The organism is Gammaproteobacteria bacterium (assembly GCA_028819075.1).
Taxonomy (GTDB): domain Bacteria; phylum Gemmatimonadota; class Gemmatimonadetes; order Longimicrobiales; family Gaopeijiaceae; genus BD2-11.
The window spans coordinates 1-42,119 of sequence record JAPPMM010000054.1 but is presented as its reverse complement, the minus strand read 5'-3'; the positions used below and the strand labels follow the sequence as shown (position 1 = coordinate 42,119).

General features: G+C 66.6%; 30 protein-coding genes, 1 tRNA gene and 1 pseudogene. 18 read left to right on the top strand and 14 right to left on the bottom strand.

Annotated elements, in window-relative coordinates; translation table 11 throughout:
* Positions 1–469: 469 nt before the first annotated feature.
* A pseudogene (locus tag OXU32_15445) lies at positions 470–580 on the bottom strand (HU family DNA-binding protein).
* Positions 581–1,733: 1,153 nt separating this feature from the next.
* Between OXU32_15445 and OXU32_15440 the strand changes: the two are divergent.
* The 11 genes from OXU32_15440 to OXU32_15390 all read left to right on the top strand — a co-directional run bounded on the left by OXU32_15440 (position 1,734) and on the right by OXU32_15390 (position 13,696).
* A complete protein-coding gene (locus OXU32_15440) occupies positions 1,734–2,831 on the top strand; it encodes a hypothetical protein (GenBank protein MDE0075349.1) in 1,098 nt (365 codons plus the stop codon).
* A gap of 379 nt (positions 2,832–3,210) precedes the next feature.
* Positions 3,211–5,589, top strand: coding sequence for a M66 family metalloprotease (locus tag OXU32_15435; GenBank protein MDE0075348.1), 2,379 nt, complete (start codon positions 3,211–3,213; stop codon positions 5,587–5,589).
* 106 nt (positions 5,590–5,695) lie between these two features.
* Complete coding sequence (locus OXU32_15430; GenBank protein MDE0075347.1) at positions 5,696–6,382, top strand: TonB family protein; 687 nt, start codon at positions 5,696–5,698, stop codon at positions 6,380–6,382.
* 67 nt (positions 6,383–6,449) lie between these two features.
* Entirely contained in the window at positions 6,450–7,625 is a 1,176-nt protein-coding gene (locus OXU32_15425; protein ID MDE0075346.1) for a hypothetical protein, read from the top strand.
* A gap of 315 nt (positions 7,626–7,940) precedes the next feature.
* Positions 7,941–9,092 carry a 6-bladed beta-propeller gene (locus tag OXU32_15420; GenBank protein ID MDE0075345.1) on the top strand — a complete coding sequence of 384 codons (1,152 nt, stop codon included), beginning with the start codon at positions 7,941–7,943 and terminating at the stop codon, positions 9,090–9,092.
* Between the two features lie 37 nt (positions 9,093–9,129).
* The gene (locus OXU32_15415; protein MDE0075344.1) at positions 9,130–10,203 is read left to right on the top strand and encodes a carboxypeptidase-like regulatory domain-containing protein; all 1,074 of its coding nucleotides are present in this window, start codon (positions 9,130–9,132) and stop codon (positions 10,201–10,203) included.
* 183 nt (positions 10,204–10,386) lie between these two features.
* A complete protein-coding gene (locus tag OXU32_15410; protein ID MDE0075343.1) occupies positions 10,387–11,127 on the top strand; it encodes a hypothetical protein in 741 nt (246 codons plus the stop codon).
* Positions 11,127–11,513: a BlaI/MecI/CopY family transcriptional regulator gene (locus tag OXU32_15405; protein MDE0075342.1), complete on the top strand. Its 387-nt coding sequence runs from the start codon at positions 11,127–11,129 to the stop codon at positions 11,511–11,513. Before OXU32_15410 ends, OXU32_15405 begins: the two co-directional genes overlap by 1 nt.
* Entirely contained in the window at positions 11,510–12,682 is a 1,173-nt protein-coding gene (locus tag OXU32_15400) for a M56 family metallopeptidase (GenBank protein ID MDE0075341.1), read from the top strand. Before OXU32_15405 ends, OXU32_15400 begins: the two co-directional genes overlap by 4 nt.
* Positions 12,675–13,058, top strand: coding sequence for a hypothetical protein (locus OXU32_15395; GenBank protein ID MDE0075340.1), 384 nt, complete (start codon positions 12,675–12,677; stop codon positions 13,056–13,058). The genes OXU32_15400 and OXU32_15395 overlap by 8 nt, the downstream gene beginning before the upstream one ends.
* Before the next feature lie 11 nt (positions 13,059–13,069).
* On the top strand, positions 13,070–13,696 hold the full coding sequence (locus OXU32_15390) for a hypothetical protein (GenBank protein ID MDE0075339.1): 627 nt from the start codon (positions 13,070–13,072) through the stop codon (positions 13,694–13,696).
* Positions 13,697–13,750: 54 nt separating this feature from the next.
* On the opposite strand, the gene OXU32_15385 is transcribed toward OXU32_15390, so the two are convergent.
* Complete coding sequence (locus OXU32_15385) at positions 13,751–14,845, bottom strand: hypothetical protein (protein MDE0075338.1); 1,095 nt, start codon at positions 14,843–14,845, stop codon at positions 13,751–13,753.
* 62 nt (positions 14,846–14,907) lie between these two features.
* Positions 14,908–15,981: a hypothetical protein gene (locus tag OXU32_15380; GenBank protein ID MDE0075337.1), complete on the bottom strand. Its 1,074-nt coding sequence runs from the start codon at positions 15,979–15,981 to the stop codon at positions 14,908–14,910.
* Positions 15,982–16,230: 249 nt separating this feature from the next.
* On the opposite strand from OXU32_15380, the gene OXU32_15375 reads away from it, so the two are divergent.
* Positions 16,231–17,463, top strand: coding sequence for a hypothetical protein (locus tag OXU32_15375; GenBank protein ID MDE0075336.1), 1,233 nt, complete (start codon positions 16,231–16,233; stop codon positions 17,461–17,463).
* 195 nt (positions 17,464–17,658) lie between these two features.
* Complete coding sequence (locus OXU32_15370; protein ID MDE0075335.1) at positions 17,659–18,405, top strand: class I SAM-dependent methyltransferase; 747 nt, start codon at positions 17,659–17,661, stop codon at positions 18,403–18,405.
* Between the two features lie 21 nt (positions 18,406–18,426).
* Here the strand turns inward: OXU32_15370 and OXU32_15365 are convergent, their stop codons facing one another.
* The 5 genes from OXU32_15365 to OXU32_15345 all read right to left on the bottom strand — a co-directional run bounded on the left by OXU32_15365 (position 18,427) and on the right by OXU32_15345 (position 26,676).
* A complete protein-coding gene (locus OXU32_15365) occupies positions 18,427–18,819 on the bottom strand; it encodes a hypothetical protein (protein MDE0075334.1) in 393 nt (130 codons plus the stop codon).
* A gap of 16 nt (positions 18,820–18,835) precedes the next feature.
* The gene (locus tag OXU32_15360; protein ID MDE0075333.1) at positions 18,836–20,320 is read right to left on the bottom strand and encodes a DUF1501 domain-containing protein; all 1,485 of its coding nucleotides are present in this window, start codon (positions 20,318–20,320) and stop codon (positions 18,836–18,838) included.
* Positions 20,320–23,853 carry a PSD1 and planctomycete cytochrome C domain-containing protein gene (locus OXU32_15355; protein ID MDE0075332.1) on the bottom strand — a complete coding sequence of 1,178 codons (3,534 nt, stop codon included), beginning with the start codon at positions 23,851–23,853 and terminating at the stop codon, positions 20,320–20,322. The genes OXU32_15360 and OXU32_15355 overlap by 1 nt, the downstream gene beginning before the upstream one ends.
* A gap of 190 nt (positions 23,854–24,043) precedes the next feature.
* A complete protein-coding gene (locus OXU32_15350; GenBank protein MDE0075331.1) occupies positions 24,044–25,291 on the bottom strand; it encodes a hypothetical protein in 1,248 nt (415 codons plus the stop codon).
* Positions 25,288–26,676, bottom strand: a complete 1,389-nt coding sequence (locus OXU32_15345) for a 1-acyl-sn-glycerol-3-phosphate acyltransferase (GenBank protein ID MDE0075330.1) — start codon at positions 26,674–26,676, stop codon at positions 25,288–25,290. The genes OXU32_15350 and OXU32_15345 overlap by 4 nt, the downstream gene beginning before the upstream one ends.
* 262 nt (positions 26,677–26,938) lie before the next feature.
* Here OXU32_15345 and OXU32_15340 point away from each other — a divergent pair, with 262 nt between their 5' ends.
* The gene (locus OXU32_15340) at positions 26,939–27,712 is read left to right on the top strand and encodes a VOC family protein (GenBank protein MDE0075329.1); all 774 of its coding nucleotides are present in this window, start codon (positions 26,939–26,941) and stop codon (positions 27,710–27,712) included.
* A gap of 33 nt (positions 27,713–27,745) precedes the next feature.
* Here OXU32_15340 and OXU32_15335 read toward each other — a convergent pair whose 3' ends face one another.
* The 5 genes from OXU32_15335 to OXU32_15315 form a co-directional block, all read right to left on the bottom strand.
* Positions 27,746–30,364, bottom strand: coding sequence for a TonB-dependent receptor (locus tag OXU32_15335; protein MDE0075328.1), 2,619 nt, complete (start codon positions 30,362–30,364; stop codon positions 27,746–27,748).
* 187 nt (positions 30,365–30,551) lie between these two features.
* Complete coding sequence (locus OXU32_15330) at positions 30,552–32,150, bottom strand: VCBS repeat-containing protein (GenBank protein ID MDE0075327.1); 1,599 nt, start codon at positions 32,148–32,150, stop codon at positions 30,552–30,554.
* Position 32,151: 1 nt separating this feature from the next.
* Positions 32,152–34,050 (bottom strand): hypothetical protein, encoded by a 1,899-nt coding sequence (locus OXU32_15325; GenBank protein ID MDE0075326.1) that lies wholly within the window; start codon positions 34,048–34,050, stop codon positions 32,152–32,154.
* 60 nt (positions 34,051–34,110) lie between these two features.
* Positions 34,111–35,940 (bottom strand): DUF305 domain-containing protein, encoded by a 1,830-nt coding sequence (locus OXU32_15320; GenBank protein MDE0075325.1) that lies wholly within the window; start codon positions 35,938–35,940, stop codon positions 34,111–34,113.
* 58 nt (positions 35,941–35,998) lie between these two features.
* Positions 35,999–36,072: transfer RNA gene (locus OXU32_15315), tRNA-Pro, on the bottom strand.
* 119 nt (positions 36,073–36,191) lie between these two features.
* Here OXU32_15315 and lpdA point away from each other — a divergent pair.
* Positions 36,192–37,601, top strand: a complete 1,410-nt coding sequence (lpdA, locus tag OXU32_15310; GenBank protein MDE0075324.1) for a dihydrolipoyl dehydrogenase — start codon at positions 36,192–36,194, stop codon at positions 37,599–37,601.
* Here the strand turns inward: lpdA and OXU32_15305 are convergent.
* Positions 37,598–38,887, bottom strand: coding sequence for a 4-hydroxy-3-methylbut-2-enyl diphosphate reductase (locus tag OXU32_15305; GenBank protein MDE0075323.1), 1,290 nt, complete (start codon positions 38,885–38,887; stop codon positions 37,598–37,600). The two genes, lpdA and OXU32_15305, sit on opposite strands and share 4 nt — an antisense overlap.
* 145 nt (positions 38,888–39,032) lie before the next feature.
* Between OXU32_15305 and OXU32_15300 the strand changes: the two genes are divergently transcribed.
* The 3 genes from OXU32_15300 to OXU32_15290 form a co-directional block, all read left to right on the top strand.
* Positions 39,033–39,719, top strand: a complete 687-nt coding sequence (locus OXU32_15300) for an FxsA family protein (protein MDE0075322.1) — start codon at positions 39,033–39,035, stop codon at positions 39,717–39,719.
* A 17-nt stretch (positions 39,720–39,736) separates the two neighbouring features.
* The gene (locus OXU32_15295; protein MDE0075321.1) at positions 39,737–40,804 is read left to right on the top strand and encodes a M42 family metallopeptidase; all 1,068 of its coding nucleotides are present in this window, start codon (positions 39,737–39,739) and stop codon (positions 40,802–40,804) included.
* 690 nt (positions 40,805–41,494) lie between these two features.
* Positions 41,495–42,119 (top strand): DUF222 domain-containing protein (locus tag OXU32_15290; GenBank protein MDE0075320.1); only part of this gene is annotated, 625 nt, incomplete at its 3' end.

Below are 42,119 nucleotides of genomic sequence, written 5' to 3'. Positions count from 1 at the left end.
AAGTGACAGGCTTGACCGAGTACTACGGGACATCTGGCGCCGCGAGACCGCGCGGACACGGCTGGTGACAAGGCCGCCGGCGCGCGGGCCGGAGCGCGACGCTGGGCCGAGCCGCTGAGGGGTTTTCGGTGGCCGGATCGGCTGTGGCACCTCGCGTCTTTCGGCAGACCCATCCCTCGGTGATCCGCGACCCAACCAAGCTGCGGTTCCCACCGCTCGGCTTGGTGTCGCGATCCTCGCCCGTTCATCCCAGCCAGCAGGAGGGTGGCGGCCTATCGCAAGAGGACATCGCACTGCCCGTCGTACACGCGGCCTTCCACCCTTACCCCTCGGGAAACGGGGATCGTCGATTCTGGACGATCCCAGAGCCCGCAGATTCCGTGAAACTCGCTCTGGAGCGCCCATCGGAGCTCCCAAGGCCGCCCCCGCTTCCGGTTGGGGAGTCCACAAGCCGGGAGAGCCCGTTACCCTAGACTAGGTCCACGCGCTCTCGGAGGGGTGTCGAGGGCTTGAAGACCGGCACTCTGCGGGACGGGACCTCGAAGGGTTCACCGGTCTTGGGGTTGCGGCCCGTGCGGGCCAGACCGAGTAGCCGGATCGAGCTGCTTAGGGCGGATTCGCTCTTGGAAAACCGGGCACACCACCTTGCTCCCAACATCCCGGCCCAAAGGAGTTGACACTCGGATGAGCTTCATTACCTTCCGTGCTTCGTTCCTGATCCATCTTCCACGAATCTTCCAACCACGAGATGCACCGCGAAGCTACGGAGGACCCGCCCTCCCCGCGGCGAAAGCACACTCGCAACCCGACCCCTATGACCCGAGCGACAAGCGGATTCTGTTGCCCTGCAAGAGGTTACCGTAGGGTCCGCCCGCGCCAGCGACGCCTTCTCAGCCGCAGGCACCGTCCAACCTATCGCGGCGGCGACCGTTTCGGCATCTGCCTTTTCCTATTCGCAGTCGGCATGTTCGCGGCATGCGACGGCGGTCCAGAGTCACCGGCTGACTGGGTTGTGGAAGGAGGAGAGACGCTTGCCCAAGCATCGGCGGGATCTGGACCCGTAGTCGCGTTCGTGTTGGATCCGTCGCAGTGTTTCTCATGCACCTCGCTCCTGTCGCAGTGGCTCGATTGGCGGGCCACGAACCCAGACCAATTCATGCTGGTTCTTTCCAGACCTCCCCAGCGATGGGAGCGGCTCCGTCTGGCACCGCTCCCGGTGTCGGCGACCCTTTCGACACCTGTGGAGTCTCGGCTGCTGCCGGTAGAACTGGTCTTCTCCGACGGATCGCTGGTCTATCAGTCGCCTCGGTTATTCGGCCTACAGGAGAGCCCACTTCTCTCGGAAACACGCGAGATGCCTCTCGAACAAACGATCAAGCTCATGGCGTCCGACCGGGCGCATTCAGTATCCCGCAGCCAAACACCAACCCCACAATCAACCACGGAGGTACGAGATGGAACCCAAAACCAGAATCGGTAGGTTACTCGCCCAGACAGGGTTGGGCATAATGCTCCTTGCCCTGCTCACGTTCACGGGGACGGAACCAGCACAGGGATCTGGCTATTGGACGTACTTCGATGCCGTCTCTCAGTGCCAGGACATATGCGGCAACCCGATCAACGATCCCTCGTGTTGGTGCTACGTGATGGATCCGATCATCGTCAACCCCCCGGAGTAGCGGCTCGTGATACGGTGGGCCTGGTTGTCTCGCGGCAGCTACGCGGCGTCCGCAATGCTGGTCGGCGTCGGATGCGGGAGCGAACCGGATCCCAGTATGGACCGCGCAACAGCCGGGCCTGCCGTCACGGTTGTCGATAGCGTTCTCCTCGACGAGAACGATCGGTTCTATCTTGGCAACCCCTTCAGTTTGGTAGTGGACACCGCTGACGGTTCGTTCTTGATCTCGGACTTCTACCAAAACCGGATCCTCAGATACGAACGGGACGGCAAGCTCCGGCAGTTCTACGGTCGTCCGGGGGGCGGCCCCGGCGAGTTCCGCTCCATCTCGACCGCTTTCGTCCTGGGCGATTCAGTTGTGGTTGGTGCTGGAAACCGCCGCAATCTCCTACAACTCTTCTCCAAGCATGACGGCACCTCCCTCGGCGCGCATTCCTTCAGCGGCCGGGTGGGGATGGGCGGTGTATCGGTGGTGGATCAAGGAGTAGTGTTTCCGACCCGAGACCCTACGAACGGGACGATCGCGGCTGTCTGGCGCTACCCCGAAGCGGCGATCGACTATGTCGTTCCCCTTCCAGCGCCCTATCAGCGATCGTTGGAGGGCCTCGGCAGGTTCGCGGCTTTTCAGTCGTTTGGCAGTGTCGTCGCGTGGTCGGATACGTTGCTGTCTGGCATGAGCGGTCTGAACGAGATCTACCTCTCCACACTGGATGGCGTGTTTCTGGACACCCTCTTTCTTCCCAACACGACGCGCCGGGGCGTTCCGCCCAACGTCCAAGAGGTATTCGATGACTTGGAGTCCTTTAGCTCGATGACGGAGATGTTTGAGGCGGCTTCTTCGATGTATGGCCTCTACCGCATGTCGGATGGCAGCACGGTCGTGCTGCATCACGACTCCACGCTGGACGGAGAGTTGCCTGCCGGGAACATCACATCGGAAGTGTACCTGAGCATCATCGCCCCCGATCGCACGACTGCGTGCGTCGATGCCCCGGTGCCCTACTCGAACGAAATGCGTCCGGTTCACACCGTGGCGCGAGATACCCTCTTCCTTCTCGACCGACGCCTCAATGAAGCTGAGGACGACCTCCTGACTTGGATTCGAGCCTACCGGATCGATACGAGCGGCTGTACTTGGCTCGACTTAGGCTGAAACCACGGTGTCTCCACCGCCTTCCGGCCCCGGCGGACGTGGAGGCGCTTCGCAGTTCGTCGGTCGCCATCGACGCAACCCGCCGCAGGTTCAAGCTAACGGCTTAACCGAGCGGGTGTATTGCGTGCGATGGTCCGCGAAACTCCCATAAGGTGCAAGGGATTCTCGATCAGGCTTGCGTATTTGAAGTGATACATCATCCGAGTAGCGAATGATGTAAATCATTATCGTATAGTATGTTACGATCATTCTCGATCAACATAATCCGGTTCCGTCCGAACTGGGCAGCCTCGCCAACCTCGCGAAGCTCAATCTCTGCTGCAACGACCTCAGCGGACCGATCCCACCTGAACTCGGCAGCCTCGCCAACCTGGAGCAGATGTATCTCTTCCAGAACGACCTGACTGGTCCGATTCCGCCGGAGTTGGGCCGACTTACCGGTCTGAACGAGCTTCGGCTGAACCAAAACGGCCTGACCGGCCCGATCCCGCCGGAGCTCGGTGGTCTCGCCGACCTTGCCGAGCTCACTCTCGCGGTGAACCAGCTCAAGGGCCCGATTCCACCAGAACTCGGTGGCCTGCCCAATCTGGAGGTGCTTTCGCTGACCGCGAACGACCTGACCGGCTCGATCCCGCCGGAACTCGGTGACCTCGCCAACCTGGAGGAGCTTGGCCTGAACGTGAACGGCCTGATCGGCCCGATTCCGCCGGAACTGGGCGATCTCATGGCACTCGAAGGACTATACCTGGGCGACAACGAACTGTCGGGTCCGATTCCGTCCGCACTGGGTGGCCTCACCAACCTGACGACGCTCGATCTGTGGGGAAACCAACTCAGCGGCCCGATCCCGCCCGAACTCGGCAGCCTCGCGGCCCTGGAACGGCTGTTTCTCGACGACAATGACCTCGAAGGTGCCATTCCACCCGAACTCGGCAGCTTGTCGACCCTGGAACTCCTGTTTCTGCAAGACAACGGCCTCGAGGGTCCCATCCCGTCCGAGTTCGGCAACCTCGCGGCCCTGGAGTTCCTGTCACTGGAGGGCAACGATCTGTCCGGCCCGGTGCCATCCGCGATCGGCGGAATGGCGAGCCTCCGGGAGATGGGCCTCACAGGCAACTCCGGCATGGCGGGCCCCCTTCCCGCCGGCATGACCGCGCTGTCCCGGCTCGACGCGCTGCTGGCTGGAGGCACCGATCTGTGCGCAACCACGGATGCGGGCTTCCAATCGTGGCTCGGACAGGTTTACAAGCGCAGGATCGCTCCGTGCAGCGCGGGGGATCCACCGATGGCCTACCTGACGCAGGCCGTGCAGTCGCGGGAGTTCCCGGTCCCCCTGGTGGCGGGTGAGAAGGCGTTGCTCCGCGTGTTTCCGACGGCCAGCCGCAGCGGTGGCGTGGGTCTTCCAGACGTTCGCGCCCGATTCTACCAGAACGGCCGCGAGACGCATGTGGCCGAAATGCGCGGCGCATCCGCGCCCATCCCGACCGAGATCGACGAGAGCAGCCTGGACAAGTCGGTCAACGCCGAGATACCCGGACGCGTGATTCAGCCGGGGCTTGAGATGGTGATCGAGGTTGACCCGGGAGGGGCGCTGGACTCGTCGCTGGGGGTAGCGAGGCGGATCCCCGAGACGGGCCGTCTGGCCGTGGATGTAGGGGCGATGCCGGTCTTCGATCTGACACTGGTCCCGTTCATCTGGACCGAAACGGGCGACGAGTCGATCGTGAGTCTCGTCAGGGAGATCGCCGCCAGTCCCGACACACACGAGTTGCTCGCGGACACCCGCACGCTCCTGCCGGTCCACGATATCGAGGTAACGGCCCACGAACCGGTCTTGAGTTCGAGCAACGACGGTCGGGACCTGTTTAGAAAGACCAGGGCCATCCGCGCCATGGAAGGGGGCAGCGGCCACTACATGGGGATGATGGCGCGGCCGAGGACCGGGCCCTCCGGAATCGCGAGACTGCCCGGACGGTCGAGCTTCGCGGGCGCCGGCTCGTTCGTCATCGCCCACGAGCTTGGTCACAACCTGAATCTCCAACACGCGCCGTGCGGAGGGGCGGGAGGACCGGATCCTTCGTTCCCGTACTCCGACGGGTCTATCGGTGCGTGGGGCTACGACTTCCGCGATGGCGGCCAGCTTGTGCCGCCCTCCGCGACGGACCTGATGGCCTATTGCGGTGACAAGTGGATCAGCGACTACTCGTTCACCAACGCGCTGCGGTTCCGCCTGAGCGATGCGGACAGCGTGGGATTGCCGTCGCCGCCGATGGACGCCCCACCGACGAAGGTACTGCTGCTGTGGGGTGGCGTTAACGCCGACACCGTGCCCTTCCTCGAACCGGCGTTCGTGGTCGGCGCCCCACCTGTCTTGCCCGAGGCCCGTGGAGAGTACCGTCTTTCAGGACGGTCCGCGGATGGCCGCGAGCTGTTCGCCGTCAGCTTCGAGATGCCGGTCGTCGCCGACGCCGAGGGCGAGGAGAGCAGCTTCGTGTTCGCCCTGCCGGTCCAGGCAGGCTGGGACGCCCTGGCGAGCATCGCGCTCTCCGGGCCCCGAGGCTCGGTCACGATCGACCAGAGCACGGATCGCCCGATGGCCATCCTTCGCGATCCCCGAACCGGGCAGGTGCGCGGATTCCTGAGCGACCCGCCGGCCGCAAACCAGGTCGCGAGCGACGCGGCCGCGGGAGCCGCCGGACCGGGTCTGGACGTGCTGTTCAGCCGGGGGATCCCCGATGTGGGTGCTTGGCGGCGGTAGCCTTTGAGCCCGGCTCCATCAGCAACTAACTTTTTAGTTGACAGATCCGCTCTCGCTCTCCATCGTACCAGCCTGGTGTTCTTCGGCCACATGACGAGGAGAGACGATGAGCGACAACGGATCTGTGCAGGTGCAGGAAGGCGCGCCGCTGGAGACGGCGAACGACCGCTTCAAGAAGTCGTTCGACACATGGTTCTGGGGATCGGTTCTGGTCGCGACCGTGGTCCACTTCGTGATGTTCATGTTCTGGCCGAGCATGACCGCGGCGGACGTCTCGTTCGATTCCGAGGAGCTGGTGGCGATCGAACTCCCGCCCGAGATCGAGATTCCCCCGCCGCCCCAGGCGATCAGCCGGCCCGCGACCCCCGTGATCGCCGCGGCCGACATCAGCGAGGACATCACCATCGCGCCGACCACCTTCGAGGACAATCCGGTCGAAGAGCTGCCACCTCCTCCCGACGAGGAGGCGGTCGACATCTCGGCGGCGCCGTCGTTTACCCCCTACACGGTCCGCCCCGACCTCATGAACCAGCCTGAAGTGGAGCGTGCGCTGGAGCGGGAGTATCCCCCGATCCTGCGTGACAACGGCATCGGCGGGAGGGTGACGGTGCACTTCTTCATCGACGAGGAAGGGATCGTTCAGAACACCCTCGTCGCGGAGACCTCGGGACACTCCTCGCTCGACGAGGCGGCGCTGCGCGTGGCCAACGTGTTCAGGTTCACTCCGGCACTCAACCTGGACAAGGTGGTTCCGGTGTGGATCTCGCTTCCCATCACGTTCCAGACGCGGTAGTCGCCTATTACGGGCTCGTCGATCCAGACACAATGTTAAAGGAGCGTCCAGAATGCCGAGAACGCGGTTGAGCCAACTGGCAGTGGGGAGCGTCTTCGCTATCGCCACCCCGGCCCTCGTCGCGCAGGAAGTGATCGAGCTGCCCGCCGAAGACCGGATCTTCGAAGCGGAGTTCGATGAGGTCTACCGGGTGGGGTCCATTGCCGGGAACGCGTGGGAGCAGTTCAGCCGGGTCAGCGCCGTCGGCTTCGGCCAGTCCGGCAACCTGCATGTGATGGACGACCAGGGCGGCCGGGTCGTGGTTGTGAGCGAAGTCGGTGAGTTGGTCCACGAGTTCGGACGGATCGGCGATGGGCCCGGGGAGTTTGCCGGGAATACCAACACGGCCGTCGGATTCACGGTGCTCCGTGACGGGCGCACGGTGGTGTTCGATCCTGGTCACACCGCATTTGACGTGTTCGGACCAGACGGCGAGTTCGACCGCTCGGTACGCATGCCCGGCAACCTGTTCTACGGGATGCGAACCCTGTTGCCCGCCAGGGACGGCCAGAACATCATCACGACAAGCTTCTCGGCAATGAGCATGGGCGGCCCCGCCGACGGCCCCGAGCCATCGTTCCGCCCCGTCTACCGATTCGTCCTGACCGGCGATGAGGCCGTGCAGGACACGGTGATCCGGGCGTGGCGGCCACCGGGAGATCCGGACGGCTTCGGGCCGGAGTTGGTGGCCGGGGCGCTGCCGGGCGGCGGGCTGGTCTTCACCGACTCTTCCGCCTATGCGATCAAGGTGGCGACGGGAAACGGGGAACTGACCCGGGTACTCACCCGGCCCTTTCGCCCTGAACCTGTAACCGCCCGCATCAGGGATCGGGAGATCGAGCGCCAGTTGGAGGAGAACGAGGAACGCGCCGCCAGATCGAATTTGCCGTTCGCCGCCGCCTTGGCCGAAATGAGACGCGAGCGGATCCGGAACATGGAGGTCTACCCCGAGGTGCCGGTGGTCCGCGACCTGCAAACCAGTTGGGAGGGGACGATCTGGGTGCTCCGGCGCGGGGAGGAACCGGCCAGCGATGGCCCGATCGATGTGCTGACCCCGGACGGCCGCTACATCGGGACCTTCGCGGCCGGCACGACCGCGATGCCCGACGCGTTCGGGCCGGACGGGCTGGCCGCGTTCATCGAGCGTGACGAATTCGACGTGGCGAGCGTCGTAGTGCGGCGACTGCCGGTCGGTGTGAGGTGAGGCTTCGTATACTTGAGGCGCGTTTCGGCGGCCGGCAAGGCGGAATAGTGCGCCTCCGGGCGCAACGAGGTTTGGGCACAAGGCTTGCTGGTGAAACGATCCGTAGCCATATCGTGTCCAACCAGGCGACGGCACGATCTCACAAGGGCATTTCCCGAGACAACGGAGCCCATGAAGCCGGTAGGCCGTGCAGTTGCCGTTTCTTGCCTTCTGGCACTGCTCCCGACCTTCGGTTGTGGGGATGCTCCGGAGCCTGGTCGACGACTTGATCCCGGCGGGGATGCCCAGTCGATAAGCGTGGTCGATTCCGGAGGGGTGAGCATTGCCACAATCCCCAACCTGCATGCCCTCGACCTTCCCGAACTCGGCCTGACGCTGCTTCACTCCACGCTCGAAGGTCTTGACCTGGTCGAGGTGGTGGGCGCGGTTCTGCTGCCTGATTCGTCGTTGGTTATCGCCGACAAGGCTTCGCCCAACCTCACCTTCCTGCATCCGGACGGGAGTCTGCGGGCGCGCGTGGGCCGGGCGGGAGAGGGTCCTGGCGAGTACACCGAGATCTCGCGGATCGGGCTCACCCGCGACGGATCGCTGTTCGCTTACGACCGAGCCTTGCGGCGGTTTACGTTCCTCGATCGGGAGGGCGGCGTCATTGGGGTCCAGCGAAGCGGATGCACGGCCGCGACGGGAGAAGTCGTTCCTCTGGCCGATGTGAATGGGCAAGGCTTCATCGGCGTCCTCGAAACCAGGCCCGATCTCCCGCCGGGCGTGCAACGCGGTCCGCTGTTCCTGGTGGCCTGTGCCGGCATCGAGGAATCACTCGATACCCTGGGCGAGTGGGCGGGCAAGGAGCGCCACGTCGCACCGAATCAGTGGACCGCCGTCGGGTTCGGTCGCTCAGCGCTGTACGATGGACGTGGAGGCCGTACCGTCGTCGGTGCGAACGACTCGTTGGACCTGACGCTGTACGAGGGATCGGCCGTGCGCACCAGGGTCCGCGGTGGCTCTTCCCTGCGGCGAGTAACCCCGGCGGAACGCGAGGAATGGACCAGTCTGTACCTGGAGATGTTCCCCGAGATCGTTCGGGCTGACCGGCGGAGGCGCCTGGAGCAATCGGAAATACGGGACGCGTATCCGGCGTTCGGGTCCATCAAGGTGGATGCCGACGGCGGGATGTGGATCGGAGACTATGCGAAGCTATCGGATGATCGGCGGCTTTGGACGGTTCTCGGCGAGGACGGAACGCCGGTCGCCTCGATCCATCTTCCGGTCTTCCGTCCGGATTGGCTGCAGATCCGTGAAGGCTCCATCACCGGCAGGGCGCTGGTCGAGTGGGAAGTCACCATCCCGAGCCCGGTCCACGAGTTGCTGGACATCGCCGATGATCGCATCGTGGTGCTGCGCAAGGATGAGCTGGGCCGCGAGTTTGTCGAGGTATACGAAGTCGAGATGCCCGGGGAGGGACAATAGTGAAGCGAGGTGCCCGGACCATCGCGCCGTCGGTGTGATGCGGTTACGCAATTATCTCCTCCGGCTCGCCATCATCGTCCTCGCCGCGCCGGCGGCGGCGCAGCAGCCCGATCTTCCCGGGGCCCTGCTTCAGGGCGTTGTCTACGATGTGCAAACCGGGGATGCCATCGCCAGCGCGACCGTGTCTTTCAGCTCGCTGCAGCAGTTCATCTCTTCGGATTCCGCAGGCGTCTTCTCGGTCCGCGGTCTTCGGCCGGGCGGCCACATCGTCACCGTGACCCGGATCGGCTACGAACGGCGGGACTTGCCGATCAACCTGACGGGCGACGGCAACAACTTCATCGAGATCGCGCTGACCCCCAGCCCGATCCTGCTGGACAGCCTCACGGTCGTCGCGCCCGACCGTGTCGCGGTCCGCGGCGTCGTCTACGACATGGTGAGCGGCACCGCCATCCCCGGCGCCGCCGTCTTCGTTGAATCGGAGAACCACGGAACCCTGGCGGACTCGCTGGGCTCCTTCGTCGCCGCCGATGTGCCGCCGGGACCCCAGTTGATCACGGTCAAGCAGATCGGCTACCACGACAAGGTGATCGCCTTCACCGCGACCGGCCGCCCCGACGACCTGGTGGAGATACCTCTGGTGCCCAAACCGTTCATGCTGGACGGGATCACGGCGGTCGCGAGCAACATCGAGACCATGGAAGACCGCATGCGGTCGCGGCGAGGCGACGCCTCGGTCGGCCGCGGGCTCATCCGCGCCTACGACCGAGAGGCACTGCTCGCTTCCGGTGCCGCCACTGGTCTCGATTTCGTCGACGACCACACCATCGTTCGGATGAGGCCCTGCCCCGCGGGTGAGTTCACGTTCTTCTCCATCGGGAGAGGCGGGTTCGTGCGGGCGCCATGGGTCTACATCGATGAAATCTGGCAACCGGAAGGGCTCGCCGCGTTGCAAAGGTATTCAACATCTGAACTGTACTCGGTTGAAGTCTATTTCTCCGGCTCGGAGATTCGCGGCTACACCTACCAGTTCATGGAGCGTACCGCGCGCAAGCCGCAGGCTCTGATTCCGGTGCTCCTCTGGCGCTGGGGCCGCCGACCTCCGCACTGATCCGCGCCGCAGGCTCGATCTGCAAGCTGCCCGAGTCCTCCTCGCGGCCCGGGGACCCCCCGCCTTTCCATCGCGGAACCTTCGCGAGCCGTGTCGACTACTACGATCGTCAACTAGTGCGGTAGTCGTACCGACGGACGCGCGTGGCGCCGCGGGATCGCTACCCAACTCGGAAGGAGAGCGATGATGAAGATGACACTGATGTTCCTGATGGCGCTCGGCATGGCCGGGGCCGGGGTTTCCGCGCCCGCGAACGGCGGGAAAGCTCTGGCACCCGGCTTGCAAGAGCAACAGCCGACGCAAGAGAGCGCGGACGCCGACAATCTTTACGATCTCGTGAAACAGGCCCGTGCCGACCTCCGCGAGATGCGGGTGGCATCGGGTCTCTCCGCCTACACATCGGGTCCGCAGGCAGGCAGGCGCGAGAGCCGGCAAGGTGGTGAGGGGACCTACCTCCCGAAGATGACGAAACAGGACAAGCTCTTCGGCAACGGCGCCCGTCTGGTTCTGGAGTTCGACCCGGCGACACAGGTCTTCGTCGGCTCGGTAACGAACAGCACGGCACGGCTTCTCCCGCAAGTGCGCGTTGAGGTCCATCTGGACAACGGCACGGAGCTCGGTCCGACCAGGCGTATCGATGTCGGTCCGGGCGAGACCGTCCCCGTGGAACTGGGAGCCTTCGGGAACGAGTTCAGCGCGTGGGTCAGTCACCCCGAAGCCGGCGTCGAAGATGGCCACGGCGCAGGCGGGGAAGAGGGTGGCGAAGGCGCCGGCGAGCACGGCGGGCGCGAGGGGCGCGGCGAGCACGGAGGTGGCGAGACCGCCCGCCCGAGCGGCGCGGCCTATCGGCCCGTATACAACCAGCTCCAGATCCTGCGTGGGGAAATGCATGCGTTTCGGAGCGACCTCGCAGGGAGCGAGTGATGAAGCGGAAGCGGCAACTGGGGGACCTGCAACTCGCCATCATGCGTGTGCTCTGGGAGCGAGGCGAAGCCCCCGCCATCGAGGTGCACCAGGCGCTATTTGAAGAGCGGCGCCTCGCCGTCACGACCATCAAGACGATGCTGCGCAAGCTGGAGGAGTACGGGTGCGTGGAGCATCGAACGAAGGGACGGCAGTTCATCTACCGGCCCGCGATCGCCGAGGCGGATGTCCGCAGGAGCATGGTGGGCGATCTCGTGACGCGGTTGTTCTCCGGTGACAGCACGGCACTGGTCAACCATCTGGTCCGGTCCGGCGAGATCGACCCGGACGACCTGGACGATCTGAGAGCGATGGTGTCCAGCAAGCGGAAGGGGGAATCGAAATGACGGCGTGGCTGCTTACGTTCCTCATCCACAGCACGCTTTGGTGCGGCGCCGCCTGGCTGGGCCTGCGTCTCTTCCCCCGGACGCGTGCGCGGCTGAGGGAAACGATCTGGTACACGGCGCTCGCCGCCAGCCTGATCACTCCGACGGTCCACTCCCTGACCTCGTGGGATTCCGCGGTCTGGCGGCTCTCCATGCCCACCGCCATCGCCGGGGAGGAGCGTCACTCCGAGGGCGAATCAGGCCACCGGGACGGCGTGGCGTCCGTCTTCTCGCCGTCGGGCGAAGAAGCACACAGCGCCGAGATTGCGCTCCCGGCGGGCTGGGCCGACTCCGCGGGCACCCTTTGGGTTGTGTTCGCCGGGGGACTGCTCGCCTACTACCTGCTTCGATTGGGGAAACTGCGGCACCGCCTGGGCGACCGTGAGCCGGTGATGGACCCGCGGGCCTCGCGCGCGCTGGCCGCACTCAGCCTCAGGGCGGCACTGGCGCCCGCGCCCCTTCTAACGGAAAGCGACAACCTGGGCTCGGCCATCGCGCTGGGCGCAGGGACCGGCCGCGAGATCTGCGTGCCCGTGCGCGCGCTCCATGAACTGGACGAAGAAGAGCTCCGTGCACTTCTGGGCCACGAGGTCGCGCACCATCTGCGCCGCGACCCGATCCGGTTGGGCATCCTGAACGTCCTCCAGGCGGTTTTCTTCTTCCAGCCGCTTTTCCGGCTTGCCGTGCGCGAAGTGCGATTCGCCGCCGAAGAGCTGTGCGACGACTGGGCGGCCAGTCAGGTCGACGACCGCTTCGCGATGGCGAGTTGCCTGGCCGAGGTGGCCGGATGGGTGGTCGGGAGGGACCGGCGCACCCCGGTTCCGTGCATCGGCAGGCGTCGCTCACAGCTGGAGCGGCGCGTTCGGAGGCTCATGGCCGGACACAGTTCGCCCCGGGCGTCGTCGTCCCCCTGGCGGCGAATGAGCGCGGTGGGCCTTCTGATCCTCGCCCCGTCGTTCGCGCCGGCGCTGGCACCCGCACCGGAAGCGCCCCATGAGGACCAGCAGGCCGTCGAAGGCGCGCGATCGGAGGAACACGAGCAGCCGCGGGAGCACAGGTCTGCCGAAAGCCTCGAACACGACAAGGACAACAACCAACACGACATAAACGAAGGAGAGACTCATGACTAGACATACAGCCTTCCGTACCGCGACCCTCGCCCTCCTGGCCATGGTGGCCGCCTGCAGAAGCAGTTCCACCGAACCGGGCGAGTCGGGCGTCCGTTGGAACGCCGATCAGACGGCGACGGATACCCGCCGCGGCGTGGACCTGGTCATCAGCTACGATGCATCAGGCCGGCGGTTCAACGGCACCGTAACCAACACGACCGGCGCGACGGTCACCGACGTGCGCGTCGAGATCCATCTGTCCAACGGAACCGAACTCGGCCCGACGCCCAGGGTTGACCTCGCGGCGGGGGCGAAGCAGTCTGTCACGCTGGACGCGGCCGGTCAGAATTTCAACTGGTACAGCGTGCATGTCGAACTCGGTTCATCGTCGGGGTAGGGAGTTCCACCATGAGACAGCCGCTCGCACTCGTTCTTTGCGCATTCCTGCTGGCGGTCGCCGCCGACGACACCCGGGCGCAGGGGAGAACCACCGACTTCATCCTGGGAGCCGGAGCGACCATGGGCCTCGCGACCGATGAGGAAGCCACGGAGAGCCGCATCGGACGGAATCTCGCGGGCGGATTCTCCCTGCGGGTGATCGACATGATCGGCCTGCGGGTGGAAGCCGGCTACATCGAGAAGGGCGCCGGGTCGGAATTCAGCGAGGGCGGCGCGGCTGGTCAGTTGAATATCGAGATCGACTATCTCGTGCTGCGTGGTCTGCTCGAGATCGGCGGCGACTTCCATATCCTCGCCGGCGGGAGCGTGGGGCGCGACAGGCGATGCAACGTGGCCATCGACGTTTCGGTCGAAGGGATCGACATGTCGAGGGAGCAGAGCTGCGACGACATGCGCGTCGACAGAAACACCGATGTGGGGATCACCGCCGGGGCGGGCTACAACGTCGGCCTCTTCGGCGTCACGGCGCTGTTCACCGAGGGCTTGACCGAAATCTTCGCCGGCGACAACGCACCGACCGGCCGCAACCGCACCATCTCGCTCGTCGGGTCCTTTCGCATCCCGCTCGCCCGATAGCCTTTTTCAGGCGCCGGGAGGTGGGGACGGCCTGACGAGTCCGAGCGGCAGGGGCTATAGAGGATAGAGTTCGTACTTGGCAATGCGCCACGGAGGTATGCGCGGACTAAGCAACACATAGAGGTATCTGCCCCCGCCCAGCACCTTCGAGCCCTCCGGCAATCGCGCGTTCTCAAAGAGTTTCTGCCCCGTATGGCGATCGTAGGCCTCCACGGACACGTCTAGTTGCTCGAACGGAATCCAGGGCTTGGCCGGGTCCAGCTTGCCGACCGTGAACACCAGGCGGTTGCCGTCCACAACATCCATGCTCGTGACGAGGTCAAAGCTCTCAATCAACCGTTTGATCCGATCGCCAGCTTGAGCCCCCGTTCCTTGTGCGGCGGTGAAGGCGAGCGCGCCCGGCTCAAGCTCCGGCACCCTGCGGAATCCTGCCGGCGGCGTCCCGATGGTTCCGACCGAATCGCCGGCGCCGTTCAGGATGGTCGCGGGGTACAGGAGGCCCGCCATCGCGTACACGGAGTCCCCGCCGACCGCAGCGTGCGCCCGTCCCAGACCATTCCAATACGGCATGCTGGCAGCCAGCGTGTTCCAGCTGCTCCAGGTTACGGTGCCGTCGATCAGGCGATGATAGAGACCGTCCATGTCGGCTGCGTACATATCCCGTCCAACCCCGCCGAACACGATGTCGGGCCCAATAGGGAGAACCGTTCCCGGCACATAGTTCTCGACCAGCAACATGCTGTGAGGTGTCAGATCCGGAGCAAGGAACGTGAGCGCCCCACTCTGTGCGCCCGTCACGACGATGCGGCCGTCCGCAAGCTCCGCTACGCTCCGAATCCTTCGGAATTCCCACGGTCCGTCGCCGAAGCGCCCGAACGCGGCTTCCAGCGAACCGTCCTCGCGGTAGGTCCGAACCCGCGGCAGAAACCGGTCTCCGATCACGAAACCGCCGTCCCGCCTCTCGACAAACTCGCCCAGGTCCGCGATGGAATCGGACGGATCCTCTCCCAACTCAATGACGTCCACCAACTCGAAGACGTCTTCGAGGGCCGGCGAGGGCACCTCGGCCTGCTGCCTCTCACAGGAGACGGCGGGAAGCAGAAGGAGGAAAGCCGCAGCCGCCAGTCGACGGGACGGGAGATTGTCCATCAGTCGGCCTCCCTCTCTCGGATGCCTGGCCTTTGACGGCGGATTGGTGGCCTCTCGCCTCCTCATCTCTCCGTCAACAGCCGCAGCTTCGCGATCCGCCAGGGCGGGAAATGCTCATCCAGCAGGAGGTACAGAAACCGGCCTCCGCCCAGCACCCTGGATCCCTCCGGAAGCGGCACATCTTCATAGAGCTTTACGCCGCTGTGCCGGTCGTAGACCTCTAGCGACGTGTGCACGATCTCAAAGGGAGGCATTGCCCGCTCGGGGTTGTGCCTGGCTTGAGTGAGGATCAAGTGCCGGCCGACCGCGTCCATGCGGTGAATGATGTCGAAGCTTGCGAGAAGCCCGGGCAGCGTGGTGCCGTAGCTTCCGAGATCGGCCAACATGCCCGATTCCAATACCTCAATCGGTCGGAACGAAGCGGAGCGGGTTCCGAACGTGCCCACGGTCTCGCCCGCCCCGTCGAGAACCGTAATCGGATACCTGACCCCGGACATGACAAAGATCGAGTCACCGCTCACCGCGATCGGGAAATTCGAGAATGAGCCCCAATAGGGTCTCTCGAAGGGGGAGAAGGGGAGTTCGTAGCTGCTCCACACCAACTCCGGCGGGATCACGCGGTGAAGGAGCGGTGGATGGCCGAAGCGGCGTTCCTCAGGGTCTCCCGTATTCATCCGCACAAGCAAGTCGGATCCGAGGGCAAGGACATCCATGGCAGCCGTCGGCAACGCGACCATGGTATCGGGAGCGAGGGCACGGGTCAGATAGGTGAGATGGAACGAACGGGAACCCGCGACCACGATCCTCCCTGAAGGTGCTTCCGCCACCGCCCTGATCCGCTGAAACTCGAAGGGAGCGTCTCCGAACCGGCCGAAGGCTGCCTCCAGCCGCCCTTCCTCGTCGTAGGTCCGCACCCGCGGCAGATGCAGGTCGCCGATGACGTAGCCGCCGGCCCGCCGTTCGACGAAGTCTCCGATTTCGGCAATCGAGTCGGCGGGGTCTTCGCCGAGCTGGATCACGGCCTCGACGGCAAACACCTCTTCGAGGCTCGCGACGATGGCGGCCGAAGGGGGACCGTCCGCCTCCCCGCACGCGCATAGAAGCAGGACCGCCTGGATTGCCACTGACGCGGGCATTGCGCGCGAACAACCCTGGCCACTGACCCTCTTCGACACGTGCGATAACCCTCCTTCCATCTCGACAAGGTCGATCCTAAGGAAAGCAACCGGAATGCGCGAATCCGCGTTGCCAGGGAGCGTTTCCGGTTCGCACGGGCATCAACGCCTGGTGGACTGGCGGGGGCGTGGGCTCCGGGTGTAGCGTCAGGATCCGCGTCCTGAGTCGCTCCGGTCCACCGTGCCTGACTCAAACGATGGAGGACAACGATGTCGGCCCATCCCTGTTCGCTTCGAGTCCTCGTCGCTTCGGTGGCGCTCATCGTCGCAACGATTCCGGCCTGCGTCCCGGAAGCATCGCCGGAACCCACCATCGCCGTTGACAGTGCAGGCGTGCGAATCGTCACCAGCGATCCTTCGGGCTCCGATGCGACCTGTTCCATCAGCGAAGAACCCGTCCTGGTCATCGGCGCGGACGAGGAGGTCGAAAACCAGTGGTTTTCCTCGATCCGAGGCATGGGGCGGCTGTCCGACGGATCGATCGCGGCGATCGACCGGTCGTCGGCTGAAGTCCGCATCTATGACGAGACCGGCAGGCACCTGCGGTCGATGGGCCGGTACGGCGAAGGGCCCGGCGAGTTCTCGAATCCCTTTATCCTCTGGATCACCGCTGACGACACGCTGTGGGTGGGCGACTATTACCCGTGGCGCTACAACCTCTTCACGGCCGACGGTGATTTCGTGCGGCGGGTCAACCTCACGTCGGGCTTTGTGAACAACCCCGACGGCGGGGGAGTGCTCGACAACGGATACTCGGTGAATCCGAGATCAAAGAGGGCGAATCGTGCCGATTTCACGGATCCGGACACGCTGATCGTGGAGGTCAACGACCCCGGCGGACAGCTGGTCGGCAGCATCGACCGGATGCCCGGGCGAATTCGAGGATTCGTCAGCGAGGCTCCGAATCTGGGGCTGTTCCCCCTCTTCCAGTCGTTTCCACAGGTTGATGCAAGGGGCTCCACCGTCGTGCTGGCGCACGGAAGAGACACCGAGATTCGCGTTCTGGACGACGAATTCGACTTGCGGACGATCATCCGCTGGTACGAACCGGATCGCGAGGTAACGGCCGCGGACGTGAGCGCCTGGCGCGAGGACTACATCGAGAGCCGCACCCAACCGGGCTCTCGCGAATGGGATGTGTTTGACGAGGCGACGATCAGCGGGGAGCGTCCCGCGGCCGACCTCTTTCCGGCCATCTCCACCGTGATGATCGGGCGCGACGGCCGCATCTGGGTGCGCCAGTACGACCGGCCCCGGGAAGACCGCGGATGGCTGGCCTTCGGCTCCGACGGCCGGTTCCTCTGCCACATGGCTCAACTGCCCGGCGAGGTGCGGGAATTCGGCGCCGACTACGTCCTGTTGCTCAGCGAAACCGAACTCGGGATACAGACCGTGCAGATGTACCGCCTGGATCACCCGGAGTTGGGGGAGTCACCTCTGTAGACCGTGGTCGTGCCTGATTTGTGGCATTAGTTGACACAGATCGATGTGCGAGCGCACTTTCGCCAACTTGCCGATGCCGCTCTCAGCGAAGTCGCGGAGGACCGCCATGTAGATGGACCCACAGCCATGCAGCGGCTGAGGGAGCGCATCGAGCGAGTCGGGACAAGCCAGCCGGCATCCGCTGAAGGAGATCCAGTGACCCGCTACGACGCATACGACCCCTTCGCGCGCGTCTACGATCAGCACTGGGGTTTCTTCGCGGCCAAGGCGTACCCGATCCTCGAACACCTTGTTCTGGGGAATCTTCGGCCTGGATGCGCCGTCCTGGATCTCTGCTGCGGCACCGGACAGCTTGCCGCCGAGCTTTCGCAGCGAGGCTACCGCACAATGGGTCTGGATGGCTCGGAAGCGATGATCGAGATCGCGAGGACGAACGCCCCGGACGCGGATTTCGTCGTCCAGGATGCCCGCAACATCGTCCTGCCCGTCAGGTTCTCGGCGGTTTTCTCGACCTTCGACAGCCTGAACCACGTCATGGAGTTGGACCAACTGGAACAGGTGTTTCGCAGTGTATTCGCCGTCCTGGAAGAGGGCGGCTACTTCGTGTTCGACCTCAACATGGCAGAGGGCTTCCGGTCCAGGTGGCGCGGCTCGTTCGAATTCGTCGAGGACGATCACGTCTGCGCGGTTCGATCTTCACATGACGCGAACGAGAAGACCGGACGGCTGGATGTCACTCTGTTCGAGTTGAAGGATGCCGGCTGGGTGCGGACCGATTTCCCTCTGATTCAGCGCTGGTACGAAGAGGGTGAAATCAGGGACCTCCTGCGAAAGGTCGGATTCGGAGAACTGCAGTCCCTGGATGAGAGCGAACCCATCCTGGAGGGCTCGATGCACGAAGGCAGGATGTTCTTCGTCGCCAGAAAGGGCGCCGCCCACTAGCCCCTCGACGAGCGGCGCCGCTCAGCCCCCACCCCTGCCAAGCACCACCGCAATCAGCGCGCCGGCCGTCCCGTTGTTCACGACCCCGATCAGGGTGTGCCCGCCGACTGTCGCGAGCGTCTGCACGTCGTCCATGGTGGCGTAGCCCATCAGCGCCATGCCCAGGCCCAGCAGAGCCCCGAACACGGCCCCGGCCTGGAAACCTTCCCAGCCGCTGACGACACCCCTCCAACTCAGGACGAGGGTCAGGACCGCGGCGTAGAGGAGTTGGCCCAGGCCCAGCGCCCACCAGATGGGGATCGCCCTCGAAACCTCGTTGGCGAAGAAATCCTCCAGAAGTCCGTAAAGGACGCCGCCTACCACGAAGAGCGTGACGGCCCCCGCGACCGTTGCCAGCAGAAAGCCTCTGGTCACGCTGTCGGGCTCATGGTCACGCGATGATGTCGTGAATCACCTCGCCCGCCACATCCGTCAGCCGGAAATCACGCCCGCTGTAGTTGTAGGTCAGCTTCTCGTGGTCGATGCCCATCAGGTAGAGGATGGTCGCGTGCAGGTCGTGGATGTGGACCGGGTTCTCGACGGCCTTGAAGCCGAAGTCGTCGGTGGCGCCGTAGGTCATGCCGCCCTTGATGCCGCCGCCGGCCAGCCAGATGCTGAAGCCGAACGGGTTGTGGTCACGGCCGTTGACCACGCGTCCGCCGGCGCCTCCGCCCCCCGTCTCAAGCACGGGCGTGCGTCCGAACTCGGTGCCGCACACCACCAGGGTGTCGTCGAAGAGGCCCCGTGACTTGAGGTCCTTGATCACCGCGGCGAAGGGCTGGTCGGAGTCACGGGCGTTCTTGCGGTGCTGGAAGATGTCGGTGTGGGCATCCCAGGGATCGCCCTTCGCGTAATAGACCTGCACGATGCGCACGCCACGCTCGATCAGCCGCACCGCCATCAGGCATCCGCGTGCGGTGCTTCCGGGGCCGTACAGCTTCTGGGTCGCCTCGCTCTCGCCGCGGATGTCGAACACGTCCGGGGCCTCGGTCTGCATGCGGTAGGCGGTCTCCATCACCTGGATCGCGCCCTCGATCTGCGGATCCTCCTCCTCCAGGCGCTGCATGTGCAGCCGGTTCAGCTTCTCGATCAGGTCCACCTCGCGGCGCTGGCCGTCGCCGTTCCTCTCCTCGCCGCGGATGTTGGGGATCAGGCGCTCCGGGTCGAAGTCGTCCTCGATCCTCGGCACCTTGTCGGAGATGTAGGTGCCCTGGTGGATGGGCGGGAGGAAGGCGTTGCTCCAGAGCGGCGGGCCGACGACGGTGGGCTGGTCCGGGCAGAGCACCACGAACCCGGGAAGGTTGCGGTTCTCGGTTCCGAGCCCGTACGTGAGCCACGATCCCAGCGAGGGCCGGCCCGGCTGGATGTGCCCCGTGTTCATCATGAGCAGCGAGGGCTCGTGGTTCGGGATCTCGGTGTGCATCGAGCGGATCACGCAGATGTCGTCCGCGCACTCGCCCACGTGCGGGAAGAGCTCGCTGACCTCGATCCCCGACTGCCCGTAGCGCTTGAAGCTGAAGGGCGACTTCATGAGCGCGCCGGTGCGCCGCTCGGTCTTGATCTCGCCGGTCGGCAGGGGCTGCCCGTGATACTTCTCGAGCATCGGCTTGGGATCGAAGGTGTCGACCTGCGACACGCCCCCGTTCATGAACAGGAAGATGACGTTCTTCGCGCGCGGCTCGAAATCGGGCCTGGGCAGCGGCGTGCCCATCGACGACACGAGCCCGTTCGAGGCCTCGAGCATCGACGTCCCCACGAGGCTCGCGAACGCCATCATGCCGAAGCCCGCGCCCATGGTCTTCAGGGCTTCGCGCCGCGTGCGCGGCTCCCCGTGGATCATGCCGCAGCCGTGGTGATCGTGATGATGGTCAGACATCAGTCCACAAACCTGAATTCCGCGACGCTGAACAGCGCTCGCGCGTACTGGATCCACGCCTGCATGGAGGCGCGATGCTCGGGGGTGTCGGGTGCGGCGTCGGGCGAGGCGTCCTCGCCCGCATCGCCCTCGTCCCGGGCATCTTCATCCTCATTCGCCCCTGCACCCTCCCTGGCCTCGTCAACCTCCGCAGCTCCCGCATCCGCCTCCGATGCATCTGCTTCGGCTTCGTCACCGGACTCATCTTCGAGCTTCGCCAGCTCTTCCGCCAGGAACGCGGTCCGGCGCTCTTCGAGGAACTCGATGCCCGCGGCGATCTCGGGCTCGGTGACATCCCGCGAATAGAGCAGCGGATATGCGGCTTCGATCATCTCACGATCGCGGAAGATGACGGAGGCATCGTCGGTATCGTCGCCCTCTGCCGCGCCGTTGGCGTGGTCGCCGTTGGCGCCGTTCCCGTTGCTGCCATTGCCCGAACGCCCGTTCCCTTCCTCCCCATCCTCCGCAACCAGCTCGGCGTCAGCCGTCTCCTCCAGCAGTCTCTTCACGAACAGGTCCGCCTGCCTCCGCACGAACGGGCTGTTCATGAAGTAGAGGCTCTGGCCGGGGACGTTGGTGGTGTAGCGGCGCTCCGCGGACAGGCTCGGGTTGGGGAAGTCGAAGGTCTGCAGGAACTCGTCGACCTGGAAGCGGCTCACCTCGCCGTAGATGGTGCGGCGATTGTTCTGCTCGTCGCGCAGGCTCTTCGAAGGCCCGCCGACGGTCGCGTCCAGATCGCCGGACACGGAGAGGATCGCGTCGCGTATGCTCTCGGCGTCGAGGCGGCGGCGGTCCGCCCGCCAGTAGTAGCGGTTCGCCCCGTCGATCTGCTCGTTGCCCGCGTTGCGGCCGCTCGCCAACTGATACGTCGCCGACAGCATAATGTCGCGGTGCAATTGCTTGATCGACATGCCGCTTTCGACGAAGCGCGACGCCAGGTACTCCAGCAGCTCGGGGTTCGTGGGCCGCTCTCCCATCACCCCGAAATTGCTGGGCGTGTCGACGATGCCCGTGCCCATGTGCCAGCGCCATACGCGGTTCACGATCACGCGGGCGGTGATCGGGTGCGCGGCGATGGCTTCAGCGAGCTGCAGCCGGCCGCTTCCCTCGGCGTACGGCTCGGCGCCCTCCTCGTCCAGCACGGTCAGGAAGCCGCGCGGCACCGCTTCGCCGAGGTTCGTGGGGCTGCCGCGGATGTGGAGCGCGATGTCGGTCAGGTCCTCGGGCTCCCTGTCGGCCACGCCCATGGCGAAGGGCAGATCGGGGAGCTCCTCCTCCAGCTCCTCGATGCGCTCGCGCATGGCCGAGATGTGATCCATCGCCACGCGCCCGAGCTGCCGCTCGAGCCCCCATCCGCGGAACCGGAACAGCCCCGGCGCGGGGAAGAAGGTGTCCAACTGGTTGTCGAGGTCGCTGCGGAAGATGTCGGAGTAAAGGTTGAAGCGCTCGCGCTCCATGGTCTCGAGCTCGAGCTGGTGCTGGTCGAAGAAGCTCTCGAAGCCGTTGGGCATCGGCGTCGACTTCACTTCCTCGAGCGGCATGCCTTTGGCGATGATGCGCTGGTTGCGCTCCTCGAGCTTCTCCTGCTCGGCGACCACTTCGAGCACCAGGCGCTGGAAGGCGTCCGCGAGTCCCTGGGCTTCGTCCTCCTCGGCGTCGCCGCGCGCGATCATCTCCTGCCAGTCGACGAGATACGGATAGTGCCTCGGTTCCTTGCCCAGGAAGCGGATCCAGCGCTGCAGCGTCTCGAGGTCGACCTTGGCCTGCGACGCGGCCCGCTCGGCCGGAAGCTGCGGCCTGCCGGTCACCTGCCACGCGGCCATCATGTAGCGCGAGACCTGGAGCGAGAGAACGCGCGTCAACTGTTCGCCCTCGGTGCTCAGGTACTCGTTGAGACTCGTCCGGAGGCCGTCTATGAACTCCTTTTCCTTCTCGTAGGCCTCGGCTTCGTCTTTTTCCGCAATCGGATATTCGTGATAGTCGGAGTTGCTGAAGATGCCCGCGAGGGCATAGTAGTCGTGCGTGCCGATGGGGTCGTACTTGTGGTCGTGGCAGCGGGCGCAGCCGACCGTGAGCCCCAGGAACCCGCGCGTGGTCACGTCGACCCGGTCATGGCGCTCGTCCGCGCGCGCCACCGGCGGATCGGCGATGTCGTAGTACCAGGGGCCGCCCCCCAGGAAGCCCAGCGCCGGGATGGCGCGCTCGCGCTCGGCCTCCTCCAGCAGGTCGCCGGCGATCTGCGCCTTGACGAAGAGGTCGTAGGGCATGTCGCGGTTGAAGGCTTCGACCACCCAGTCGCGCTGGATGTAGGCGTTGGGGTAGCGCTCGCGTCCCGAACCGCCCGGTGCGAGCCCGCGGGTGTCGTCCTCGCCGAAGCGGGCCACGTCCAGCCAGTGCCGGCCCCAGCGCTCGCCGTAGTGGGGAGAGGCCAGCAGCCGGTCGACGACCTTCTCGAACGCGTCGGGCGAAGTGTCGCTGACGAAGGCCTCGACATCCTCGGGGGTCGGAGGCAGGCCGGTCAGGCCGAAGGTGGCGCGCCGGATGAGCTGGCGGCGGCCTGCAGCACCCAGCGGTTCGAGCCCCTGCTCCTCGATCTTCGCGAGCACGAAGCGGTCGATGTCGGTGTGGGCCCAGCCGGCGCGTTCGGGCTCCGGGATGGCGGGATCGGCCAGCGGCCGGAACGACCAGAAGTCGCGTTCGGCGGCGGTGACTCCGCGCCTGGGGATCGCCAGCGGCGCCGTGATCTCGGCCCACTCCGCCCCGGCCTGGATCCAGTCGATGAAGCCCTGGATCTCCGTGTCGGGCAGCTGGTCCGCGTTGCGCGGCATCTGCAGGTCCTCGTCAACATGCCGGAGCGCGGCGATGATGAGGCTCTGCTCGGGGTTGCCGGGGATGATCGCGGGGCCGCGACTGCCTCCCTGAAGCATCCGCTCCCTGGAATCGAGCCGCAGGCCGCTCCGTTCATCGTCGGTGTGACAGGAGAAACAGCTGCGTTCGAGGACGGGGCGGACCCGGTCGACGAAGAGGCGCGCGCCGGGCGAGAGGCCCTCATCGGCGAGGGCCAGCACTGCCCCCTCCGTGCCTTCCGCCCCCTCCGCCACTGCGGGCCAGGGCGCATCCATGCGAATCCACTCGATGAGCCCCTCGATCTGCTGCGGCGTGAGCGGATCCTCGTCGCGAGGCATCTCCTGCCCCTCGATCTCGTGACGCACCGTCTGGATGAGCAGGCTCCCGTCGGGATCCCCCGGGATGATCGCGGGACCGGAATCACCCCCGCGCATCATCGCCTCGCGCGAGTTGAGGCGCAGATTCCCGCGGCGCAACCGCCCGTGGCAGTCCATGCAGCTTTCGGCCAGCACCGGCCGCACACGGTTCTCGAAGAACTCTTCGGGGGATTGCGCGGAGGCGGGAACGGCGAACAGCAGCGCGGCCAGCCCGGCGAACAGCAGCGCGCCGAAGAAACCGGAAATGCCGAGGCTGACGTTTGGCCTCATCGCGCGGACTCCGTCGACTCCTGATGCGTACCTGACGAAACGGGATACCAGTCTGTCATAATGCGACGGAGATGCAACGGACGCAACGCGCACGCGCGTGTCACAGGCGCAGGGAGCGCACGGCGGGCCCCTCCGGGCGAGTGATGAGGAAGGACACCAGCTTCTCAAGCGATCGCGCGGGAACGCGCGGTCACGGCTGCGAGCCACTCGGCTCTGACGACGGGTGCAGTTCATACTCCACGACCCGCTCGACTTCGAGTTCATCCATGTGTACCGCGAGCAGATAATCGGCACCGAACTCGTAGACCGTCAGCGACGTGTCCATTGTGAGGTGGCACTGGAACTCGCCGCCGGACCCGAATGCCATCCAGCGGACGTCGTCGCCGGGCCTGCGGTATCGTCTGACCCACAGCCGGCCATCGCGGCCAAGCATGAGCCCTTCCGTGGCGGGAAACAGGTCGGCCGTTGGACGCCTGTCGCTCACCAGGGACTCGTCGGCGGCGCTCCAGTTCTCGCTGCCGCGTCCGCCACGCCTTTCCACCAGGGCATCTCGATACCCCCGTATGTGGGCGGCGGTCACCTCCCGGTCCGGATCCGACCAGCGAACGATGCGGCGCAGCGTGAAATCCCCATCCAGGATCTGCACTTCGGGCTCTCGCGCTGTGGAGATGGCGATCGTCGCACCCGCGGCGACGATGGACGGAGTCGGGTCGAAGAGCGTGGACATGATTACGCCGGCTCCCTCCCACGTGCCCCGTCGGACGCCATCCAGCCTTAAGAGTTCGCGCATCAGCGTGCCATCCACGTCATGCGCCTCGACAGACCAGGGCTCGGGCTGCCGGAAATCGTTTGTCGGACCCAAAAAGGGACGTTGCACGTTCACCGAGACGCCGTTGGCGAGGACTCCGCCGCCCCGCGAAGCGTTCAGGTAGGGAGGATCGAGGTCTACGGTCCGGATGAAGGCCCCGCGAGCGGAGTAGATGTGGTAGCGCCACGGGCGGTAGTCGCCAACCCACAGCGTGTCCCCCGGGAGAACCCATATGAAGCGGCCGATGCGAAACTCGCCGGGGCCGTCCCCGTGGCCTCCCATGGAGCGCAGGTGCGTCCCCGCGCGGGTGAAGATTCGGATCTCTCCAGAGCTGTTGTTCAGGACGGCCAGACTCCCGTCGGAGAGCCGGTTTGCTCCCCGGACGAAAAAGAGCATGAAAGCCTCGTCGCCCTCGACGGTGCCCAGGGACAGGGTCGGCCGGTCGGCCAGCCCGCACCGTCGATCCGAGCCCAACGCATCACTGGTGACGATCTCGATCCCGGCGCTGTCAACGACGAGGGCCGCGGAAGACCTCGGCGGCGCGTCCCCGGCACACGCGGCGTGCGCGAGCACGGCGAAGCAGACGACCAATGCCCGCGGAGCAAACCGGAGTTGCAGCATGTGTCTCATGGACGCCTCTCTTTGCCGCCCTCCCCATGTACACCACCCGCACGCCGCTCCTCCAGCCAGCGCTTCTCCAGCCGGCGGAAGGTTGCGGTGAGCTCCGACCGCATCCGGGCGAAGCGTCTGCGGAGATCGGGTCGGCCCTGCAGCCTGAGGAACAGGGACGTGTCTTCAGCGACCTCGCGAGCCAGTTCCACCCAGAACATGGCGACGAAGCCGCATATCGGAACCAGCAGCGCGGCGGCCAGGGCGACCGGCGTCCCCCCTGCCAGGTAGCCCATGAAGACCCACAGAACCCAGGCTGTGGACACCGCCGCCAGGAGCGTCAGCAACTTGATCGTCGCCGTGACCTCGAATTCTGGTCGCATGCGCCGCACGACGAAACCGGAAAACCGGGTCACCGGCGTCCAGAGCAGGAGTCCCGCCACCGCGAGGGGGAGGCCCAGCACCAGCAGGGTCCCCCGCACGAGGACGTATTGCACCACCGGGAGGAGGCTGTAGCGGGGCGGCACGTCTCCCTCCCCCGCGCGGAGTTCGGCGTTGAGCGCGGCGTACCGCTCCACTTTGTCGGTCAGCCGGCGATGCTCGCCCGGATCCGCCCTTCTGACCCAGTCGAGCCCCTTCGCGAAGCGCTGCAGGCGGGGGAAACGGGTTCCCAAGCGTTCGCGCCTGCGCCACGGCACCCGGCGCGACTGGCGCACGTAGAGCTGCTCTGACACCTCCACGAGCGTCCGGTCGCGGTGGTGGTCGAAGTTGAGCGTCTGGCGCCGGATCCCCTTCGCGATGCGCGCGGTGAGCCTCTGCGCCGCGGCGACGGGGTCTGCCCGGTACTCCTCCTTCAGGTCGGTACACTCGACCGCCTCCGCGAAGCGCACGGTCACCGCCGTCCGCGCCAGCTCCTTGCGCGAGTAGGTGATTCCCACGGGGACGATCGACACGCCGAGCCGCCAATCGGCGCTCTCCTCCGCCTGCAGCGCGATGCGCGCGGCGCCCGTGCGAAACTCGGCCAGCCGGGTCTGTGAGTGGCTTTTTCCCTCCGGAAAGATCTGGAGCGCGCCCCCGCCCCGGAGCACGTCGATCGCCGCGCTGAACATCTCCTCGTTGCGGTGCATCTCGTCTGGATCGTCCTGCCTGCGGTAGACGGGAATTGCTCCGAGAGCCCGCAGGGCCGGTCCCAGCAGTCGACGATCGAATAGCGGAGCCCGGCCCAGGGGGCGCGTGATGCGCTCGCTGCAGCGGAAGATCAGCAGCGGGTCGACGAGGCTGTTGGGGTGGTTGGCCGCCACGATCACGGGGCCGTCGGGCAGGGGCGGCCCGTGCCGGTCGACGCGGTAGAAGACCGCCGCCGCCGAACCGGTCAGGCCGGCAATCAGCCTCGGTATTCGATCCAAGGTGCTCCCCCCGGTGGTCCCGGAATCGCAGAGGTACCGCGCTTCGCCGCCAGCCCGCTCTTCGCGGCACCCGATCCCCTGGCTTCCCCAGCCGCACTTTGCCACGGAAGATCATATTGGCAGGCGCGGGCGTTCATGACCACCGAACGCTCCTGGCGAGGACGTGACCGGGCGTTTCGCCGCGCTGGCGGGGCAAGAGGGCAGGTTATACTCTGCCGGGCCTTTCCGCATCCCAGCGCGACCCTCCAACCTGTGAGACATCATGACTGAAACGCCGAACGGACGGTTCTGCTGGGGCGAACTGCTCACGACGGACCCGGAGGCCGCCGCGGACTTCTATGCCGCCGTCATCGGCTGGGGGACGAGGGAGTGGGAGGGGAGCGAGACGCCCTACTCGGTGTGGATGAACGGTGAGATGCCGGTCGGGGGCTTCATGCGGCTTCCACCGGAGGTTGCCGCAACCGGAGCGCCGCCGCACTGGCTTGCATACGTCTCGACCCCGGATGCCGAAGCGTGCGCCGTGAAGGCCGAAAACCTGGGAGGCAAACTGCTGAACCTGTTCGACATTCCCGAGGTGGGGCGCATGGCCATCATCGCCGACCCCCAGGGAGCCGTGATCACTGCGTACCAGCCGTCGGACGCGACGCCTGGGCACGACGGCCCGGCTTCCATCGGCGAGTTTTCCTGGCACGAACTCGCCACCACGGACTGGGAGGCGGCGTGGGCGTTCTACTCGGAGCTGTTCGGCTGGCGCGAGGCCAGCCGCGAGGACATGGGCGAGGCGGGCACCTATCTGGAGTTTCACCGCGGCGCGCATCCGCTGGGAGGCATCTTCAACCGTCCTCCGGAGATGCCGGTGTCGGCCTGGCTTCCCTACATTCGCGTGCCGGACGCGCAGGTCACGGCCGAGAGGGTGGTCAAGCGGGGTGGAACGATCCTGAACGGGCCGATGGAGGTGCCTGGCGGAGACCTCATCGCCCATTGCAAGGACCCGCAGGGAGCCATCTTCGCGTTTCACGCTACGAAGGCGGAATAGGAGGCGGCGGAGAGCGCTTCCGCGCCTTCCCCTTCAGAAGGACACGGTCGCGGTCATGGACACCGTTCGCGGCGCGCCCAGCCAGGCCGCGTTCTCGGTGATGGCCGACAGATAGGCCGCGCCGCCCAGGTTGGTCGCAACGATCGAGAACTCGGTCGAGCGGAGCAGCTCACTCAGGGCCTCGCCCCTCAGGGTGACGTAGGCGTCCGCCGTCCAGTAGGCGTCGGCGTACCAGTCCGCGGTCAGGCTGACCCGGCGGGACGACGTGTACTTTGCGGAAAGCCCGCCGCCGAGCGGCCCGTTGCGGTCGAGTGAGATGACCCAGAGCCGGGCCGGCACGCCTGTCACGTCGGCTCCGGCCACGATGCCCTGGCTTTCGTCGACGAGCGGATCACCGGACCCGATGTACTCCGAGTTGTTGAACGTGAAGGCCGTGTAGAACGACGTTTGCCCCGACAACGGCACCGTGGCGGCCACCTCGAGGCCGCTTGTTTCGATGCCGCCCGCGTTGAAGTAGGCCCCGCCTCCCGGAATGAGGTAGTTGGGACCGGCGGGGGTTTGCGGTCCGAGGTAGAAGATCCGGTTCGTGAAATCGATGGAGTACCACGCAGCGCTCAACGCAACCCGTTCTCCCGCATACTGAATCCCGACATCGATGTTCGATGCGGTCTCGGGCTCGAGGAGCTCCAGGCTCCGGCCCGGGACTTCCAGCAGCGTGCTGCCGATCGCCCTGAAGTTCTCGGAATAGCCTGCGAACAGGTCGAGGCCTTCGACCGGCGTCTCGTAAGTGACGCCGCCCTGGAAGAGCAGCTGCGAATCGGAACCGATGTCGAGCGATGGATCGGCATGGAACTGGTCTTCGCGCGACACGCCGATCAGGAACTGCTTGACGCCGCCGCTCAGGGCGAACCGGCCCACGTAGAGCGTCTCCTCCAGGTACCACTTGAAGATGTTCTGCGGGAAATCCCACTCGTACTGGTGCCAGTAGGCCTGATAGTCCCACTTGAAGCTGAGCGTGGGATCGAGCATGCGGTGCCAGTCCCGGCCCAGGTGGCGCCGCGAGCCCTCATACCAGATGCCGGCCCGGAGCGCGCTGCCGGCGCTGCCCAGGGTGGCGGACCACTCCTCGTCGAGGGTCAGGCCGTAGCGGTCCTTGCCGTAGTGGCTGTGGCGGTACGACTGCACCGCCGTGGCGCCCGGATGGCATGCCGGGTCGACCTCCGGCCCGCCCGAACCGTAGTAGTTGAAGATGTAGGACGACGTGCACCCGGGGGTCGGTCCGACCGCGACGCCGTTGGCGTCCACGAAGCGGATGATGCCGAGCTGCGTGCCGCCTCTGACGGGTGGATTCCCTGCGAGCTCCGACTCCGGTCCGCCGTGGTCATCGATGACGTCGACGATGTAGGGGGGCAGCCAGTCGCCGCGGCCCCCGGTGCGATGGTAGTAGACGCCCGCGCTCAGCGAACCGAGTTCGCTCTGCGCCCAGTCGGCTCTGACGTAGGCGAAGGTGTTCTGGCGGCGGGTCTGCCACCCGGGCCGGTAGAACTGGTTCAGGTAGGGCACGCCGGGCCAGTCGCCGACCAGCCGGTCCCAGCGCGGATCGGCCCTGAAGTCGGCGTCGCTGTAGAGCCGCTGGTAGACGTCCTCGTGGATGTCGTCGTAGGAGAGATAGCCGGTCAGGTCGAGGCGGCCGTGCGACGAAACCAGCTTGGCGGCGATGTGCTCCCGCTCGTTCCTCGCGGAGCCCTCCATCCAGTCGGTCGCCTCCTGGCGTACCCCGGCGATCCAGGCGCGCGTCTCCCCGCCGAACAGCGGTCCGGTGTCGACCCGCATGGAGAACCGCTCGCCGCCGTTTTCGCCGATCGTGGCGGACGCGGTGTAGGCACGCTCCGCCGCCGGATCGTCCGTGAGGTAGTTGAACGTGCCGCCCAGCGCCTCGACGGACCGCGAGGCGATGTCGGCCGTGCCCTGTGAAACCTCGACGCTCGCGAGGTTCATCGGGTCGACGAAGCGGTTGGCCTTGGCGCCGCTCCAGTAGTCGGAGGTGCCGTTCGGAAAGCCGTCGATGGTGGTGCCGATCTGGACATCGTTGATCGTTACCTGGAAGCCGCGCACGGCCACGTTGCTCGACCAGTCGTCGAAGCCGTACGCGTCCCCCTCCTGGACCGAGACACCGGGAAGGTTGTCCACCACCGCCGTCACGTTGGTGATCTTCGACTGCTGCCGGATCATCGACTCGGGGACGAAGTTGCGGGCGAAGATCCGGGGCTCCTCGGCGACGACGCTGAGCGTGTCGAGCACATAGGCGATCTGCAGAGTCAGCTGGACGGCTTCCGTGGCGCCCGCCGCGAGCGTGACCTGAAGCTCGGCCGTCTGGAAACCGGGGAGCATCGCCGTGACGACGTAGTCGCCGGCGGCCAGATCCGCGAACCGGAAGGAGCCGTCCGCGCCCGTGACGCTCTCCTGGCTCACGGCAGCGCCGGTTACCGTCACGAGCGCACCGGACATCGGAAAGCCGTTCGTGCCGATGGTCGTGCCTTCGATGGCACCCGTGGTCTGGGCGGTTGCCGGCGCCGGAGCTGACAACGAGAGCAAGAAGGCGGCGATTGCCAGAGACAAGCAGCGACTTGAGAGGGGGTCCAGGGGCGTCACCCGCTCATTCCTCCTTCCCGGTTCCCGGTCAGGACCAGGTCCAACAGCGAGGTCAGCGCCGTTGCTCCAACTCGGGTGAAGCCTTACGGGACTGCGGCCATGTGATCGGATCTGTCGCTCAAAATACCGAATTTGTCACCGTCGCGCGCCTCCACTTGGAGGACGGCCTCTTCCGCCACTCTCGGGCTCAGGACGCTCCCTGGCCGGGATGGAAGATCTGCGTGCGCGTCCGTCCTCCGGACACAGCCCTCGCGTCAATGACCGATGGCCTCGCGTCCAGCGGAATGCGGGCCCGCCAGAGGTATTCGCCGTACCAGCGCATCGCTACCGTCCCTTCGCCGTCTGCGGATTCCCACGTCACTTCGACGGATTCCCACTCCGCCGCGAGCAGCGGGCTCTTGCGCTCGTGGATGCGGATCATGACCAGGGCGCTGTCGGCGTCCGGCACGGTCAGCGGCTGACCCACGACGGGAATCGCGTTGTAGGCGTCGAGCCCCCGCCCCAGGAAGATGCGCTCCTGTATGGCCGTGGGGTGCTCGCCCTGGGACTGCACCACGTCGATGCGGCCGTCGCCGTCCAGGTCGGCGATGGCCATGCCGAGCGTGCCGGGTGTTTCCGCGCCGGTGAACACGTCGGTCGCCACGCGCAGCCGGCCGGTTCCATCGTTGATCAGCAGGCGGTCGGGCCCGCTCAGCGAGCCGATCAGGAAGTCGACGTCGTAGTCGGAATCGAAGTCCAGGAAGGCGACCACGTTGTCGTCCTCCCCGATGTTCTCCGAGGTGGGCCACCAGGCGTCCGTGGCGTCCACGAATCGGCCTTCGCGGTCGTTGCGGAAGACGTGTTCGCGGCGGCGCGAGCCGCGTTCTCCGACGATTTCCCCGTCGTTGATGGTCACGAGGTCGAGGAAACCGTCGCCGTTGAGGTCCATCGCCTCGAATTCATAGTTGTTGGTGTACTGCGGCAGCCCGCGCGGATCTTCCTCGAAGGTGCCGGCGCCGTCGTTGCGGAAGAGCAGGCTGCCCGCGCAGCGCTTGCACGACACCAGCACGTCCAGGTCGAAGTCGTTGTCGACGTCCACCAGCTCGAGGTCCCACGAGAAGCGGACCAGGGTCACGGGCATGCGGCCCTCGGTGGCGTCGGTGAAGCGGCCCGTGCCGTCGTTCAGCCAGAGGCGCGTGCGGCCGCCCTCGTTGGTCATGTTGTTGCCGGGGCCCCAGTCCGCCAGCACCAGGTCGAGGTCGCCGTCCAGGTCGACGTCCCCGGGCTCGGCATCGCCCAGACTGAGCGGGAGCTGTGGGAGGTGGGTCGCGGTCCGCTCCTCGAAGGCGCCACCCGTCCCCATGTACAGACGGCTCCGGGTCTGGTAGGTCGCCCCGACGAAGATGTCGGTATCCCCGTCGCCGTCGAAGTCGCGCGCTTTGATCACCCGCGCGAGGTCCGGCGTGGCGCCGAACACCCGGCCCGTCACCTCCTCGAAGGGCTGGCCCGGGCCGCGATTGGCGAACGCGCGGTTCAGTTCGGGCTCACCCGGCTCGGAATAGTTGCCCCCGTTCGCGAACAGCAGATCGATCCGCCCGTCCCCGTCGATGTCGGCCAGCTCGACCTTGTTGGTCCACTCGCCGGTGGCGGGCAGGAGTTCGTCGGTGGCGTCGTGCCAGAGGGCGGTGGGGAGGGATGCGCCTTCGGCCGCGGGCGACGGGGAGCCGGTCGCGGAAGTCTCGCGCTGATTGCCCGGCTCCGCGCAGGCGAGAACGATGCTCGCAACGAGCGCGAGGGCTGCCCTCATCTCAATCCATCGACGCCGCCAGCTCGCGCATGGCCTGTGCGAGCCAGCGCTGACGGGGCGCGTCGCCCAGGCGCTCGCCCGCGGTCACCTCGTCGGCGTTGGCGTCCAGGGTGGCCGCGGTCTCCCGCAGTTGAGCAGCCACGTCGGGGCTCGGGGACGACGCGGCGGCCGCAAGCACGTCCCGCGATCGCTGCAGCAGCGAGGGCTGGATGTCGCCGGCGCGCTCAAGCTGGTCGAGGTACGATCCCGCCACGGCGGGGTGGGCGGGCCACGTGAACATCGGCTGCAGCTGGGCATTGAACTCCTCCACCTGCACCATGTTGGCGGCGTCGATCTCGTTTTGGGAAAGATGCTCGCTGGGCGACAGGCGGAAGACGTCGAGGCCGCGGGTGATCTCGGCGCCGTAGATGAAGCTGTTGTTCCAGTAGGTGGACCAGTAGCCGCCGGTGTACATCTCTTCCTCGCTCAGCGGGCCGCGGTCGAAGAAGGCTATCTCGACGGGGTCGGATGCGTCGGTGAAGTCGAGCATCGACAGGCCGCCCTGGTACCAGGCCTGCACCATGATGTCGCGTCCGGGCACCGGGATGACGGCGCCGTTGTGGGCAACGCAGTTCTCCAGCTCGCTCTGCGGCACCGGCAGCTTGTAGTAGCCGGCGAGCTCCATCTGCCCACCGACGATTTCGAAGATGGCGTTCGCGCCCCAGTCGGGCGGATCGGTGGAGCGGCAGCGGGGCTGACCTCCGCCGCCCCACTCGTCGGTGAAGAGGATCTTGGTGCCGTCGTTGTTGAAGGTGGCCGAGTGCCAGTAGGCGAAGTTGGGGTCCACCACCTCGTCCAGGCGCACCGGGTTCACGGGGTCGGAGATGTCGAGCAGGATGCCGTTCCCCGCGCACGCGCCGGCGCCAAGCCCGATCTCCGGGTAGACGGTGATGTCGTGGCACTGGTTGGTGAGGCGGGACTCCTGGGTGCCCTCGCCGTGGTCGCCCCCCTGCCAGAGGCCGCCGTACTCGCCGGTCTCGGGATCGGCGAAGATGCGCGGCATGCTGACGATTTCGGCAGCGGCCGGGTTGGCGAGCGGCACCTGGATCACCTCGATGCGGAAGTACGCGGTGTTGGGGTCCTCCTCCGGGGGCAACCCCGAGCACCCGGGCAGCTCGTCGGCCGGACGCACTCCCGAGGTGCCTGAGACGTAGACGTAGACGTTCTCGTCGTCGTTGGGATCGGTGACCACGGTGTGCGTGTGGGATCCACGGCAGGTCTGCACCGCCGCCACCTGGCGGGGCGCCTCCAGGTTCGACAGGTCGAAGATGCGCACCCCGCGGAAGCGCTCGACGCTGACGCTGTCCTGGATGCCCTCCGTGCCGCAGTCGAGGCGGCCGCGGGTCTCCTGCGCGGACATGAACAGGAGGTCGCCGTAGATGGACACGTCGCCCTGGCCGCCGGGACACACGACCGCCACGTGCAGCTCGATGTTGCCGGGGTCGGAGATGTCGTAGACCTGGAAGCCGTTGTAGTTGCCCTGGAAGAGGTAATTCCCCTGGAAGGCGAGGTCCGTGTTGGAGAAACCGGCGCCCTGGCGTGGCGTCTCCGGGTTGAAGAAGCCTTCCGGACGCGGCGTGGTCGCCACCAGCTCCAGGTTCCAGATGGCGCTCTCGGCGTCCAGCCAGCCGGCCGCCAGGTTCACGCGTGGATCCAGGATGTCCCAGTCGAAGGCGGGAAGGGGGGGCTCGGCCAGCGAGTCGGTGCGCACCTCGGCGAGCTCCTCGGGCCGCGGCTGTCCCGGCGGAACGGCCTGGGCCGCTGCATGCGCCGGCAGCCCCAGCGCCGCAAGCACGATGCCCATCCACAGCGCACGCATCTCCATAGCTCCTCGATCGATCTGAAGCCGCGTCTTCATCATCCCCTTCTCCCTTCTGGTTCCGCGCCGGGCCCGAGTCGGGTGGCGCGGGCGTGAATCACCTCAGCCGCCGCTCTCCAGCAGCGCGCGCATGCGCCGGATCTCCATCTCCTGGTCCGCCTCCACATCCGACGCGAAGTGGTAGATGGCGGACCCCTGTCCCGCGCCCGGGCTCGCGAACAATGCCTCGACCATGACCAGCGCGCCCTCGTGGTGGCTGATCATGAACTCGAGGAAGAGGCGGTCGAATTCGGCGGCGCGCGCCTCTGCCAATTGCGCCATCTGCTCCGGCGTGAGCATCCCCGGCATGAGCTCCATCATGCCGTCGTGTCCGTGGTGCGCCATGCCCGCAGGGGCGTCCTCGCCCCGCTCGCGCAGCCAGCGCTCCATCATCGCGATCTCGCCCTTCTGCGAGATCTCGATACGCAGAGCCAGACGATGCAGCCGCGGGTTGGACGTGCGGTCGCGGAGCAGCTCCACCATGTCCAGCGCCTGGGCGTGATGCGGGATCATCCCGCGCATGAAGCGAAGATCGGCTTCCGTGTGCAGAGGAAGCTCGGTGCCGTCGAGTTCGCCCGGCTCGAGCACGCGCGTGGCCTCACCGGGGGCTCCGGGCTGGACCGTCCGCACGGGGGTCTGCGCGGAGAGGCCGCCGAAGGATGCGGCCAGCGCAGCCCAGTCGCGGCCATTGTCCGCCGCGTCCGGAGCAGCGTCTGCGGTCCCCGCGGCGCCCGTCTCACCGGAAGACGACCCGCCGCCCACGAGCGTGGGCTCGGTCATCGACCCCTCGCCCTCCTCGTAGCCGGCCATTCCGGCCACCCGGCCCCAGCAGTAGACCTCGCCCGCGGCGGTCAGCGCGCAGGTGCCGTAATTGCCCGACGAGATCGACTCGAAGGTGTGCCCCCCCGCGACCGCGACCGGCTCCAGCGCGTTGTCGGTCGAGCCGTCGCCCAGTTGGCCGAAGGTGTTCAGGCCCCAGCAGTACGCCTCGCCATCGTCGTTGAGCGCGCAGGTGTGCACACCGCCGGCGGAGATGGTGGAGAAGTCGTGCCCGCCGGCCACCTCAGTGGGGCCGCCCCGGCGCTCCTCGGTGCCGTCCCCCAACACCCCGTAGTTGTTGTTGCCCCAGCAATACGCGTCGCCGCCACCGGTGACCCCGCAGGTGCGGTTGCTCCCCGCGGAGAGCACGTCGTATCTCGGACCGTCCACCTCGCCCGGCTGCGCCGAGCCCAGGGCGCGGGTGCTGTCGCCCAGTTCGCCCATGTCGTTCGAGCCCCAGCAGGTGGCCCGTCCGTTTCCGGCCAGCGCGCAGGTGTGGTCGACGCCGGCGGTAATCGACTCGAACTCGGTGTCCACCGGAACCCGGACCGGTTCGAGGCTCGGGGTGCCCGCCGTCACGCCCAGTTGCGCCGAGCTGTTCAGCCCCCAGCAGTACGCCTCGCCGTCGCCGGTGAGCGCGCAGGTGTGGTTGGTGCCGGCCGCCACCGCTTCGAAGGTCACATCTCCGGCCGCGCGCACCGGTTCGGCGCGGTTGGTGGTGGAGCCGTCACCCAGCTCGCCGTACCCGTTTCTGCCCCAGCAGTGGACGGCACCGTCGGCCGTCACGCCGCAGGCGTGCCCGTGCCCGACCGAGATCGACTGAAAGCTCAAGCCGCCGGACACCGGGGCCGGCTCGGCGCGGTCGACGGTGCCCCCGTCGCCCAGTTGCCCGTAGGCGTTGGTGCCCCAGCAGCTTGCCGCCCCGCCGCCTCCCAGGGTGCACACATGGCTGAAGCCGGCCGAAACCGCGCCCGCGCTGGCCTGGGCCGGAGGGGGACTGCCCACAAGGGAGAGGGCGGGCGATCCGAGGTACAAGGCGAGAAAAGCCGGGAGAACACTCAGGTGCAGCCGCATGAGGCGCTCCTTGCCGGACGAGGTAACGTCGTGTCCGTGACACTCTTGACCCGAAAAATCGGGACGGCCGGATTCGAACCGGCGACCCCCTGAACCCCATTCAGGTGCGCTACCGGACTGCGCCACGTCCCGAAGAACGCGCAATATAACGAGGGTGCGGCAACGCACAAAGAAGCCCGGCACGGGGGTTGCAACCCGCACAGGCTCCCCTAGACTTCTCGGGGTTCCCGCATTGAATCGGAGGTGAAGAAGTGACCGACGCCGAAAAGAATTTCGACGTGATCGTCATCGGCAGCGGCCCGGGCGGCTACGTCGCGGCCATCCGCGCGGCCCAGCTCGGGCTGAGCGCGGCCTGCGTCGAGTACGAGGAGCTGGGCGGGGTTTGCCTGAACGTGGGCTGCATTCCCACCAAGGCCCTGCTCTCCAGCGCGCTGCTGGTCGGCCAGTTGAAGAAGGCGAAGCAGCACGGCATCATGCTGGGCGAGATGGGGGTGGATCTGGGGCCCGCCCAGAAGCGCAGCCGCAACGTCGCCTCGCGGCTGGTGCGCGGCATCGGCCATCTGTTCAAGAAGAACGGCGTTACCCACATCAAGGGCTACGGCCGGCTGGCCGGAGGAGGCACCGTCGAGGTGCGCGGCGAGGACGGAGAATCGCAGCGCTACCACGGACGCAACGTCATCATCGCCACCGGTTCCCGGCCCCGCGACATCCCCGTCCTCGTCATCGACGGCGAGCGCATCTGGTCGTCCACGCACGCCCTCTTCCAGGCCGACGCCCCCGGGCACCTGGTCATCGTGGGCGCGGGCGCCGTGGGCATCGAGTTCGCGGACATTTACGACGCCTACGGCTCGAAGGTCACGGTGGTGGAGATGCTCGACCGCATTCTTCCCGTCGAGGATGAAGAGGTCTCGGAGGCCGTGGCGAAGAGCTACAAGCGGCGGGGGATGAAGATCCTCACCAGCACGGCCCTCCAGAACACCGAAATCCACGACGGCGGCGTCCGGCTGACGGTAAAGGACGGCGACGGGGAAGAGCGGGTCCTCGAGGCCGACTACGTCCTTTCCGCCGTCGGGCGCGTCCCCAACATCGAGGACATCGGGCTGGACAGGGCCGGGGTGGCCACCACCAGCGACGGTTTCGTCGAGGTCAACGAGCACATGGAGACCAGCGTGCCCGGCATCTTCGCGATCGGCGACTGCGCCGGCCCGCCCCTGCTCGCCCACAAGGGTTCACACGAGGGCATCGTGGCCGTGGAGCACATCGCCGGAGCCGGACACGGGACCGTCGACTACGGCAACATCCCCAACTGCACCTACTGCCACCCCGAAGTGGCGTCCGTGGGGCTCACGGAGGCCCAGGCCCGAGAAGCCGGACACGACATCGAGGTGGGCAGGTTCCCGTGGGTGGGCAACGGGCGCGCGCTGGCCGCCGGCGACTCGGAGGGATTCCTGAAGGTGATCCGCGACACGCGCTACTCGGAGATCCTGGGCGCGCACATCGTGGGTCCGGGCGCCACCGAACTCATCGCCGAGTTCGTGGTGGGACGCCACCTTGAGGCGACCGTCGAGGAGATGGAGAAGGCGATGCACCCGCACCCGACCCTCTCCGAGGCCGTGGCGGAAGGCGCGCTGTCAGCGCTGGGAAGGGCGATTCACATCTAGGGAGAGGCCGAACGGCTCCCGGCCTGCGGCAGCACCCTCGGCACGCGTGTACCGTTGCCGGCCTGGTCAGCCGCTTCTTCTGTCGGCAACTCCCCCCGGATCGCCAGCACGCGCGCCAGCGCCTCGCCGATCTTGTTGTTCGGGGTGGAGGCGCCGGCCGTGATGCCTAGCTCGAAGGGACCCTCCGGGAGCCAGTCACGGGCGACCACCTCGGCGGCGTGCGGGTCGAGTTCGGGCTTGTGGCGCACCAGGCCCGTCGTCGTGTCGATACACACCGCATCCTCGACGTGGTAGGTCACGGTATACTGGCGGCACATGGCGGCCAGATGGTTGGTGTTCGACGAGTTGTAGCCGCCGATCACGATCATCACGTCCGGCGGCTGCGACATCATCGCCTCCACCGCATCCTGCCGCTCCTGGGTTGCCGAGCAGATGGTGTCGAATGAGCGAAACCGCTCGCTGGCGTACTCCTCTCCGTGTCCCTCCACCATCGCCTTGCGAATTCTTGCGGCGATTGCCAGCGACTCGTTGGCCAGCATGGTGGTCTGGTTCGCCACTCCGACCTTGCTCAGGTCCAGCTCCGGGTCGAATCCGGGCGTGGCCTTGTCGCGGAAGTGCTCCTTGAACTCTGCGGTCGACATGCTCCCGGGACGGTGCGCGATGTAGGCGCACACCAGCTCCGCCTCCTCCATGTTGCGCACGATCAGGTACTTGCCGCCGTCGTACAGCGTGACCTGGGACGCGGTCGCGCGGGACTCCTCGTGCGTGTACTTGCCGTGCACGATGGCCGTGAAGCCGTCGCGCGCGTACCGCTCGACCCGCTTCCACACATTCAGCACCGAGCCGCACGTGGTATCCACCAGCAGGCAGCCGATCTCGCGCAGCGTGCTGAAGTCGTGGCGCGTAACGCCGAACGCCGGAATCAGCACCACATCCCTGGGCGTGAGGTGCGAGAAGTCGAAGCTCTGGTTCTCGCGCGGATAGAGGAAGCGGATGCCCATCTCGCGCATGCGCTGGTTCACATGCGGGTTGTGGATGATCTCCCCGACCAGGTAGATGTTCCTGCCGGGAAACTTGGTCACGGTCTCGTACGCGTAGTCGATGGCGCGGTCGACCCCGTAGCAGAACCCGAACTCCTGCGCCAGACGCACGGTGATGTCGCCGAAGACGTCGGTGTAGCCGCGGGCGCGGATGCGATCCACGAGCTGCGAGTGGTACTCGGCGTCGATGATGGGTTTGACCTGGGTTTTCAGGCCGAACCCCTTCCGGAAGTAGGTCTGCTCCATACGGCAAGTAAGCGAAGCCGAGGCTGCCGATCAAGCTGCGCGTTGCGGGATGTGGGCCTGCTGCGCGACCGCTCGGCGGCGTTGGCCCGGCATCTCGGCGGGCGCTCTCGGCACCGGAATCACCGCGCCGGTGTAGAGCCTTCCCATGTCGATACTGTCCAGGCTCGCGCTCATCTTCGTGGCGGTCCCGCTGCTCGAACTCTTCCTCCTGATCCGTCTCGGGGGCGCGATCGGACTTTTGCCCACGCTGTCGCTTTGTGTGCTCACGGGAGTTGCGGGGGCGTGGCTGGCGCGCCGCGAGGGGCTGCGCGCGCTTTGGTCGTTCCAGCAGCGGCTGGCTCGGGGCGGCGTACCCGGGCGGGCGCTGATGGACGGGCTCTGCATCCTGCTGGGAGGCGCGCTCCTGCTCACCCCGGGGCTGCTCACCGATGTCGTCGGGTTCTCGCTGCTGCTGCCCCCGAGCCGGCGCTGGATCCAGAAGCGGATTCAGCGCCGCATCGAGCGCCAACTGGCCGACGGGTCGCTGCGGGTGACCACCATTGGCGGGTTTCCGGGAGCCGGCGGGGCGCGGTCTGGCGCTGGAGGAGCGCATCGGGGCGCCGGTGGCGCGCAATCGGGTGCGGGCGGGGCGCAACCGGGCGCGAGCGGGGCGTCGGCAGGTGCGGGCGGGGCGTCGGCAGGTGCGGGCGGGGCGTCGGCAGGTGCGGGCGGGGCGTCCGGATGGGGATTGGGGACCAGGCGTGGACCCTTCGGGGCCGACGCGGGCTCCGATGACGAGGCGCCGCGATCCCGCCCAGGCGAAATCATCCAGGAAAAGCGACGCAACCATTGATGACCCGGAGCCAACCCATGACCCCGGCGATCGATTTCCTCGAACACCTTCTCAACGCTCCCGGCCCCTCGGGCTTCGAGGTGCAGGCCGCGCGCGTGTGGCGGCAGCGCGCCGAAGGCTTCGCGGATCGCGTCTGGACCGACGTGACCGGAAACTCCTTCGCGTCGGTGAATCCGGAGGGCAGGCCGCGGGTGATGATGGCCGGGCACATCGACGAGATCGGCCTGCAGATCACCCACATCGACAAGGACGGCTTCCTCTACTTCGACACCATCGGCGGATGGGACGCGCAGGTGCTGGTGGGCCAGCGGGTGCGCATCCTCGGCGGCGCCGGGGAAGTGCCCGGGGTCATCGGCAAGAAGCCGATTCACCTGATGAAGGCATCGGACCGGACCAAGGCGAGCAAGGTCCGTGATCTGTGGATCGACGTGGGGGCCGGCGACCGCGACGCAGCCGGGGAGCTCGGGCTGCGGGTGGGAGACTCGGCGGTCGTGGCCGCATCGCTGGTAAGGCTCGCCGGCGACCGCATCGCTTCGCGCGCGATCGACAACCGCATCGGCGCCTACGTGGTGCTGGAAGCGCTGCGCAGGCTGGCTGAATCCCCGGGTCCCGCAGGTGCGGTGGCGGTTGCCACGGTGCAGGAGGAGATCGGCTATTCGGGAGGAGGGGCGCGCCCCAGCGCCTATTCCGTGGATCCGGATGTGGCGCTGGTCGTCGATGTCACGTTCAGCACCGATGCTCCGGACATCAACAAGAAGGAACTGGGCGAGCACAAGCTGGGGGGCGGACCGGTGCTGAGCCGGGGTTCCGCAGCGCACCCAGTGGTGTTCGACCGTCTGGCCCGGGTCGCCGAGGCCGAAGGCATCTCCTACAGCATCCAGGCGGCCCCGCGCGCCACCCGCACCGACGCGGACGGCATCCACCTGGTGCGCACCGGGGTCCCAACCGGGCTGGTGTCGGTTCCCAACCGCTACATGCACTCGCCCAACGAGATCGTCAGCACCAGCGACCTGGACGCCGCCGCGAACCTGCTCGCCGCCTTCGTGCGCAGCCTGGGCGACGGGGAGGACTTCACGCCGAGGTAGGCTCGACGCCATTCGGGCCGGGATCAGCGCGCACTCGGCCAGCGTCGATGTGCGGATGCGGCGGCGCGGACGTGCATCGCGGATGTCGTTGCCGAGCTTCCCGAGGATGCGCCGTACCGGAAGTGGCACAGTGCCGCGCATTCGGAAAGACATGTCGCGGACCTATACGGTTCAGTAACAGATACTTGACACACCTTCACGTCCATGATCATGGACGGTATGGCGAATCGTGGTAGTGCTCCCGGAGCCTATGGCAGATCCGCCGGGGACGCCTGTCTCTCTGCTCAATGGACTGCACTGTCGGTATACCGCCCCGTGCGTCCCCTCCGAAGCATCCCGAATTCACATGCGCGTGTCTCATTCTGCTATTGACGGGTGGTCCCGCGCGCCATTGGCGGGTTGTTGGCTGAGGGTCGGCTGCAGACCCGCGCGCCGCGTCCCGAATTCGCATGCGCATGTCCCATTCTGCCATTGACGAATCTGGAGCCAGCGATTCGGCGGGGTCCGAGATTCAATCTTCCCTGACCTGCCGGAGGCGCTGCAGGACTCGCTGACGGCATTCGCAGGCGGCTTCCTCCTCCGATGGTCTCCCAACCCCGCTTCGGCCACTACAGGGCAATCTGAGAGGCCGATTTCGGTGGCGTTATATTTGTACGTAAGTCACTGTCCAATTTCACGTTGGGAGGACCGATGATCGCATCGGCGAACTCCTTCTGCGACGCTCGCCGAAGGTCTTTTCCGGGGCCCGCGATGGTGCGGGAACCGACGGGTGTCCGGCTCGACGCCAACCCTGCGCCGTCCGGTCCCGAGCCCTCGGGAGACGACGACGAACTCCGCAAGCTGGGCGAGCGCATCGCCGAATTGGCGGCCCGCATCAACTCCGCCGAGGCGCGCATGATGACCCTCATCGCCGAGTTCGACCGGCGGGGCGGGTGGAAGGACGGCGGCTACTCCTCCTGCGCCGAATGGCTGGCCTGGAGGACCGGCACGAAGATCGGGACGGCCCGCGAACGGGTGCGGACCGCCCGCGCGCTCGAGCGCCTGCCTCAAACCGCGGACGCTCTGAAACACGGCACCATCTCGTACGCCAAGGTGCGGGCGCTCACCCGGGTTGCGACCCCCGAGCGCGAGGCGGAGCTGCTCGAGTTCGCGCGCGCGGGCTCGGCGGCGAAGCTGGAGCGGACGGTGCGCATGTGGAAGAAGCGGAACCTCAGAGGTACACATCCCGGCAGGAAATCGTATAAAGTCTTACAGGGCTGTACGATCTGCGTTTCCTGCCGTTGTACTGGACCCTGCTGGACCGTGCCGCGAAAGC

Excerpts from the sequence above, each read along its gene's own strand:
- OXU32_15330 (MDE0075327.1), bottom strand. The coding sequence starts at position 32,150 with ATGAGGGCAGCCCTCGCGCTCGTTGCGAGCATCGTTCTCGCCTGCGCG.
- OXU32_15355 (MDE0075332.1), bottom strand. The coding sequence starts at position 23,853 with ATGAGGCCAAACGTCAGCCTCGGCATTTCCGGTTTCTTCGGCGCGCTG.
- OXU32_15320 (MDE0075325.1), bottom strand. The coding sequence starts at position 35,940 with ATGCGGCTGCACCTGAGTGTTCTCCCGGCTTTTCTCGCCTTGTACCTC.
- OXU32_15430 (MDE0075347.1), top strand. The coding sequence starts at position 5,696 with ATGAGCGACAACGGATCTGTGCAGGTGCAGGAAGGCGCGCCGCTGGAG.
- OXU32_15410 (MDE0075343.1), top strand. The coding sequence starts at position 10,387 with ATGATGAAGATGACACTGATGTTCCTGATGGCGCTCGGCATGGCCGGG.
- OXU32_15395 (MDE0075340.1), top strand. The coding sequence starts at position 12,675 with ATGACTAGACATACAGCCTTCCGTACCGCGACCCTCGCCCTCCTGGCC.
- OXU32_15360 (MDE0075333.1), bottom strand. The coding sequence starts at position 20,320 with ATGTCTGACCATCATCACGATCACCACGGCTGCGGCATGATCCACGGG.
- OXU32_15300 (MDE0075322.1), top strand. The coding sequence starts at position 39,033 with ATGTCGATACTGTCCAGGCTCGCGCTCATCTTCGTGGCGGTCCCGCTG.
- OXU32_15305 (MDE0075323.1), bottom strand. The coding sequence starts at position 38,887 with ATGGAGCAGACCTACTTCCGGAAGGGGTTCGGCCTGAAAACCCAGGTC.
- OXU32_15295 (MDE0075321.1), top strand. The coding sequence starts at position 39,737 with ATGACCCCGGCGATCGATTTCCTCGAACACCTTCTCAACGCTCCCGGC.
- OXU32_15435 (MDE0075348.1), top strand. The coding sequence starts at position 3,211 with ATGTATCTCTTCCAGAACGACCTGACTGGTCCGATTCCGCCGGAGTTG.
- OXU32_15340 (MDE0075329.1), top strand. The coding sequence starts at position 26,939 with ATGACTGAAACGCCGAACGGACGGTTCTGCTGGGGCGAACTGCTCACG.
- OXU32_15440 (MDE0075349.1), top strand. The coding sequence starts at position 1,734 with ATGCTGGTCGGCGTCGGATGCGGGAGCGAACCGGATCCCAGTATGGAC.
- OXU32_15415 (MDE0075344.1), top strand. The coding sequence starts at position 9,130 with ATGCGGTTACGCAATTATCTCCTCCGGCTCGCCATCATCGTCCTCGCC.
- OXU32_15380 (MDE0075337.1), bottom strand. The coding sequence starts at position 15,981 with ATGCCCGCGTCAGTGGCAATCCAGGCGGTCCTGCTTCTATGCGCGTGC.
- OXU32_15400 (MDE0075341.1), top strand. The coding sequence starts at position 11,510 with ATGACGGCGTGGCTGCTTACGTTCCTCATCCACAGCACGCTTTGGTGC.
- OXU32_15350 (MDE0075331.1), bottom strand. The coding sequence starts at position 25,291 with ATGAGACACATGCTGCAACTCCGGTTTGCTCCGCGGGCATTGGTCGTC.
- OXU32_15385 (MDE0075338.1), bottom strand. The coding sequence starts at position 14,845 with ATGGACAATCTCCCGTCCCGTCGACTGGCGGCTGCGGCTTTCCTCCTT.
- OXU32_15375 (MDE0075336.1), top strand. The coding sequence starts at position 16,231 with ATGTCGGCCCATCCCTGTTCGCTTCGAGTCCTCGTCGCTTCGGTGGCG.
- OXU32_15390 (MDE0075339.1), top strand. The coding sequence starts at position 13,070 with ATGAGACAGCCGCTCGCACTCGTTCTTTGCGCATTCCTGCTGGCGGTC.
- OXU32_15405 (MDE0075342.1), top strand. The coding sequence starts at position 11,127 with ATGAAGCGGAAGCGGCAACTGGGGGACCTGCAACTCGCCATCATGCGT.
- OXU32_15325 (MDE0075326.1), bottom strand. The coding sequence starts at position 34,050 with ATGATGAAGACGCGGCTTCAGATCGATCGAGGAGCTATGGAGATGCGT.